Source organism: Aetokthonos hydrillicola CCALA 1050 (genome assembly GCF_017591665.1).
GTDB lineage: Bacteria > Cyanobacteriota > Cyanobacteriia > Cyanobacteriales > Nostocaceae > Aetokthonos > Aetokthonos hydrillicola.
In genome coordinates this window covers 1-44,213 of sequence record NZ_JAAKGC010000066.1, presented here as the reverse complement: position 1 = coordinate 44,213, position 44,213 = coordinate 1, and the positions used below count along the sequence as shown (strand labels likewise).

The following is a 44,213-nucleotide window of genomic DNA, read 5'->3' as shown; positions in this document are numbered from 1 at the left end:
GGCGATCACACTTTATCAGCAATCTTTGGATTTATTAGAACGCATTGGGGATGTTCAAGGAAAAGCTGCGAGTTTGCACCAACTTGCTGGAATCTACGCCAATCAGGGAAATGTCACCGAGGCGATCGCACTTTATCAGCAATCTTTGGATTTACATGAACGCATTGGGGATGTTCAAGGAAAAGCAGCAAGTTTGCACGGTCTTGCTGGAATCTACGCCAATCAGGGAAATGTCACCGAGGCGATCGCACTTTATCAGCAGTCTTTGGAATTAGATGAACGCATTGGCAATGTTCAAGGAAAAGCAGCGAGTTTGCACTGTCTTGCTACAATCTACGCCAAACAGCGAAATGTCACAGAGGCGATTTCCCTTTATCAGCACTCTTTGGAATTAAAAGAACGCATTGGGGATGTTCAAGGTAAAGCCACGAGTTTGGCGATGCTGGGACAGTTATTAGCATATGCAAGAGGAGATTTTTCTACTGCACTTTCTTACTTAGAACAATCTTTAGATATTTTCCAGCACTTACAATCTCCTGATGCTCAAGAGGTGAGGCAATTTCTCGCAAGAATACAGCGATCAGCAAACGAGGAATAAAGCAAGAGTGGAGAAAACACTCCAGCACCGCATCGGCGTGTTAATGTTTCTCAAATTCTCATACTTATTACTATTGTGCTGCTATGTATAGGAGGATTTTTCATCTTCAAACTTCAGCAGGGTGGTTTTATTCCAAAGAAACCAAATCATACCCTCTCACCAAGGTAACGGAGTCGAAAAACACAAAGATGTTGTAATAAATCTTTATATATATGGGGCGCACAGATTCCCATTATATAGAAAGCATACCCTAACCTTGAAAAGTTTGTCAATCCCGAAATTTTAGAAGTGTTGTTAGTTAAGTGTACTAACAATATAAATTGAAGAACTAAGAGTATTTATCAAACAGAACTCAGGAGTCAGGAGACAGAATTCAGCATGAATTCTGTATGACTGGTGGATGAGTCTAGGGGTTTAAGACCACAGCGAGATCGGAGATTGAGCGGTCTATAATTAGTGGGGGTAAGAATCCAAGGGCGAAATTGATTCTGACTCCTGAATTCTGACTCCTGAATTCTTCTTCAACAAAAATGTTTCGGTAAACCAGCCTGCTTTAGAACCTCATTAGCTGTATGTCGTGATTTCATACAGTTATCGACTACAAAAGAGCGGTTTGTTATGGAGCTATACCATATTTCATGGTCACCTTTACCTTGTCTTGTAAAAAAACAGTCTGCTTCCGAGAGAATTTGTTTTACTTGAGGGGTAAATGAAACTCCCATCTAACATGCAACGCTAATACGTTCAGTTCTACGACTTATCAAGTCTAAATCAATACTTGTCGAACGAACAAGAATATCTTTTAAATTTAATTCGATCAGATCAGGGATCATTACCTTAAGTTTTTCTACTAATACATCTTCTGTAGAAGCTTCTGTGACCAATCCGGGAACATCTTCGCTTGTGGCTACCCAGACTTTTGCTTCATGATCCCAAAAAGCATCAACTTTAACTACCATGTTTTCACTATCCATCTCATGTATCAGACCAAAACAATAAATTTTTTGGCATTTACATTTATTGCGTCATTTACTAGTGTATTCAAATAGAATATTCTCTGCTTTGACATAAACGCTGTAGCTATTGATAGAGAAGGCTAAATAGAACTCCCTTATTGAGGTAGCGGAACCAAAAAAACAGAGATATTCCAAAAAGTCTTTATATATATGGGCGCACAATATTCCCATTATGTAATAAGCATACCCTAAGCTCGTGAAGTTTGTCAAGCTTGAAATAGTAGGAGTGCGATCCGCCTTTAACAGTTATCAGTGATCAGTTATCAGTTAACATCGGAGCATACACCTTGATAACTGTTTACGGTTTTAAGAAATCTTAAAACTTTTTGAGCTTTCTATCGCAGCTAGTTAAGCGAGTTCGGCTTGAAGCGTGCAATGAGTTCTTCTCGTGAGAGGGTTGAGAGTGATAACAGCAGGCTACTAAACTCAGACATAGGTAAGTCTGTTAACGCCTGGATGATTGTCTCTAACTCTTCGTCAATAACCCCAAACCGACTGGCTAGGAGATTGCGGATAATATCGTGTCGCTCTTCTTGTCGTCCTTCTTGTCGGCTGATGCGCTCGATACTGCTAATATATGGCATTTGCTTTTCCTCCTCGAATTGTCTTATTTCCTCTCTCAATGCCAGTTCGAGAGGTTCTGGCAACCCCATCATTCTATCCAGTACTTCAAATATCTTTATGATATCCTGTCGACTATACCCACGCTGATAAAGTCCTTTAATCAAATGCAGTTTCCATTGCAATCGGTCTGGGGCCTGGGTTTTGCGATGCGCCATTACTACTACTGCAAACGGGTTATCGCTCGACTCCAGTGTTTCCCATTCATAGTCTAACAATTTGATGATGGGAAAGCGCAATCGCATCTCACAGCCCCAGCGCCCGTAGCTGTATTCCTGAGGTCGCCAATTTATTTGGTCGTCTCCTAGCACTGCCAAACTCACTACTTCTCGACCGTAGCGGTCAAAAATGCGATAAAGGTTCTCCTGGGTCACCCGACGAACCGCCAATGCTCTTGCTGACCAGGACTTCATCAGCATCTTCTGGAGTCTACGATATGCTTTGACATCACCACGACTAGAGGCTCGATAAATTCGTTTTTGGAGCTGATAAACTCGACGCTCTAGCTTTCGCCAGTTAATCGCGTTCCATTCTACCGTAGTCTTGAAACTCGTATTAGACATTTATACTCCTACTGGAGACATTATCTTCCACTTCACCGTGAGTCTGTCTGCATATCCTGGGCATTACCCCAGGCTTTTGCTTTTGACTCAATCTTTCCTGCTCACTGCATCTGGTTAGTACCTACAATGTAGAATTGTTTTCTCATTGAGCAACTGAGCGGTTATCTCGTTCCGAAAAACCATACTACGTACCTTTAGAATGATGCTCTACACCGGGTTTGTTAGAAGTGCATATTGGTCGGTTCCATTCCCGCCAACTCCTTTATCCTTTGCCTTTTGGCTCCAGCGCAAACAGCCTTATTTCGCTGGTTCAAGGTAACGATGCATCAGACACATCTTCAGGTTTTTCCTTATTCATAAGTACTTTGCTCGGCAGGATACCAAATTGGGCTTTCAGTAATGCTGCCTTTTCACCCCGCTTCAGGCGTTGATGACTAGTCGCGAACCTGGGGGTGATGCTTTCACCGTTGCACCTACGGGGTAGGATTTTCACCTACATGGTCTTTCAGTTGTCAGGGTTTTGTTAAGGTTTTCCTCTTCTTAATACCCTGCCTGTTATCCCTAAGCTGTTCTAGGTTACTTAGCTTATTTCAACAGAACGATTCGCACCTGGAACTCTTTATCTAAAAATTCATAGCCCCGCTCCCAAGCGATGCAGGAATGCGCTTCGGGAAAGAAAAAGGCGACAAATGCCTCGAAATACTGTTCAATTGCGACTTTCCATGATTCGTCGTAATTGGCGTAAAAACTGGTTTCCGGTTCGGTCATCCCAATATCATCCAAGACTGTCCCAAATTTTTAGGACTTATACACTGTACAAATTTAGACATTCTGTAGATTAACAGATAATGGTTGTTTCCGATTTGTAAAGGGCGAATGCCATACTCTGCGAGAAGCCGAAGGCTACGCCCCTACAATGATGGACGGTGGGTGGTATTACTTTAACTTTTTACTTAACAAACTGAGGCATAATTTCAGCGGCGGTGAAGATACCATATATGCCGCGCTGGTGTAATTGTTTACCTGCTTTAAGATAACCAAAGGCGGGACCACAAACGTTGGCTGCCATACTGGTTTCATCGCCTAAAGTAAAGGTATGGGTAGAAATTTTACCTTCAAAGGTGCGACCAGTGACTTTTACGTTCGTGCTTAAAGGCTTTTTGGGGTTGCGAGTATCAACTACACCACCAACAGTTACGCGATCGCGCTCCACAATTCCTGCTAACTCCAACATGACATCATCGGCGTGTTCCATATTCTCTAATGTCAACACACCGTTGGTTTTATCTAGCAGTGCTTCTACTTCTGCATCAGTCATTGCCCTAGCAGTTTCTACACTATAACCAGGCATGTGACCAATATCCTCACGGACGGTAGCACGATAAGCTTCCCAGTTAGCAATTCCCACACCAAAGGTGATCTCAACCTTATGAATTTCGGCATAGCTTTGTGCTGCTAAAGCTGCGGCAGCTGTCAACAGTCCTGGTGTCGCCCCACATCCTGTCATGTAGGTAATTCCTGCTGCTTCCAATTCTTCCTTCATCTCTAATAGCTGTTCTACTGCACTAGTACGTTTAATTGCATCCACTAGTACCCCACGCCAGCCACATTTTATAAACTGCTTAGCTACAGAAGGAATAAAATTATTAGGTAGGTTTGGTAAAGCTAGAAAATATCCATCTACATTATGAGCTTTTACTATTAATTCCTCGATACTACGATTTGTGATCGTACCAACCGGTTCTAAATAACCCACCGAACCTTGAGACTGATAAGTGCTAATACAGCTAACAGCATTTAAACCCTCTGTAGAGTAAGCGTAGCCTTGTTTATCTGCTGCTGCTACTAAAATCATTTCTTGTTTAAGAGCTAGGACTCTGGCGGCTGCTTGACCTAACCCGCCGAAGCCTAATACTCCCACACCCATTGCTTGCTTTGGATTCATGATTGACTGCTTGATTCCTTTTTAGATAGTGTAATACAGGAAAATGGGGAATGGGGCATGGGGCATGGGGCATGGGGAATGGGGCATGGGGAATGGGGCATGGGGCATGGGGCATGGGGCATGGGGCATGGGGCATGGGGCATTGGGTATGGGGTAAAGTATTTCCAGTTTTCTCATTAATGAATGATAAAAATTTTCAATAATTTGAGTTGATTTTTAGTTTTGATTGGACCTTTTACTCTTACTAGTGCTTGTTTTCTGGCGTTTACTACTTTTATTACCGGTTCTCTATCGAGGTTGACTAATCGATTGAGTTAAGGGAAACTAACAAGAGATAAGGGTAACAACTCATAGAAATAATAAATTTTGTAAAGTTTCTGAGCTATATATTTTGAAAGATGGAACATTAGTTAACACATGGCAATATAGCTAAGTAAAAATATTCCGATAGCTACATTTGTAGCTTGCTGCTCGATGAGTAGAGTCTAAGCGTAGTATCGTGGTTGGCTAAGAATATGGAGACATTAGAATTCATAATTTATCCAGATGGTCGGGTACAAGAGAAAGTCACTGGCATTATTGGTGCTTCGTGCGCTGAAGTGACAGCCGCAATTGAGGCACAGCTAGGACAAGTACTGAGTCACGAGCCAACCTCAGAATACTTTGCCAATAAAGCAGTGCAGCAATCTGATGTGGCGAACACACAAACCACATTCAGCGATTGGTAAGTTTTCAAGCAAATTTTAGTTTCATTGAATCACAAACACCATGTCACACTTCAGCCAAATCAAGACCCAAATCCGTAACCTTGAATCTTTAAAAGATGCCCTTGGTGATTTAGGCATAGACTGGAAAGAAGGTCCAAGTGAGGTACGGGGATATCGTGGACAAACCCATGCTGCCGAAATTACTGTCGAGCAGGATAATGGCTACGATATCGGCTTTAAATGGAATGGAAAAGAATACGAACTTGTTGCTGATTTGCAATATTGGAAACAGAATCACTCTGTGGAAGGATTTTTGCGTCAGGTAACACAACGCTATGCTTATCACACAGTTTTAAAAGAAACAGCTAACGCAGGCTTTCAAGTCGCAGAACAAAAACAAAATCAAGATGGTTCTATTAGCTTAGTAGTCCAGCGCTGGAGTGCGTAATGTCTGATTTTTTGCCGTCGCCAGAGGATGCACAAGAGAACCGTTCCGGTTTAGAGCCAGAATTGGGTGGCTTTTTAAGAGACAGCCCAGAACGCTCTGGTTTAGAGCCTGAATTGGGCGGTGTTCTTCGCCAAAAAGGTGTATATGTTGATGAAATCACCTGCATTGGCTGTAAGCACTGTGCCCACGTTGCCCGTAATACATTTTATATTGAACCGGATTATGGGCGATCGCGTGTAATTAACCAAGATATTGATCCAGAAGAAGTCATCCAAGAAGCTATCGACACTTGTCCCGTTGATTGCATTCACTGGGTCAATTATGCTGAACTGAAAAAGTTAGAGGAAGAACGCAAATACCAGGTAATTCCTACTGTGGGGTATCCTGTAGAACATGCCGTTGTTACAGCAGGACGGCGACGGAAAAAATCCAAGTCCAGAATAAAAAAATTAAACTACTAGTTTTAGTAAAGAATCAAGCAGTGAAAAATAGGGCTGGACAGACCAGTCCTTTTTTATTTCCACCTTTAGGTATATTGACAAAAACGGCTCGCTTTTAACTTGTTACGAATGCAATATACCCAGTAAGTAATCAGACAGAATTTATGAAGAAGAATTCAGGAGTCAGGAGCCAGGAGTCAGAATGAAGTTTTTGGTTAAAACCTCGTCCCTTGTAGACGTGCGGAGGGGTTGAAAATGAGTGCTGAAACACCATCCCTTTATGGGTGATGTATTCTGACTTCTGTATTCTGACTCCTGACTCCTTTTTATTACACCCAAAAATGTATAATATACTGTACTCAAACCCTTATCATTTTTTTAATAAAGATGAGGGTTTTTATAATAACTTTTGTAAAGAAATACGGAGACTGATTTCATTTTACGGGAGTAGTTATATTAAGGATAAAGAGTTAATATGAACCTCTAAGAAATAATACATATAAGACGATATTAAGACTATATTTTTTATACTTTTATGGTGAAATAAAGGCTTTTGTTTTACTACTGGATAGTACTAGATCAATTTCTCTTCGTGCAAGGTGTGAGACACCCAGGACTGGCAATTTCCCCTAAATAGATACAATATAGCTAGGTCGATAAGTAAAATTTTATACAGTATTTGATAGGACAACTAATTTGTGACACTAACAAGAGTTACTCCAGGACAACCGCTTACTTCTGTACAAAAAACCGGCTTAGATACAGTTTCGGTTTTAGGTGGTGGACGAGATATTGTATTAGCAATTGATATAACGGAAAGCGTGGGATTAAATGATGAAGGTCACATACGTCTAAGTCAGATAGTTCAAGATAGCCTTAAGCCCGGAGATTCTGTATATATTGTTCCTTTTGCTCAACATGTAACTTTAGATGATAACGCATCAGAAACTAATCCTTTAGGTAAACCTCTATATTTTAACAGTAACAATCAACAAAATATTGACAAAATTTTAAATAAAATACCAAAATCTGATCCACATTTCTATGGTACAGATATTCAACAAGCCGAGTTAACTATTTATCAAGGTATTGCTCAGTTAAATCAGAATCGATTACAGGAAAATCGACCTATCAAGCGGCAATCAATTGTTTGGATTACAGATGCTCCTCTATTTACCCAACCGGGTATCACCTCACAAGTATGGGTAGAAACTCCTGCTGAAAGTCCTTTTCGGAATGCACAATCACCCGAAAGTAAACAGCGCAAAGCTTGGATTGACGTACTTCCAATTAGTAGACGAACACTACAAATTGAAACTAAAAGTAATCAAAAATATAACCTAACTGTGGTGGACATTGCTCCTACAGTTCAGGAATTTTGTACGCCAGCACCAGGCGCTCAAGTAACTTGTCTAGTTAACCCTTATTTAATGAGGAAATTATGGCTACATGGGTTAATTTTATTCTTCATATTAATAGGTATTATTTTATTAGCGGCAAAATTTCATCGTTTGAAAAAAAAATGGAATTTGACAGTTTCTTTTGAAGCAACACAAAAACCAGAAGATCAAAGATGTAGCCTACCAAATAATAAAAGGATAGCAATTGGTGAGTATGATTCAACTTGTCATGATTCTATTGACTGTCCAGGCAGAGAAGTTAGAGCATATTTAGAGCGAAAAGGTGAGAAACTTTATTTAGTACCAAATAATGATGCGACCACAATTTATTATAACGGAAAAAAGGTTACCTCACGTACTCTCATAGACAGACTTAGCTTTCGGCTAAATTGTCCAGATATTCGTAATCGTGATTACGAGATTAATATCAAAGTAAAAAAATAGTCTTTAAAAATGAATCATGAACCAATCAAATGTAAAAAACCTCCAGTATAGAGGAATTAACCGTACAATTTGTATAGGTTTAGGTGGAACTGGAAAAGATTTTTTAATGCGAATTCGGCGGTTAATCGTCGACCGCTATGGAGATTTAAGCAACCTCCCAATTGTAAGTTTTGTTCACATTGACACCGATAAAGCAGGAATGCAAGTGACTGGTATTCGTACAGGGAGTACCTATCATGGTGTTGACCTCAGTTTTAAAGAAGCAGAAAAAGTCAGTGCCACAATGTCCTCCAACGAAGTTACTATGTTTGTCCAGGGATTGGAGCGACGCTCAGAATATACTCGCCATGGTCCATATGACCATATTGCAAGATGGTTTCCACCACAACTATTACGAAATATTAAAGCAATTGAGGAAGGTGCTAAAGGTATTAGACCTGTTGGTAGGCTAGCTTTTTTTCATAATTATAAAAAGATTAAAACAGCGATTGAAACCGCTGAAAGACGCACTAGAGGACATGATTCTTTATTGCTCAAATCTGGTTTAAGAGTTGAACCTGGACTGAGTATTTTTGTTGTCGGTTCTCTTTGTGGTGGTACAGGTAGCGGGATGTTTTTGGATGTTGCTTATGCTCTGAGATATCTTTATAGTGATCAAAGCGCCAAAATTTTCGGGTATTTGGTAATTAGCCCAGAACTGTATGGAAACGCTCCAATTATGAGTGCTAATACTTATGCTGCTCTCAAAGAATTAAATTATTACAGCACACCAGGTACAAAATTTGAAGCAGTTTATGACCTCGAAAATTTAGCTTTTATCCAAGAACAGCGTCCACCATTCGACTACACTTATTTAGTATCTAGTCAAACGATAGGTGAATATTCAATACTTGGACAAGGTAAGCTATGCAATGTTATTGCTCATAAGATTGCTCTAGATTTTTCCAGTGAATTAGCACCTGCCATAAAAGGTAGTAGAGACAATTTTCTACAACACCTTATTCAGTACGATAAGCACCCACGTCCAAATAGCCAGCGTTATCTAACATTTGGATTAGCAGCTATTTATTTTCCTCGTGATACTATTGTACAAATTGCTCTAAGACGCGTTAGTTTAGAGTTAGTAAAATTCTGGTTAAACGGCAAAGGTCAAAGTCCAGATCCCTTAAAATTAATTGAGCAATTCCTCATTCAATATCACTGGCATAACGACTTAGAAAACAAGGATAATTTTAATACAAAATTAGCCGAATCAGTTCAAGAGAGCAGCAAGACTTTTAGTAAAAGTATCAGTGAATGGAGAAATAAGTTAGAACGTCAAATTTCAGAGTGTAAAAATCGTGAGAGCCGCAGTGATATTCGCGGACAATTACCTAGAGAATTTAGAGAACAATTTCGCAAAGTCCAGCCAGGCGAAACCGAGAGTACTAGGGGAATTTGGCTAACAAGACTGCTACAGAACTCTCCAAATATCACTAAGGAACTCAAGACTCATATTGATGATTATCTAAGTCAATTACTTACGCCTGCTGATGCTAATTTTTCTATTAGAAGTACTCGTAATTGGCTAGATGGTTTGCGACATGAATTGCATAATTATCAACTAAATCTGCAAGATAAAATTACTGATTATGGGGGAGTAAAAATCTTAGAGGATTTAGAAAAAAAATCGCGAGATGCTGAACAAATAATTGAGGATATTGAACAAAAAGGCGGAATACCTGTTTTCAATAATAAAAATAGCCAATTTCAAGATGAAGCTAAAAAAGCAGTTCAAGAAGTCTGCAAAATTATTCAGCACAATTTCGAAGTAACAGTTGTTCAAGAAGCATTAAAGATTGTTCATAATCTGCAACGACATGTTCAAGATCGAGCAACTCAAGTTGCTGCTTTTAGCAGTGTATTGGAAGACTTACAAAATTTCTATGAGAAGCAAGATCAAGAGTTACAACAATTGAATTTTGACGAAATGAGCGGTGAAGCAATATTTGATAGTGAGGATATTGAACGCTGCTATCAAACTATTTTACCAGAAGATGACTTACGTCGCCAGTTTATATTAGTAAGCTCCACAATTACAACACAAACTGATAAGAGAGGCTCTTTAGTAAGTTTTATAGATAGAGAATACACTGATCCAAACGAGTTGCAAAAAGAAATTGATCTTAATGTTGATAAATTATTTGCTTCTCGGAGTACTAACATTGTTAATTCTGTCATTAAGCGCTTTATGGAAAAGTATTTAGCAGTGCGTTCAACTCGTTTAGCGCAAATTATGCAGGAAGCTAAACCCTTGTTACCACTTAACCTAAGCGATCCTTATTTTCGTGACGATCCAGCTAAAGGTAGTACATTAATCGGCTTTAAGGACACAGATGAATCAGAGGTACGACAATTTAAAAACTTACTAGAACAAGAATTAGGAATTGAACCGAGTGTTTTAAAAGCAACGCAATCTGATGATGAAATTGTAATTGTGAGTGAATATGCTGGGTTTCCTCTCAGACTAATTAGTGGTCTTGAAAAAATGAGGAATCCCTACTTGCGTGAACACAATTCTTCTGGTTCTTTTCTTCATAACGACTATAACGCCTCCTTTCCTGACATTATCCCGCCTGATGCAAAAAAAATGGAAGAGTTAGAGGATATTTTTTATCCTTCTATAGCCTTGAGATTATTACAAAAAAATCCAGAAAATCAACAATTGGAGTTTCAGTATCATGATTCATTGCGCGATTTTTCTAGCACTGCTTCTTTAAGTCCAGAATGGAGCCAAGCACTGGAGGAGCTAGCTAAACGTAAAGATATGACTGAAGCTTTGCAAAAACTTTTAAATGATAAAATTGATGCAATAGATCAACAACCTGAACTCTGGAACAACGAATATTTACCTAAACTAAGGGAGTTTGTCAGGGAAGTCGATGAATTACCAGAAGACAGTCCTAATTATCCCTACAAAGCAGCAGTAGTTGGAACTTCCGTAATTACAGACTCTATATTTCAAGAGGGAATTATTAATCGTTTCCGCAGAAAAATGGATCAACGGTTTAACATCTCTCAAAATCAAAAACTCGCAACGCAACAAAGTTCAGTAATTCCAAGAGCTATTGCAGCTGAAATAGTGGTCGATCATCCTTCTGGAGAATCTACTGATAATAGAACAAAACGGCGTCTAGAGTTGGAACGTCTAAAACAGGATTTAGATGATGACGTAATTACTGATGAAGAGTACCAGCGTTTAAGACAAGAGATTTTAGAGAAATACCCTCTATAGCCTCTTTTATAGGTTGGTTAATACCAAACTATCAGGAATAAATCTATTTTCACACACTCACAACTTAGTTTCATGCCATCAGTTCCAATACACTTATCTCTTCTCATTCTTGTATTTGTTATTCTTCCATTTTTCGTTGCTATTTCTTATCGCTCAGCACTCTATCAACATCTGGTCTTTTTAGAAGATAGAGTACAAAGGTTAATTCATGAAAACTCACCTGGAGAAAAACCTAAAATAATAGAAAAATTGGAAGTAAGATTTCGCCAAGCTAGTAGACAATTAGATAATATTAACACATCTGCATTAATAGACCAATTGTATAACCGAGAAAAAGTTAGAGGATTTACTTGCGAACAAATTGATTACTTCTGTCGCATTCTTCCCAATTTACTTCTAGCTTTTGGCTTATTCGGAACTGTTTTAGGTATTACAATTAATTTATCAGCAATTTATCCAACAATTGATCAAAATAACCCTGCTGGTGCTGTTTCATCTGAAGAATTAAAGCTTCTTTTTGATAAATTAAAGACCGCATTGCAAGGTATGAGTACTGCTTTCATTACCAGTTTAGCTGGAATACTCTTCAGTGCTTTGCTAACACTATTTAACTGGTTTAAAAATACTACTATTGCAAAGTACAAACTCATTAGTTCTCTAGAAGATTACTTAGATAACATTTATCATCCTCAAGTACAGGGTGACACTCGCTTGGACAAAATTGTCAATAGAATGGTATCGCAGCAGGAGCAGTTTTTAAATAGATTCGGTTTTACAGTGCGTGAGGCGGTTGAAAAATCTATAGGAAGTGTGGCGAAACAAATTGCTGACGGTAATAAAGAAGCCACAGCTTTAGCCAAGCAAGTTTATGAAAGATTTACCGTATCAGCTGGGACTATATCTAGTGCTGCTAATGAATTTAAGCATACCATTACAGAAATGGATAGAAGCTCTTATATCTTTAAAGAGTCTGCTGAAATTTTTGAAAAAAGCCAATTTCCTCATAAATTATCAGCAACAATTGCTGATTTGACTGTTATACAAGGTAAATTTTCCCAGTCTGCTGAAAGTTTAGCTAAAACTACTCAATTGATTGAAACAGCAATAATTGAAATTCAGCGTTGCAGTCAAGAAATAACTACATTAGGAATAGATATTAAAACGGTTAATCAAACTTCTATTGAAGTTTTAAGCTTGCATCGAGACAATCAAAATTATCTCGGCGAAATTATTCCCAAACTCAATCAAGGCGCTCAAAGCTTCTCAAAAGCAATTGAAAAACTTAAGCAATTAGAAGAAGAAATCACGAAGAAATCAGATAGTTTAAGCAAAGTAGAAACTATTCTTAAGCAGTTAGTAGAAGTAGAGAAAAATCAGACATTGCAGATGAATTTATCAATTGATTCTTTAGGTGAACGCTTGATTACAATAAGTGAAGAGTATCAAAATATGAGTAGCCTAATCTCTAAAGAAATGGCTAAACAAACAAATATCAATCAGCAAGGACTAAAAACATTAATTAGTGAATTACAGAAACTGAGTCAAAATTTAAATAACACAAGGAATGAGATTGATAAGCTGACACCGGAAATAGAAAAGCAAGGGAAAAAACTGTAATTTATTGAGTTTAGATTATTGAAATTTTAAATTTAATATCATGGCACGCCGTTCAAGAAATACTGATTACTATGAGGAGTTAAATATCTGGACAGCTTTTACAGATTTAATGTCCAATGCTTTCATGATACTGTTACTACTACTTTTCATAGCTAATATTAGATATGCAACACCCCAAATGAAAAAGACGGGTCCACCACCATATATCGCTATTTCAGATGAAGAGCATAGATTTGCTCCAGGAAGTGCAGTAATTTCTCCAGAAATGTCGAATTATATCAATAATAAAATTGTGCGTGCAATTGAAAAAAACACAAAGGAGTACACAATAGACACAGTTGAAGTTATTGGTCACACTGATGGACAACTTGTTGGTAGTGCAGCCAGCAATTTAGACACTAATTTAGAAGCAGCAGCTAGTCGCCAAGGTTCAGTAAGCATTCTCAAAGCTGGCTCAAATGCTGATTTAGGTTTGATGCGTTCCCTCGCAGTAGTAAAGGAACTGCTAAAAATACAGCAGCAACAGGGTAGAATGCGGGGAATTAAGTTCCGAGCTTATTCAGCTGCACAACTAATATTACCACCAAATGCGGGGTTTGCCCCGATTCCACAGAAACGTCAGCCAGAAGTTGAAAGACGCCGGATTGAGATTCGCTTTACGCGCTCAGGTGAAGCGCAAAAAGTGTAGTGGGCAATCTAGATTGTCAACACAGGTCAATGCCTATAAATATCTGTTTATTTGTAACCGCTCAATAAATCAGGGTGGACTACCACAACAAGAACGATTTTGCTCAATCTGAAGCTTGTCAATGAACGATTCCCCAGATCCTTGAGCAGTTACAAGTTTATTTCGTCTCTGGAAATGTCTGTACTTTTCCATCAGGACTTAAGACAGCACGGATGATAACAGCTTGCCCATTTTTATTTGGAGACACAAACGGTTCCCCAATTAAAGGTATTCCAGAACGATCAATGTAGTCTCTTGCTGCTTTTCCCAGAGGCAAAATTTGCTCAATTGTACCGTCAACACCTATTAACAAACTGTACTGTATTGTTTGCTTTAAGTCTGCCGGTGGTTTCCAGTGTTGTTTAAAGTAGTCTCTAGCTTGAGCCACTTGGGCTGTGTCGAACAGTGTACCATTATTAGCAGCAACCTCTGTAGAGGCATTGCGGCGCATTGCTCTGAGTCTTGCAAGTAATGAACCCTCTTTAGCACTTTGCTGGTACTTAGTGGGGTTAATGCCAGAAGGACTTCTTAAATTACTAGGTATGGTATTCAGCGATCGCGCGTCTGTTGTTGGCTCACCAGGATAGGTGCTGCCATTACTGTTTAATGGTGGTATCCCGTTGGAAGAAATTCCTTGGTTAGACACTGACCCAGTACCATTGTTCTTTAAAGTAGGTAACAGAGAAATTTGTGAGTTTTCCTTAGAACTTAACCCAGTACCATTCTTTTTGGAAGTAGGTATCAAAGAAATTTGTGGGGTTTCTAGGGTGAGGGGTGCTGTGTTCTTGGGAACTGAAAGACTTGGAAACGTTGTGGTTCCTGGTATTTTCAGTGTGCTTCCAGCAGATGGTATTGAGCCTTTGGCAAGAGTGGAATTGGGGGATATTTGTGCAGTTAAGGGAAGACTAGTTTTGGAAGACGTTGTTGGCAAAGTGGAAGGTGGTGGAGGTAAAGGAGTGCCAGGCAAAGGCACAGATGTATTTGGCTGCGATAGTATACTATCCGGAGGTGTCAGCGCTGGAGATGCTGATAACGTTGGTATTGGTAGCAAATTCAGTGAAGGCGATGGTGCTACAGCTATTTTCTCTGGTAGCGAAGTCGATTTTTTTGCCGTCTGTTGCTTCAGCCTAGCATTTTGTGCATATTGCCAAGTGATTGGTGTTAAACCTGCCGCCAACACTAGCACTGCTGCAACAGGTGCCCAAGCAGGGAAGCCAGAGCTAGCTCTTTGGCTGTTGATAGCTGGTAATGCTAAGGATTCAGATGAGTATTCGTCTAGAGCACTTGCTAAATCAAATAATTGTAGTAAAGATAGCTGAATTTCTTGTCCAGATGTTTCATTTGCTAAGGAACCGAAAAAAAGCTTGTGCGTTAAATAATGACTCGGTTGGATTCGTATCTCTGTCTCTGGTATTTTTGTGCTAAAAGGACCGATAGCGGTAGGTGGTTCAGTGTAGGTGTTAAATGGTTGTGTTTGAGAACCATCAACTGTGTTGTTTAAGTATGTTGGTTTCGACAAACCCCCCCATAAACTTTCGGGTGACTGCTCAAGTAATTGTTGAACGTAGTTTGTTACCGCTGTATATAAAGCTTCAAGCTGATCGTGTTCGCCTCGTATTGTGATCCTTTGTTCTTCTGGTAGCTGTGGATCGTCAAAGCGAAGCTCAAACTGAAGCTGCTTCAGGACAGATTTTCCCATCCAGCGAGATAGCCCAGACTTTTGCGCCAAGATTTCTAATGAGCAAGTGGGCGGTGTATACCGACGAATCACGTGATTTGATATAGGCATGGCAAGAACTGCAAGCAGAATATATTTTTGGATTTTGGATCTACGAATCTAAAATCTAAAATTTAGTTGAACGGTCGATGAGTGCTAGCCAAAGACGGCGGTGTCCACCTGGACCACTGTAAAAAAGCAGATCTATTAGCAGTTTTAGTGCCAGGTGAGTCAATTCATCCGTAGAGATTGTTGCGTCCTCTTCCATCCGTTCTTGGTAGGTGTTGCAGAAAGCATCAATGTAATCTCCAAGTGTTGCAGCTTGATGAGGTTCACGATTGTTTTCCGTCATCTGTTCTAATAACCCAACAGCACGGCGGATCAATTCTTGGTGCTGTTTGGCAAGGTAGCAAATGATGAGTACAAGCGATCGCGCCTCTTCTACATCGAGTTTCTTTCGCCCTCCTTGACCTTTACGCAGAGGATTTGACTGGCGCAGTCGCCATAGCGCTACACGGTCTGGCACTTTTGACTCTAAATTGAGGTCAATTGCTGCTTGTAGCATTGCTTCAGAGCCAATGTCAGTCAACGTTTCTAGCGCCAACAACACTAAGTCCAATTGGGTTTTGATATTGTCCCACTGAACTGCGTTTGGAGCTGGGATCTTCGTTAAATCATCCCACTGGGAAATTGGAGTGGGTGAATTGGCGGCAGAGGACATAGCTTTTAGCATAGGTGATCAGGCTGGTAAGGGCTGTTGCTGTTACCTATTTTGAAACCAGACTTTTGAAACCACCGATTGGTTTCCCGACGCTCCGCGAGCTGATACGCCCTACAGTAGGGAAAATCCCGCAAATAAGCAGCTACGTATCTACAGCCTTTATCATTTGTTGGTGAACAGCAAAGCTATTTGTCTTAACTTTATGACGAAAACTTATTTTGAAAACAGTATTAAGTCTGATTAATGGCGTTAATTATTTTAATACCATGCTGCTTGTTCAATTTAAACTATAGCAGGCAAACTGATTTAATTTTTGTATAGATTTATGGGCAATGGGGCTCTTAAACAGTTATCAGTTATCAGTTGTCAGTTATCAGTCAAGAGTATTGTGTTTATCGGAATGCGAAACGCTGCACTATACGCCCTGAACACTGATAACTGTTTACTGTTCACTGTTTAAGAGCCCCATGCCCTCATTTAATATGTGCAATAGTTACACCAGTACCTCCATCAGCTTGTTCTGCTGGTTCAAAATGGCTAACTCTTGGGTGCTGGTGCAAAAAGGCGTGAACACCTTGTCGTAACTTACCCGTACCATGACCATGGATAATCCATATTGGTCCTGTTGCTTCCGATATTGCTTTATCTATAATCAATTCCGAATCAGCAACTCGGCGTCCCCGCAAATCTACCGTATTTTGAGATGTACGAATTGCTGGGGTTACTGCTGGAGCAAGGTTCTTCGGTTCAGATCTAGTTGTGCGGGTTTCTTTTACTACTGGTTCAGCTTTTTGACCATCCAAGGATTCTACATCTTCCAGTAGCACTTTCATTTTCATTAACCCAAAGCGGACGGTTAATTCACCATCTTCATCAGCAACGGTTAAGACTTCTGCTGTTTGCCCTAATTTTGGGACACGGACGCGATCGCCTACTTTGGGAACAAACCCTGTTTTTTGTTTTGGTGGTGGCGGTGGTATAAATTTTTCGGCGATTTTATTTAAAGCATTGGTAGCTTGCTGAGCATCTTGGGCAGTCGGTGTACCTTGTTGTAACCGTCGAATGACTTGAGCAATTTCACTTCTTGCTTGAGATATTGCCTGTTGGACTGCTAACTCTTGTGAAGCTCTTAGTGATTGTTCTCTTTCCTGTAATGCTACGGCTTTTGCTGATACTTCTTTGTAGAATTTCTCGGCTTGACGTAACAAATCTTGTGCTTGTGCAGCTTTAGCTTCTTGGCTACGACGTTGTGCTTCCAACCCAGCAATCACTTGGTTTACTTCGTCTGTTCCTCCTCCTATGTGGGTTTTTGCTTGTTCCACAACTTCTTGTTTTAGTCCTAAGCGACTAGCAATTGCCAAAGCGTTGGAACGTCCAGGAATTCCCCATAGCAAACGGTATGTAGGAGAAAGGGTACTTTCGTCAAACTCTACAGAGGCATTTTCAAACCGCTCATCTTGATATTTTAGAGCTTTCAATTCACCAAAGTGAGTGGTTGCCATAGTTAGCTGGGCATGAACAGATAAATATTGCAGCAGCGCGATCGCCAAAGCACTACCCTCGGCTGGATCTGTTCCTGCCCCTACTTCATCAAGTAGTACTAAAGAGCAATCAGCGACAAAATTCTCATTTTCTGAGTCTAAAGCATCCAAAATTCGACTAATACGACGGATATGCCCTGAAAATGTTGATAAACTTTGCTGTAAGGATTGTTCATCCCCAATATCTGCTAACACTTGGTTAAACCAAGGTAATTCTACTGGTTCGCGAGCAGGAACAAATAAACCCACTTTTGCCATTAATGCTGCTAATCCCAAAGTTTTGAGAGTTACAGTCTTACCTCCAGTGTTTGGTCCAGTGATTGTGACTACTCGTATATGAGGCTGAATCAGCAAATCTACAGGAACCACTTGTGGTCCTTGTTCATGCTGATGTTGCCATACTAGGAGTGGATGACGCAACTGCCTTAAAGTAATGCTCTCGTTTTCCTCGCGGTTAATAAATCGTGGAGGGTTTGCTCCTAGCCATAAACTATAACGCGCCTTAGCAGTTGCCAGATCCAAAGCTGTGGTGATCGCTAACAATCTTTCTAAGTCAAGTACTACTTCCGCTACTTGCTCTGTTAAAGCGCGGCGAATAGCTTCTTCTTCGACTTGCTCTTTCCTTAAGAGTTGTCGTAGTTGATTTCCTAATGGTACGACAGAATTTGGTTCTATATAGAGCGTTGCACCGCTAGTAGATGTATCGTGTACAATACCAGGGATAGCATCTTTTTGCGGCGCTTTCACAGGAATTACAAAGCGATCGCCTCGTTGAGTAATTAACTGTTCTTGAACTGCGCCTGCTTTTGCCTGTAAAATATTGTGTAATTTTTGAGTTATTTGACTACGTAACTGCCGAAGCCCAATACGGATTTCGCTGAGTTTTTGGCTAGCACGGTCAGTAATTTTGGCTCTCTCATCAATACAGCGATGGATTTCTTGCTCTAGTTCCGGATAAGTCCGTAAATCGGCAACTAGCTCATTCAAGATGACCAAATCGCTTTGGTTATCAATAACACGGCGTAGATTTCTTGTACCAGCGAGAGTAGTGGCGATCGCCAACAGTTCATCGGCTGCCAAAACACCTTGGCGTTCTGCTCGCTCTAACGAATCGCCAATATCTTGGATTCCGTCAAACGACAATCCAGAAGTCAGACGGCTTTCTAACTCATAAACTTCCTTAGTTTGCGCTAATAACTGCTCACTTTCTGATTGAGAGTTACAAATATGTAGTTGACTTGCTGCAATTACCCCCAGCTTAGTTGCTGCAAAGGTAGATAGATGCTGGCAAAGGCGATGCCATTCTAGTAGTTCTAAAGTTTCAGACTGGATCAAGGCTTCAATAAAAAAAGGGATTGGGGATTGGGGACTGGGGATTGGGGATTGGGGATTGGGGACTGGGGATTGGGGACTGGGGATTGGGGATTGGGGACTGGGGATTGGGGACTGGGGAAAAGTTCTTTCCCAATACTTAATACAGAATCACCAATCCTGGGCTCAACCTGTTGAATCTTCAACTTGTACAACAAGGCAAAAGTAAAAATAAAGAACTCTTATAATGTGAGGTTTTTCCCTATTTTAGATGGTAGCTTTATTTCTCCTCCCCTGCCTCCCCTGCCTCAAGATCTCCCCCTGCTCCCCCTGCTTCCCCTGCCCCCTGCTAAGAGCCCCCTCTTCCTCCCCCAATAGATAGATTTTGCGCTGAACGATTCAGTTAATATGGGCTTTGTTGCTCAAAACCGCTCCCAATCTCTTCCACAATTTGATAACCTAGCTTAAACAGATTTGGGAACAATAGCGTGGATATTCAAATTGGGTGCAAAAAGACAGCTAGAAGAGCCTACGGAATAGACGAAATTGCTCTAGTCCCTGGTAATAGGACACTAGATCCAAGTTTGGCTGATACTAAATGGCGTATTGGCAATATTGAGAGAGAAATCCCAATTATTGCCAGTGCAATGGATAGTGTTGTAGATGTTCGTATGGCTGTGCAATTGTCACAGTTGGGAGCATTGGGTGTTCTTAACTTAGAAGGTATCCAAACTCGCTATGCTGAACCTGCTCCTATATTAGAACGTATTGCAGCAGTAGGAAAAGAGGAATTTGTTCCTCTTATGCAAGAACTTTATGCAGAACCGATAAAACCAGATTTAATTGCGCAACGGATTCAGGAAATTAAACAACTTGGCGGGATTGCTGCGGTAAGTGCTACCCCAGCGGCGTCAAGCAAATACGGATCAGTTGTAGCAAAAGCCGGGGCAGATTTATTTTTTGTGCAAGCGACAGTAGTTTCTACAGCATATTTGTCACCTGAGTCTATCACGCCATTGGACTTAGCACAATTTTGCCGAGATATGCCAATTCCCGTCGTTTTGGGAAATTGCGTGACTTATGAGGTGGCTTTAAATTTAATGAAAGCTGGAGCTGCTGCGATACTAGTGGGAATTGGTCCAGGTGCAGCTTGTACATCTCGCGGGGTATTGGGTGTGGGTGTTCCACAAGCAACCGCAGTCGCCGATTGTGCTGCAGCACGGGACGATTATCATCAGGAAACTGGTAATTATGTACCAGTTATTGCTGATGGGGGTTTAATCACTGGTGGAGACATTTGTAAATGCATTGCTTGTGGCGCTGATGGCGTGATGATTGGCTCTCCCTTTGCTAGAGCCGCAGAAGCTCCAGGACGAGGTTATCATTGGGGGATGGCAACTCCTAGCCCGGTTTTGCCTCGTGGTACTCGCATTCGTGTTGCTACCACTGGCACTCTTGAGCAAATTCTTAAAGGACCAGCACAACTCGATGATGGGACTCATAACCTTTTAGGAGCTTTAAAGACAAGTATGGGGACTTTAGGGGCTAAAAACATTAAAGAAATGCAACAAGTCGAAATTGTCATTGCTCCTTCCCTCCTAACAGAGGGCAAAGTTTACCAAAAAGCCCAACAACTGGGTATGGGTAAGTAGGGGAGAGGGAGCAGGGAGCTCTTGAGCAGGGAGCTCTTGAGCAGGGGAGCAGGAATTAGTCTTAGTCTAAAACCCCAATGCCCGATGCCCCATGCCCGATGCCCCATGCCCCATGCCCCATGCCCCATGCCCCATGCCCTAACCAAAGAAATTTTTCCAGACTCTTTAAGAAATACTGGAAAAGTCGTATCTGTGACCTACAATAGAGATAGCGGAGACGCATGTTTCCGTTCACTCCTCACACCACACTCCGCCCGAACTTAGTTTGGGCGGTTCCTTAATACCCAATGATCGTTAATAAATTGTAAAGCTATTTGCAAATATATATGCTTGTCTTTCAAGCATTGGGTTTTTGCTATGGTAGAATTTTCAGCAGACTCAAAAATAGTTATAGGCAAAGGTTTGTAGGCATGTCACCAGCGGCACAAGTTACGGACTCTACCTTTCAGCAGGAAGTACTCGATAGTGAAGTTCCTGTTTTAGTTGACTTCTGGGCACCTTGGTGTGGACCCTGTCGGATGGTTGCTCCCGTTGTAGATGAAATCGCCGCTCAGTACGACGGTCAAATCAAGGTAGTAAAAGTCAACACTGATGAAAATCCTAATGTTGCTAGTCAGTACGGTATTCGCAGTATCCCCACATTAATGATTTTTAAGGGTGGGCAAAAAGTTGATATGGTGGTCGGTGCAGTACCGAAAACCACATTAGCTAGCACTTTGGAAAAGCATCTTCAGCCCTCTAATTAAGCAAAAGTAATCATTTTACGTAAGCCTGGGGTTAATATTTGTAAATAAACCAGGAGGCGAAAGTTTCTCCCCTCTATACAACTTTTTAAGTTTGTTGGTTAAGGTGTATTTTAGTAACGCCCAGGCTTTACGTAGATGTGAATGGTTTTGCTTGACGAGTTAAGCTGAATCCTACCCATAAAAAGGAATGGATACGGGATGATTTTTCGATAACAGTCTAGGCTTGGCATAACCAAGGCCTAGATAAAATTTTCCCGCAATTCGCACAGGTTGGCGAGGACTGCCGTCAGCAGCGCCTTAGTTTAGTTGTAAGCAAAGGTGCTTTTTATTGTCAAAAACCTGTGGACTAAAAATCTAGATACAATAGAATGCCATTTTGGCGGCAGTTGACATGAACTCCCATGCGTCGTTTGACACCTTAGAGTCGTTACAAGCAGATCTCGCGGAATTAATTGATCGCTTACCAACGTTAAAACAGCAGCAATTTATCAAACAGGCACTAGCTACCATAGTGCATCTGGCTGATAGTGAAATTGATCGTCTCGATTGGAAGATATTGTCGGCCACTCTAACAGATATGGAGCAAGGGTTCCAGCTCTTTTATCGCTACCGACATGTTCGTAAAGTAACTATATTTGGTTCGGCTCGCTTATCACCAGAAACCCCAGAATACCAGTTGGCGCTTAACTTTGGGAGTCGCATTACTCAATTGGGATTTATGGTCATGACTGGTGGTGGTGGCGGAATTATGCAGGCAGGGCACGAAGGTGCTGGGCGAGAAAATTCCTTTGGCTTAAATATTCAGTTACCTTTTGAGCAGCAGGCAAATCCAGTTATTGAAGGAGATCCTAAGCTCATTCACTTCAAGTATTTTTTCACACGCAAATTGTTTCTTGTCAAAGAAAGTGATGCTATAGCATTATTCCCCGGCGGCTTTGGCACACAAGATGAAGCTTTTGAGTGCATGACCTTAAGTCAAACTGGTAAGTTTGGTCCAGTTCCTGTGGTGTTAATTGATCACTCTGGTGGTGATTACTGGCGCTCTTGGAGCGAATACATTGATAAACAACTGGTGCAAAAAGGTTTGGTAAGTCCCGAAGACACTAGCCTTTACACTGTGACAGATAATCTTGATGTTGCTTGTAATGCCATCACCGATTTTTATCAAGTTTATCACTCTAGCCGCTACGTGGGCGATCGCTTAGTGATTCGCCTTAAGTCTGATATATCAGACGCTGAGTTAGACCAACTTAATACTGATTTTGGCGATATTCTGGTCACTGGGCAAATTGAGAAAAGTCAAGCATTGCCCCAAGAAACCCAAGATGAGACTGTTGGACTACCTCGCTTAGTTTTGTACTTTAATCAACGGGATCTAGGTCGTTTGTACCAAATGATCTCAGTAATTAACAAAATGGGTACTCCTTCGTTACAACAAACAGCGCATCCGGAACGTAAGTAGGGATCTCTTAGCAGGGAGCACAGGAGCACAGGAGCACAGGAGCAAGTAGATCACCATTGCCCTATGCCCTATGCCCACAGTATTTAATTTTTGCGGTTTCTATACAAACCTTTACATGAATATTTAGTTTTCTATCTATTTGATTAAATAAGATAAAAATTAATCTTTTCTTTAGAATCTTGAATATAGTAATATGGTGTAAGGCTAAGAATGAGCGAACACCTATGGAGGTACATACTGTGAATTCTTCAATACTACGTCACTTCTGGTCAATAGTCGAAGACACTCAAAGCACTACCCTTCTCAAGTTTAGTGATGCAGATCTTATCCAACAGTTACTGACTCAGCTAAACAACAAGACACTGCTAAGCAGCGAAGAAATTAGTACCATCAATGATTACATTACTTTAAAAGTACCACTGATTCGAGATTTAGCTCTCGCACGTCAGGCTTACTAATTAGGTCAAGCCAAAAATAATGGTTTGGACAAGGAGGGGTTACCCACGAGATTTGTGAGATGATAGACATTCTCAAGACTACCTTTTGTAGTACTTGAAACGAGTTTTTTGGAAAACCAACCCTACAGACCTAAGTAGCACGAGAAGTCATTTGAAACTCTTGAAGTACTCCTTGACACAAATTGTGGGGCAGTAGAGTTGTCAGTGTTAAACTTCATTGCGAGTTAAACATATAAACGCAACATTATGATAATTTTCAGTAATGTAAGTTAGTAAAGAAAATTATAGTCGCAAGGAGAATAAAGTGGCAATGGAATCCAATGTATTAATGAGTGCAGACGTAGTACGTGAAGATTTCAGCGAATACGTTGCCCATCTACAAGTTCATATGGCGCTGCAGGCTCGTAATCTGGTTCCACCCCTAAGACAATCTGTTGAGGATAGTCGAGAGCAACTCCTCCATCAGACCCAAGCTCATTTTGAAAAGTTAGCCTCACGACAAGCCGTTTAAAGGCTCAAAACTGTAAAATAAATGTTAAATATAAAATAGAATAGAGACTTAAAGCAGATTGTCTCAGGAAAACCATAAATAGGCGTTCTCAGCAATCTGCTTTTAAGTTTTTTAAAAAATCGGTTATAAAAAACATATAAAAATCACCCTTCAGACTTAATGGCAGAGTACACAAAGCCGTTAAGATGATTGCATCAGCTCCTCTATATCCCAGTTACTTAAGGCTGAATGGCGGCTTGAATGAAAATGACTTCATTACTTTCCCGAAATCTCAGCGTTATCATCCGACAAGTCCAACATCGTGACTTAGACGGAATTGAGCGCCTATATCAAGAGTCATTTGCAGCTCACACCCCCAAGGGAGCTAGTGTTGTTACACGGCAAATGCAATGGCTACGCCAGTGGTATGGCTTACTGAAATTTTTGAGTTGGTTCCCTAACCCATTAAAATACAGGTTTTGCGCTTATGTAGCAGAACAAGGTCGTATCCTTCTAGGAATGATTAGAGTTTCACCCTTTAACCGCACACGCACCACGTGGCGAGTTGAAAATGTAGTGCTAGATCGTTCTGTTGAAAAGCTTGGGGTAGGTTCACAACTTTTGCGTCATTGCTTTGAGTCAATTTTGGAGGCTCGTACGTGGATATTGGAAGTAAACGTCAATGACACAGATGCGCTGGCACTTTATCGGCAAAACGGATTTCAACGCCTAGCAGAAATGACGTACTGGGAAATTAAATCAGATTTGCTAGCTGAGTTGGCACGCTCAGAGCCAGACTTACCAAATTTACTACCCGTTAGTAATGCTGACGCTCAATTGTTGTATCAACTAGATACTGCGTCAATGCCTCCTCTAGTGCGACAGGTATTTGACCGCCAAACGCAAGACTTCAAAACTAGTCTGACGGGGGCCATAACTGATGCTATAAAGCAGTGGGTAACCAAAACAGAAGTAGTAAGCGGCTACGTGTTTGAACCCCAACGCAAAGCCGCAATCGGCTATTTTCAGATTACCCTGAATAGAAAAGGCCAAGAGCCATATCTTGCAGTATTGACAGTTCACCCTGCTTACACTTGGCTGTATCCGGAGTTACTATCTCAACTCGCTCGGATCGCTCAAGATTTTCCCCAACAAGCTTTACATTTGACTTCGGCGGACTATCAGCCAGAAGGAGAAGAATATTTAGAGCAAATAGGGGCGAGTAGGATAGAACATACATTAATCATGTCTCGCTCAGTATGGCACAAGGTTCGAGAGTCTAAATTTGTTTCCTTAGAAGGAATGCAATTGCCTGAAGTGCTACAAGGTTTACAACCAGCACATAAACCCATACCAGGGGGTATGTCATGGATTCAAAAAACCCAGCAGGTTTCTAAAGATAGAGTATTACAAACTAATCAATCAAAAGAAACCAATAGTGCATTTTCTCGAAACAACAGCAAGCTAGAAGCCTCTTGTCAGCCTGAACAAGTTGACGCACAGCAGGAGTAGAGTGTGATTTTTGAAAAGGAACAAGGCGAAGATAATCGTGTAGTGATACAGCCTAATCTTGGAGGAAACTCTAAGGTTCCACGAGAGAACGGCGTTGATGAATCAACACATGAACGAATAAATGAAAATGTGGTACATGAATCATCTTCGCCCACGTTTTCCCCAGTTAGCCTTGTTCCTACCCACTCTAAAGAGAAGCAGCAGTCTAAGCAATTTGTCTCTGCTTTGGGCTTAGATGTAGGTAGCAAGCGCATTGGCGTAGCAGGATGCGATCGCACTGGCTTGATTGCTACCGGACTCACCACAATTGAGCGCACGTCCCACGAAAAAGACGTGGAAGTCATAAGACAACTGGTTAATGAGCGCCAAGTCCAATTACTAGTTGTTGGATTGCCTTATTCAATGAATGGTTCAGTGGGATTTCAGGCAAAACAAGTGCAAAAGTTTGCAAACCGACTTGCTAAAATTCTTAACCTGCCTGTGGAATATGTAGATGAGCGATTAACTTCATTTCAAGCAGAACAGTTGCTAATCGCTGAAAAACGTTCACCATCCCGTAATAAAGAGTTAATTGACCGTAAAGCGGCATCCCTAATTTTACAACAATGGTTGGATGCAAGACGGACAAAGTATAAAAGTCCCAGTTAGGTACACTGAATAATGCTAGTATTTAGCATGATATTCTGAAACTGTTTAAGCCAGATTTACTGTTACTTGACTGTTTTCAACCTCTTAATAGGTGGTTAATACATCTCCACAGTTGCTGGCAATTATAAAGTCCCATAAGACGGCTATGTTTTCCCCTCAATTTCCCGAAGAAAATGATAATGCTCATGCAGGTTCCATCACCTTGACGGATGATAAAGGACGAACACTTGAATGTTACATTGAGCATTCGCTATCAGTCGATGAACAAGAATACGTTTTGCTTCTGCCTGTTGATTCACCTGTAGAAATTTTTGCTTGGCAAGGTGAGGAAGAAGAAGAAGAAGCTATTCTGGTAGAAGATGATGCGGTAATTGACCAAATTTTTGGCATAGCCCAAGCCGTGCTATCGGAACAAAACTTAATCCTTAATAATACAGCTTATGCCCTAACAGTTGCTGGAGAGTTACCCCCAGTAGAGGAATCAGAGCTTTTTACCCTAGAAATTGAAGATGAAGGGGCTGATTTAGAGCCAGAGCAATTACAGCTACTAGCCAGCTTTTATCATGAAGAACAAGAGTATGCAATTTACACTCCCCTCGATCCCCTGCTATTCTTTGCCAGAATATCAAAATCAGGTAAGCCAGAGTTACTCTCTCCAGAAGAGTTTCGTCAAGTGCAGCCTCTGTTAGAAGAGCATTTGTTTAATGAAGTCGAATAAAAACAGAAATTCAAAAGCCACGATTAAAAATTAGAATTTTGATGTGGCGCAAAGAATTTTGAACTTTTCGACGAGCACGGACTTTTAGCAGAAATTTTTAACTATTCTGACGAAGGCAGTGCAAAAGTCTTAACAATCCCCTTGACTTGAGTCTGGGGAATGTCACATTCTCCGAATAATTGACCATGGGATGGAACAATATCTTACAGCCTGACTTGATTTTGGAGGGTTCAGTGTTGAACCTTACACCAGAGATTATAAAAAAATACGAACTCAAAGGGCTGGTGTTAGATGTGGATGAAACTTTAGTACCAGTAAGAGTAGCATCGGCTTCGGTTGAATTGCGACAATGGGTAGAAGAAATCCGCTCTTGTACAGAGCTTTGGTTAGTAAGTAATAACTTGAGTGAAGCTCGTATCGGTGGAATTGCCCGCTCTCTTAACTTACCTTACTTCTTAGGTGCTGCAAAACCATCCCGTCGTAAACTAAGGGCAGCACTAAAAATGATGAACCTGCCAGTAAATCAAGTCGCTATGGTGGGCGATCGCTTATTTACAGATATCATAGCCGGTAACCGTCTGGGCATGTTTACAATATTGGTCGAACCTATCATGCACCCAGACGTAGCTCTTCGTTCTCACCCTATACGGAACTTTGAAGTTTGGGCGTCCGAAATTTTAGGCGCTTCTATTACTCCTAAGAAACGAAGGTTCACAAAGCTTGACAAAAAGCTAGGAAAGTAAAGGTTAAGAAAAGATTAAAAATAATTCGATTGATTCAAAAGTCTGAGATTATTGTAAGTATAAATAACATGGGGTCAAGCAAAATAAAGACCCAAGCAAATAACAAGTACATATAAATTTGTAAAGCGTCAACCTTCAATTTATAGAAGGTTGGCGCTTTATGTTAAAGAAGGAGTCAGGAGACAGGAGTCAGAATTCAGAATTAATTTCGCCCCTTTATTCATCCACAAGTAAGACAAAATTTATACGTTCATTCTAGGAACACCCAAATTTTTCACAAGAAGTCCGAGCCGGAAGGCTCACCCACCGCGATCAGCGAGCAAGATGCTCGCACTACGAAATGATAAATTCAAATATTGAGGAAGCTCCCCTCATTCTTTCTCCTGACTCCTGACTCCTGACTCCTGAATTCTTTTATTAAACAATGTCTCAAACAATAGTCGTCAAAATTGGTACTTCTAGCCTGACTCGACCAGAAACAGGACAGTTAGCACTTTCCACTATTGCTACATTAGCAGAAACCCTCTCAAACCTCCGCCATCTTGGTCATCAGGTGATTTTGGTTTCCTCTGGTGCGGTGGGAGTTGGTTGTGGGCGATTGGGCTTAACGGAACGCCCGAAGGCGATCGCACTCAAACAAGCAGTAGCCGCAGTAGGACAAGGTAGATTAATGCGGGTGTATGACGATTTATTTTCCACCCTCCAACAGCCAATAGCCCAAGTTTTGCTTACCCGTACCGACTTAGTGCAGCGCAGCCACTATCTCAACGTTTACAACACCTTCAAAGAATTACTCGCCCTAGGAGTTATCCCTGTGGTGAATGAAAATGATACGGTAGCAGTAGAAGAACTGAAATTTGGCGACAACGACACCTTATCAGCTTTAGTTGCCAGCCTAGTAGAAGCAGATTGGTTATTTTTGCTTACGGATGTGGATCGACTTTACTCAGCGGATCCTCGTTCTGTACCAGATGCCCAACCAATTACTCTTGTGAATAGCATTAAAGAATTAGCTGAACTACAAGTACAAACCGGTACTCAAGGTTCTGGGTGGGGTACTGGCGGTATGTTAACAAAAATTTCCGCAGCCCGAATTGCCACAGCCGCAGGTGTTCGGACTGTAATTACAGAAGGAAAATACCCAGGCAATATAGAAAAAATTTTACAAGGAGAACCTATAGGCACTCGCTTTGAACCAAAACCAGAACCAACTTCTGCCCGAAAACGTTGGATCGCCTATGGTTTATTGCCTGTAGGAAAATTGTATTTAGATGAGGGAGCAGTAAAAGCTATTTCTGAGGCTGGTAGATCATTATTAGCTGCTGGTATTATCACAGTTGAAGGAGAATTTGATCCCCAAGAAGCAGTCCAATTGTGCGACAAAAACGGTAACGAAATAGCCAGAGGACTCGTGAACTACAGTAGCAGCGATCTGCAAAAAATTCGTGGTCGTCATTCCCGTGAAATTTCTGCTGTTTTAGGTTACGAAGGTGTAGAAACCGTCGTTCACCGCGATAATTTAGTTCTCACTTAGTACCGCATTTTGGTTCGTAGTTGCGCTTTAGCGCTAACTCACAAGTACAAACAATAACCAAGAAGTACGCCTAAGCAGGGTTTTTGTCTCAAAAAACCAAACTTTTCTGACTACTCAAAAATTTACTCATTGTCCACATCTGTAAATATAGATTCTAAATCCCGATAACCGCTAACTACGCGCACAATCACAATATTATCTTCAAAAACTCGATAAAAAATAATGTAGCCATTCAAAGGTATTCCTCTCAGGCGTGAGTCAAACTTGGCGTAACTTCGTCCTATATTCGGGAATTGGGCTATGTTCTGGCACTTCTTGTTAAATTCTCGAATAAATCTTTCCCCAGCATTGATATTACGAACGAGAAAATAATCTAGAATCTCATCTAAATCAAGGCTTGCTTCCTTGGCAATAAAATATTCCATTATCCTTGATTTTCACGAGCCTTGCGTAATTTTTCTTCCAGTCGCGCCATCACCACTTGACCATGTACTACATCTCCACGTTCGATAGAAGCTAGCCCTGCTACTAGTTTTTTCCTAGTTTCTTCTTCCCATTCCTGATAACCTTTCTCCCATTCCTCCAGCAACTTCAATGCTTTAATGATCACATCTTCAGCATTTTCATATCTACCTGTAGCGATTTGGGTTTGTATAAATTGTTCGTATTCCTCTTGCAATTGGATATTCATAGTTTTTACCTCAACAGAAAGCCATTGCAGCGTTAAATTGTGAATGCGTCTTTACCTCATTTTACGAGCAACAGCGCGATCGCGTATTGCAAGCAGGCACGAATATCCTCGACTTGCAAATCAGGGTTCTCGTTAAAATGAGGACTTTCGCCCCTTTTGAAAGACTTTTTGGTTTGCGGTAAAATAAATACATATTTTTTTCAGGACACTTAGCATGTCTTCTAAAAAACAGGGTTGGCTTCGTACATCAAACCTGATCATAGGCTTGCTTGGCTTGTTAATAGCGATCGCTAGCTTCAGCACTGATTGGTTTCGGAATTGGACTCCTGAACTATTTCGGCAAACTCGCTTTTCCTGTACCTTACAACTTGATACCCAAAAGGGAGGAGAGGTATGGACAGTGATGTATCGTAATGATAAGGAAGTAAAACCTTGGTTGAGGATGGTCAACAGCTTTGGTGATGGCTGGGATACCCGGACACGATGCGACGAGATAACGAAACGTTTGGAAGGCTTCCGCCAAGATGGTTTATTAAGATTCAGTTATCGCACTGACCCCAAGACACCCAAACAAGATGTAATCTGTGTTCACACTAAGCTTGATCCCCAAAATTGTAATCTATTAGTGACGCTTAAGCCAGGTGCTGACGGCTACGACTCCCTGCGACGGATGACTATGGCTATACAAAATGGTACGACGGTTGACCAAGGTTCTGGTACTAGTCAAACTCCCAACTCGTCGTTTGTTAGTGTTGAGGGCTTATTAGCATCTGACGATCTTCAAGCTGGAGCATCTGTTGGAAAATAAAATAGGTATTTTTCTGATACTTAACGTCACACTTATTGAGAACGCCCTAATCGTATTAGCAACTGCCTACGATTATTAATTGCTTTTTGGTAATTGGGATCAAATTGAATTGCCTTGTCGTATGCTGCTATAGCTTCTTCGTAGCGTTGTAAATTCTCTAGAGCAGCGCCTCGATTATTCCAAGCAGAAGCATAGTCAGGTTTGATGGCGATCGCTTTGTCGTATGCTGCTATAGCCTCTTCGTAGCGTTTTAACCCCCCTAGAGCAACGCCTCGATTATTCCAAGCAGAAGCATAGTCAGGTTTGATGGCGATCGCTTTGTCGTATGCTGCTATAGCCTCTTCGTAGCGTTTTAACTCCCCTAGAGCAACGCCTCGATTATTCCAAGCAGAAGCATAGTCAGGTTTGATGGCGATCGCTTTGTCGTATGCTGCTATAGCCTCTTCGTAGCGTTTTAACTCTCTTAGAGCATTGCCTCGATTATTCCAAGCATCAGCATAGTCAGGTTTGATGGCGATCGCTTTGTCGTATGCTGCTATAGCCTCTTCGTACCGTTTTAACTCCCCTAGAGCAACGCCTCGATTATTCCAAGCAGAAGCATAGTCAGGTTTGATGGCGATCGCTTTGTCGTATGCCGCTATAGCCTCTTCGTAGCGTTTTAACTCCCCTAGAGCAACGCCTCGATTATACCAAGCATCAGCATAGTCAGGTTTGATGGCGATCGCTTTGTCGTATGCTGCTATAGCCTCTTCGTACCGTTTTAACTCCCCTAGAGCATTGCCTCGATTATTCCAGGCATAAGCATAGTCAGGTTTGATGGCGATCGCTTTGTCGTATGCTGCTATAGCCTCTTCGTAGCGTTGGGAATCGAACAAACTATTGCCTTTATTAAAAAAGTTTTCTGGTTCTTCTTGTTTCTTTGCGAGACGTTGGACGTTTTCTAGATAAAGATTGATAGGAATACCCCATTTGAAAGTGCCAACTGCATCCCCAAAAGCTGGGTTAGTAACACCTCCTGTAGACTGCTGTTGTGGTGGAGGTTGTTCACCTTTGCGTTTAGCTTCTGTAATCAATTCCACATCAGTACGCCCATGTACTGCAATAACTTCACCCAGCGCATTTATTACAGGGCTACCACTCATCCCTGCTGCGGTGATTGCAGTGTAAGAAATGCCATAGCCTTCGATTTGGTTATCAATTAATGACACAGATCCAATACTAAACTGTTGTTTTGTTCCAGTACCAGGAAAACCTGTGATATAAATACTTTGTCCCAATCCTACTTTGTCAGAATTACCTAAGCTAAGGGCTTGATAAGGGCAAGTTCCACTTTCAGGTTTGAATGTAACAACTGCTAAATCTTGGTTAGGGAAGCGTTTGATATCAGCAGGTTCCCAAATTTTTTGATCCTGCGTTTGCAGTTGGACTTTAATACCAGGTGGCACCACGTGACGCACTGTGAGTAGAGTACAAACCTCCTTGTCTTCTCCAGTGACAAAAAATGCTGTACCATGCCCTGGTTGATTTTTGTAATTGATGAGAATTACACTCTCCGTAGCTATCTTGTTAATCTCTTCTGGTGATTTCGCACTGTTGCCGCATCCAGTTATAACTAATGGGAGCAAACTTAAGGGAAGCCACCGATGCCAAGATACCATGTTACACCCTTTGGACTTACTGTTTTATCAAGCAGAATTCAGAAGTCAGGAGACAGGAGTCAGAATAAATGTTGGTTAAAACCTCGTCCCTTGTCGACGAGACAAGGGTTGAAACTTTTCTTAAAACACCATCCCTTTATGGGTGGTGTATTCTGACTCCTGAATTCTGTCTCCTGACTCCTGTTTTATGTATTACCACACGTTCTTTGTTCTGAATTCCGTATTCGACAAAAAGGGAATTTTGAAACTCGGCACTTTATTGGTTTGTAGTTGAGCTGTCTTGGCGCTAAAGCGCAACTACAAACCAATAAAGCTGTTTAATAAAATTTTACATAGTAAAAATTAAACTACGGCAGGGTGTGCGATCAATAGAAGGCTGACGAAATAGTTAAAGAGATTCTGGTGGAGAAATATCTGAACCGACAACGACACCTTTAGGATTAGACTGTGTTTTTGGTTTTGTAGTTGGTTTTTGATCTTGTAATGACTGAGTGAATGGTGAGGAAGATGGGGCAGACGCTTCTAGATGATGATTCAGCATTGATAATCCTCCAATAGCACCAGCCATAAGAGTTGTGTAACCTAAATAGAGATGTATAGGACGTAACCCCAATCCTGAAGCGAAACTCTTGTTAGATTTATAACTAGGAGGCAAAACTGTTTTTATGGGTTCAGGTTCTGGTAAGGAAGTCGCTAAAGCTGTACCATTAAGTCCTAAAGCATTACCCATCGCACGGATATAGCCACGCACAAAAACTTCTTCTGGCAATAATTCCCAATTCCCATTTTCCACAGCTTCCAGGTAAGGAATTTGTATGTGAGTGTAAGCGTTTAAGTCTTGAAGAGAAATATTGTGGAATTCGCGAGTTCGCCGTAATTCTTCGCCAATTTGACGTAGAGCTTCTGACCGTTTTTTGCCTGGTGTTGGCAAAGTTTGTTCAACTGGGCTCTGTTTTTTATTGAACGTGCTAAGCCATTTCATTGGTTTTCTAGCTGAGGGGCTGTTTTTTTGAACGGCGGTATTTTTCACCTCATTAGGCTCAGCTAACAACTCGGCTTTGTTAGTAGTTGTGGGAGTAGGTTTTTCGGTTGATTGTACAATAGTCAAGCACTGATGCAAATCAGTTGAATCAGAGGTTTGGCTATTGTCATCTTTTTGTTGGTTATTTTCTCCAACTTCTTGATGTTTTTGAAGAAGTTGCTGAAATACTAAACTGATTGCTTCTCTACCAACAGCTTTAAATAAACCGCTGGCTTGTTCAGAAGAAGAACCCAGTAATTTTTGTATAGTAGCCAGCGCGTGACGATAAACTTTACTTTGATGTAGTTGTGTTTCTATTTCACCTAAGAGCGATCGCAATTCATCTTGAGAAATTTCCATAGTAATTCCATCAGTAATCGATAAAGCGTACATAGTCTTCATAAAATTAGGTTTAGGTAAACTAAACAGTGAACAGTCAACAGTTATCAGTTATCAAAGGCTATGGTGCTGTGATAACTGGTAACTGATAACCGATAACTGTTTTTAATTTGTGTGGGAGATTAAAATAAGATTTACAAAAGATTGAACTGCTTGGAAATATTCACAACGAGCAATTTCTGCTACGTTGTTATGTCCTGCTCCCGAAACCAAAAGCAACTTTTTTGTATTAGGAGCCGCAGCATACAAATCTTGGCTCATAAAAGCTGGCACGGTGAGATCATCAGTACCATGAATGAATAAAACTGGCACCTTTAAATTAGGAACCTTCTTAATCGATTCAAAGCGCTGTGTCAGGATCAAATTGACTGGAAACATCGAAAAAAGGTTCCGAGATGCAACTAAATGTTTGATTGATGTAAAAGAACCTTCAACAATCAATCCAGCAGCTTTAGGGTATTGGAGCGCTAAATCGATGGCTATAGCACCTCCTAAAGAATGCCCATATATAAAAATTTTATCTGGAGGAATTTTCCTCTGGTTGACTAAATAATTCCAAGCTGTAGCCGCATCCTGATAAACTCGTTTTTCATTGGGAAAACGACCTTTACTACGACCATAACCACGGTAATCAATCAGTAAAACCGAAAACCCTGATTGATGAAACCGGTTTGCATGGGCAACATTTGCACCAATATTCATGTTATTTCCGTGGAAATATAGCAAAACATTAGCATCGGACTGTTTTGCTTTTATCCACCAGCCATGAATATATTCTACTTTGCCTGGTTTTACGGGAACAGATATCCACACATCTTCGTAAGAGAGATTAAAAGCTTGTGGTGTTGTTTCAATAATTGAAGATGGAAAAAAGATGTATCTCGTTTGCTGCAAGAAAAGAAATACACATATGGCGGTGTAGGTTAGTGCTACAATCACTCCGCCCCAGCCTAGCAGCAAGAACAACAACCTTATTGGGTGTTGCAGGTCGGTTGTATTCATGCAAGTATTTTTAAATACAGTAATAATAGACTAATACACTAGCTTTTACTTCATCGAAAATACAAATTCTATATTGGAACATGAATTACAATAAGTTTAGATAATCATTGACTAAACGCACAATTTATACAACTAGTTTCTTTATCGAAAATAAAACGCTTGATATAAATCTAGGAGAATCACAGTGGTGCTATTGGACAAGACTCAACAAGAGCAATTAAAAGAAATAGTTGCACAGTTACGGCAAATAAGGCAAGAGAAGGCAATGCGTATAGAAGAAATAGCTGCTAACACACGCATTCGCCCAGCTTTTTTGCAAGCTTTAGATGAAGAACGATTTGAGGATTTGCCGGAGCCTGTTTATGTCCAAGGATTTATCCGTCGTTATGGAGATGCTGTAGGAATAGATGGTAGTGCTTTAGCACAAAGGTTTGCGATTACTTTTACCCCTCCAGAATTACATCAAGACCAACAGAACACAGATAAAAGACCAAATATATATATTCCCCTTATTATACCCTATATTCTAGTACTAGCTGGGGCCATCTTCGGACTATTTTATATACTCAATCCACACAGCACAGTAGAATCTCGTAATCAGAAGCAATTTTCCCCAAGCGCTTCTAAACCCAAAACACTCTCTACCCCGCTTGCATCTGCAATTAACACTGGTCAAAAAAGCACCCAACTTTTCTCCGCAACGCCAACTCCAACGGCATCACCAGCAACACAGAACGCTTCATCAGTAGAAGTAACTCTCAAATTACAAGACAAATCATGGGTGCGAATCAAATCAGATGGCAAAACCGTATTTGAGGGAATTTTAAATAAGGGAGAACAGAAAACCTGGACAGCACAGAAAGATTTGACTATCCGTTCCGGTAACGCTGGCGCTGTACTTGTTTCTGAAAACAAACAGGAGCCAAAACCTTTAGGAGCCGTTGGCGGTGTTAAGCAAGTTACATACTCTGTTAAGAGGGAGCAGGGAGCAGGGAGCAGGGAGCAGGGGAGCAGGTAGTAGGGAGCAGGGGAGCTCTTGAGCAGGTAGTAGGGAGCAGGGGAGCTCTTGAGCAGGGGAGAAAAAAAGACAAATCTTACCCAGTTTTGACTTTTGACTTTTGACTTTTGACTTCCCCGCAGGGGTGCCCCATGCCCATTGCCTCGTTCACTTTACTTCTGGTATGCGTAAATGCCAGTTAGTTGATTGTTCGTAAGCGTAAGCGACTTGAAAAAGTAAGTCTTCTCGGAGGACTTTACCAATAAGCTGCAAACCAATTGGCAAACCATTATTGTCAAAACCGCACGGTATGCTTATGGCTGGTAAACCTGCAAGATTGACAGGAATTGTTAACAAGTCAATTAAGTACATGCTCAAGGGGTCAGTTATTTTTTCACCCGCTTTGAAAGCTGTTGTGGGAGCAGTGGGACAAACTAATATATCTACCTCTTCAAATGCGTTTTCAAAGTCTTGCTTGATAAGAGTGCGGACTTTTTGCGCTTTTAGATAGTAGGCATCGTAATAACCAGCAGAAAGGGCATAAGTTCCGATCATAATCCGACGTTTGACTTCTGCACCAAAACCTTGAGCACGGGTACGAGCGTACATCGACAAAAGGTTGTCTGCTTCTGGTGCGCGATAGCCATACTTAACGCCATCATAACGAGCTAGGTTTGCTGACGCTTCAGAAGGCGCAATAATATAATAGCTAGATAAGCCATCGCGAAACCTGGGAGTGGAAATAACATGGATTTCTGCTCCCAAATTTTGTAGTTGATTCAACGCTTTGGTAACAGCTTGTTCAACAGCAGAATCTAAACCTTCACCAAAGGTTTCTTTAATGACACCAATTCTCAGCTTTCCTCTAGGTTTGAGATCTGGTTTTAAGGTGGTAGTGTAATCAGGAATGTCAACTTTTAAGCTAGTAGAGTCTTTGGGATCGTATCCGGCGATCGCGCTCAATAATATCGCCGCATCTTCTACTGTGCGTGAGAAAGGGCCAATTTGATCCAAAGACGAAGCAAAAGCCACCAAACCATAACGCGAAACCAAACCATAAGTTGGTTTCATCCCCACGATACCGCAAAACGAGGCAGGTTGACGAATGGAACCACCAGTATCAGAACCAACAGCCACAACACATTCATTAGCCGCCACCGCCGCAGCCGATCCCCCTGAAGAACCGCCAGGAACCCGTGATAAATCCCAAGGATTAGCAGTCGGTTGGTAAGCTGAGTTTTCTGTAGAACCCCCCATCGCGAATTCATCAAGATTCGTTTTCCCCACCATTACTGCACCAGCATCTGCTAGCTTTTGGGTAACCGTTGACTCATAGGGCGGTACAAAATTTTCCAGTATACGAGACGCGCATGTGGTACGGATTCCCTTGGTACACAAATTATCTTTAATACCAATAGGAATTCCTGCTAATATCCCAATTTCTTCACCTTTAGCGATTTTATCATCCACAGCCTGCGCTTGTTCGAGTGCCTTGTCGGCGGTTATGCTTAAGAAGCTATGTAATTTAGGCTCTAGCTCTTGAATACGGTCTAAAGCTTCTTGAGTAATTTCAACAGCAGAACGTTCTTTGCTAACTAGCTGTTTGTGCAACTCGCGGATGAATCCCATGATTGTTCCCTTTGTTATCCAAGTTCATAATTTTAACTAATAAAGCTAACTACCAGTAGAACAGTAGTGACGCTCCCCTATCTTCCAGAGATTAAGTGCAACTATTAAAAAGAGAAAGCCAGCTGCGGGAGATAAGCAACAAAACCAGAAAGGGATTGAAAAAGTCTCTTCCTTTTCAAGCACCGCAAGGAGAGGAAAATAACTCACACAAGCAAGCGGGATCAAGAAAGTGAAGAATCTCTGGAACCATTTAGTATAAATTGAAATAGGGTATTGTGCCGTTTCAACCCCTCCATACGTGAGAATATTCATAATTTCCAGAGACTCAATAGTCCAAAAAGTGAGTGTCGCCTGCACAATGACAATACCAACAAACAGCGCAACCCCACCAAGAAATGAGGCGTTTAAAAGCCATAAGGTTTTGATAGTCAAAGGAATGTGGAGAGTCGAAAGTGACCACACTGTAACCACAATCCCTTGAGAAAATCGTCCTACTCGCTTCAACGTGAACTCTGTACCAAGGAGTTGAAGTACAGTGGTTCTTGGGCGAAGAAGCAAACGATCAAACTCACCATTCTTAATTATTTTGCCAAAGATATCAAAGCCTCGTCCAAGTGCATCAGCACACGAAAAAGAGATATTGACCATTCCGTAAAACAAAGCAATTTCAGGGAGAGTCCAAGTACCAATACTGTTAAAACGACTAAAAAGTGCCCATATTCCCAAAAATTCAGTGAGAGTCGCCAGAAGATGCCCTACAGTTTGCAGTAAGAAGGACACTTTGTATTGCATTTGTGATCTGATCGATGCCGAGATGTATCGAAGGTAAAGAAAAAAATCGTTCATAAAAAAAGCAAAGGAACCAGAGGAGCAGGGAAGCAGTATTAACTTTTGACTTTTGACTTTTGACTTTTGACTTCCCCAACGGGGCTATCCTCCTTGAATGACGAGCCTTTTTATCCCACGACTCACTAAAGCCCGCCCAACTAGAACAAGGGTAACAATCCAGAAAGCCTGATGGAGTAACACACCATATAGTGCGCTTGGTGGAAGATTACCAGTAAAAAGACGAAAAGGATGGTCGAGAAGTGCACTGAAAGGAAGTGCATTCAAAATAGGCTTAATCCATTCAGGAAAAAGCGGGAGAGGAATGGTTATTCCTGAGAAAATAAGAATCAAACTTGGCAGGATAGTATTGATCCCCTCCCCTGAAACTGTCCACATCATTGAGACGGTTAAAAGCATGGTAAATGCACATGAAAGTACAATTGCACCAATAAAAGAGACAACAAACGCAACTACAGAAGCATAATCAGGCGGAAAACGCAGTGACCATTCAGGTAATCCTATAAGAGGAAAAAGAAAGATTGAGATACAAGCAATAGGAACCGCACGAAGTATCAGGGGGGCTGTGCGGAGTGCGATCGCACGAGCAAACCAAAAGTTATAGAGATCAGTAGGTCGTAAAAGATCATACCCTACCCCGCCAGAACGTATGAGTTCTTGAATTTCCTTATCTCCACTCCAAGGGATAATAACAAAAGACGCTTGCCCAAGCCATATATATCCTACTGCTTCACGAAAAGTCATAGGCGGTGCAGAAGTCGCATGAGTAAAAAATGCCTCAAGAACCATGACTTTCAATAAACCCCAAAAAATCTGTGTTCCAACCCCTGCTATTGCAGCAGTACGATATTGTACGAGGAGAGAAAATTGAGCGACAAAGAGCGACCAATACGCTTTCATGTCAAAATTTCTCCTGATTTTGCATAAAATTCAGCAATAATCTCTTCAACAGGCGGATTTTCAACAAAAAGATCTTCTACTTCGTAATGCGAGGTAATCTTGCTAATTAGGGACGCAGCAGATAGCTTTGTAGGGTCAAAAGCAAGCGTCACGGTGTTACCCTCCTTTGAGACGATACTAACTCCGTCTTCGTCAAAGGAGAACTCATCCTGTATCAAATCTATTCTTAAGTAGCGACGCGAGGAAACTTTAGACCGAACCTCGTCAAGGGAACCATCACAAAGAATTTCACCCCCACCAATAATAATAACCCTCTGACATAAGGCTTCGATATCATCCATGTCGTGGGTTGTAAGGATGGTAGTCACCTGATGCGTTTTATTTAGATCTTTGATAAACTTTCTGACTGTAAGCTTTGAAACTGCATCAAGTCCTATTGTTGGCTCATCTAGAAAGAGAATGTCAGGTTTGTGAAGCATCGCCGCCGCAAAATCACACCTCATCCTTTGACCAAGACTTAATTGTCTTACAGGAGTATAGAGAAAGCGTGAGAGATCAAGAAGCTCGACCATCTCGTCACGTGTTTTTTTATACTGTGCTTGTGGAACGCGGTAAATATCGCGCAACAGATCAAAAGACTCAATGACTGGAAGATCCCACCATAGCTGTGTTCGTTGACCAAAAACCACTCCGATTCGACCAACATGACGAATTCTATCTTTCCAGGGAATTCGCCCTCCAATTATGCATTTTCCCGCCGAGGGTACTAAGATCCCACTTAAAATCTTAATCGTAGTCGATTTACCTGCTCCGTTTGGACCAATATACCCTACAAGTTCTCCCTGCTCTACAGAAAATGAGACTCCCTTTAATGCGTAAACTTCTTTGGTTTTACGCTGTACAAGCCCCCGCATTGAACCGAACAGCCCGGACGAGCGTTCAGACAAAAAGAAAGACTTACTAAGGTCTTTAACAAAAATGTGAGACATGTTGTAACAATTCGGTAGAAAAATACCCTTTCTAAGGAGGTTGATTAAGCGTTAAAAATATTTTGCACACGGTCAACTGAAATTAAATTAATATGTATTCCACCGGAGTGGATCATGTCTACTTCAGCATACTAACAATTCTATAAAATTATCCTTTTATGGTTAAAATTATTACACGTAAGAAAATAGATACGCAAAATGTATATGATATTGGTGTCGAAAGCGACCATAATTTTGTCATAAAAAATGGCTTGATAGCTTCTAATTGCTTTAATAAGTCACATTCAACAGCCTATGGCTATGTAACATATCAAACCGCGTATTTGAAAGCTAACTATCCACTGGAATATATGGCGGCGCTGTTAACAGCTAACAGCAGTGACACAGACAAAGTGCAGAAATATATTTCCACTTGTATGAGTATGAATATCCAGATAGAGCCGCCGGATATTAATCGCTCTGGTGTGGACTTTACACCATCAGGAGAGAACATTTTATTCGGATTTTCAGCAGTTCGTAACGTGGGGCATAATGCGATCGCCTGTATTTTGTCAGCAAGAGCGGAGTCAGGGGAGTTTAAATCTCTGGCGGATTTTTGCGATCGCGTAGATCTGCGGGCTGTTAACCGTCGTACGTTAGAATCGCTGATTTCTTCTGGAGCTTTTGACAAAATAGAACCAAACCGCAATCAGTTAATTCACGATCTGGAACTAGTATACGATTGGGCACAATCTCGTGCTAGAGATAGAGCCAGTGGTCAGGGAAATCTCTTTGACTTGTTAGGTGGTGGATTTTCCACTACTACAACCACAAGCAAAAATAGCTTTGACATAGCACCCAAAGCCAAACCTGTGTCTGATTTTCCTCCACAGGAAAAGTTAAGGATGGAAAAGGAACTATTAGGCTTTTATGTCTCAGACCATCCACTAAAATCTATCCGGCAATCAGCACGAGTCCTGGCTCCGATTAATCTTTCCCAACTCGGCGAACAAAAGGACGAAATAGTTCTTTGTGTCGTAGTCATGCTCAATGGCGTTAAAAAAGTCGTCACCAAAAAGGGTGACCCGATGGCTATTTTGCAAATAGAAGATTTAACTGCACAATCAGAAGCAGTGGTATTTCCTAAAATTTATGAGCGGATTCATTTGCTGCTCCAAGTTGACTCTAGATTAATTATCTGGGGTAAAGTAGATCGCCGAGACGACCAAGCTCAATTGATTGTTGAAGATGCAGAGCCAGTAGAAACAGTACAGATGGTCATGGTGGAGCTAAATCCTCAACAAGCAGCGACTATTGAAGAACAACATCGCTTGAGAACGATTCTGCAAGAACACTCAGGTGATAAAGAAAAAGCAAAAGTTCCAGTGATAGGGATCGTACGAGACGGAGATAGTCGTCATCTTGTTCGTTTTGGACGCCAATTTTGGGTGCAAGATTCTAGAACGACTGTTCACGCTCTCCAAAATGCCAGATTTCCTGCGCATGTACAACCCCTTACTAGTGTGTGAACTACCCCAGCCATCAATACCGTTCTTGTGTTCGGGGAAAGCAATATCGGTAGAATAGCTTACATGAAGAGGGTATGTGTTGTTTTTTTGGTTACTTCTGCGGATGAAGATTTCCCTATATAAATGGTATCTTTTTATGCCATTAAGGTGTATGTGCTAATCGGGGGAAGGAGTAAAAATTTGATGGCCGCAGACGAAATATCTCACTTTGTGAAATATTGTAAAAAAATTCAACCCCAGAGCCATGAAGAAATTCAGCGGTTTTTTGAAGGTGTAATCGGGTTTCCTTATGATAAGGAACTTTTATTACAAGCTTATTTATTCTTGAATATAAAAAAAATATTTCCTATATGTACTGAATTACTTTTATTTGAAAAGTCACCCATCTCTGACTATACAGATTTAGGCAAGTGTGATTTTGTTTACCTCACATCATTTAATAGGCTACTTATCATTGAAACAAAATTTATTGATACAGAGGCAACAGGAGCAACAGAAAGAAAAAGAAGAAACAAGCATAGAAATAAAGTTTTTGAGCAAGTCATAACTTTAAAAAGTCGGTTTAGCCATTATTGGAATATACGGCTAGATTATCTAGAATGTAGTGTATTTACAACAGATCCAGAAGTAAATTGGCGCGGAAATGATGTAAATGTTATTAGTAAATCAGTATCAATAGAAGAACTAGAAAAGTGGAGAAGCAGCTATACCAAAAACTTCGCCAAAACTAGAGTTTGACCTCTCCCCTGGCTAAAGCCGAGGGGATTCTAAACTGATGTAGCGAAGCGAGATAAAATCTAGCTTCGCTACGTTTACGATATATTTTCTTCAGCGAACCGAAGACGTTATAGCGTTTGGGAACGGTCAATATCTCCCTTATTACCTTGGCTAGACATAAGCCCAGCTGTGTTTTTACTTTTACTAGGATGTTGGCAGCACCATTACAATCAGCGTTGATAACTAGATTGTTTTTGGTCTTATACATTCCACGCTTAACTCTCTTACCTGATGGTTTCCAGCTTTCGGGTTTTTCACCGAGTTTTGGCAAGAAATCACCATCCAAAAAACTCGTCTTGGACGTGTAGGACTCTTCGGTTTCAGTAAACTGAATCCCGATTTCTTCACACAGTGTAAGGATGCGTTCTTTAAGCTTGGATGTTGGGATCTGTACGAAGTTCTGATTATTACGCTTGCCTAAAGTTATCTTGTCTTTAACTCCCTCACCCCAACCAAACACCACGTTACCAATTTTATGGTTAAGGCAATAGTTGACAATGAATCTAGCTGTTTTGTTAATAGCGTCCCGCATTTGTCGGTTACGCAATTCAGTTAAATCCGCCAACTGATCATTCCAAAAACCTTGAGGTTTTCCCGTTTTGATCTTCTTGACTTTGCGGTTGTAATTGGTGTTAAGAGACTTGATTTGTCTACCATCAATAATGAAAGATTTACCCAGTGTTGAAACGCAAGTCAGCCAGTTATTTGTACCAGGGTCAATCCCCAAAGCTTGAGAATGATCTAGTCCCAGCAAACAACTCACATCGTCGTTGCCAGATTTGTAAACGTACTCAGCATATAGTTCGCGGTTACGTGGAAGTATACGAACCTCAACCAATTGATGAGGTTTAAATCCGTATCCTCCAGGAATCCAAACATCATTTAAAATGTCCTTGGACAACTCCCGTGAGATTGCTAACCGACACATCCCTGTTTCTATATCCAACTTGACGGCTTGACCAGGAAATGTGACAACGGTTAACCCATCTTTTCGATATCCAGGGATACACGGAAAACCTTTTAATTCCCCATTAAAGAACAATGGCAGAAGTTCATTGTAAGAACGGAAGCTCTCAATAACTGATCTAATTGTTTGCTGTGCTTGCTGTCCTCCCATAATTTGATAGTGTTCACTGTTAGCAAACTCTTTACACAATGAAGCATAGCTATCAACACTAACTTTTTTGGTTTTGAATTCAGAGCGATAAAATCCATCCTTATCAAAGAATTCGACCCGCTCACAAGTCTCAAAATGCTTCTGCCTGATTGAGTAAACAACTTGATTGGAAAGCTTTGAAGCTTGTTCACAAAGCAAAACTAAGAAATTTCTTGTCTCATTGTTAATAGCGTCAGTTAACCTGATTTGCTGGGTCTTGTACATTATCCTTTTGTGCTATCATGATGCCATTATAACCTTTAAGTGGCATCATGAAACGATTAAGTGTTAGATTTTCCGACAAAGAATATGAAGATTTAGTGAAACTAAGTCACCAAACAGAAAGATCTTTAAATGATTTGGTTCGAGAATCTACTAGACAATTAGTACAAGACTGGCTAGTTAAAACTAGCCGCTAGCTTTCATCCCCTGGCTAAAAGCCGGAGGCTCTCAGCATGTGCTTGGTAGGGGAAGAGGGGGCAGGGAGCTCTTAGCAGAGGAGCAGAGGAGCAGAGGAGCAGAGGAGCAGAGGAGCAGAGGAACAGAGGAACAGAGGAACAGGGGAGCAGGGGAGCAGGGAGCAGGGGGGCGAATAGATACTCAGTTCTTAATACCCAATGCCCAATGCCCAATGCCCAATGCCCCATGCCCAATGCCCCATGCCCCATGCCCAATAGCCCATGCCCCATGCCCATTGCCCCATGCCCCAATGATGTGGAACCAAATTAGCGCTCATATTAGCCAAGTTACTGGTGAAAAATTTGACTCATCGCAGCAAC

Annotated in this window: 42 protein-coding genes; 24 read left to right on the top strand and 18 right to left on the bottom strand. The window is 41.1% G+C overall.

Features of this window, described 5'->3' with window-relative positions:
- Positions 1–598, top strand: a 598-nt coding sequence (locus tag G4P69_RS25965) for a tetratricopeptide repeat protein (RefSeq protein WP_208352239.1), incomplete at its 5' end; no start/stop codon positions are given.
- A gap of 722 nt (positions 599–1,320) precedes the next feature.
- Here the strand turns inward: G4P69_RS25965 and G4P69_RS25960 are convergent.
- From G4P69_RS25960 to bioU, 4 genes are all read right to left on the bottom strand, one after another.
- A complete protein-coding gene (locus tag G4P69_RS25960) occupies positions 1,321–1,572 on the bottom strand; it encodes a DUF1902 domain-containing protein (RefSeq protein WP_208343350.1) in 252 nt (83 codons plus the stop codon).
- A 386-nt stretch (positions 1,573–1,958) separates the two neighbouring features.
- Positions 1,959–2,798: a reverse transcriptase N-terminal domain-containing protein gene (locus G4P69_RS25955; RefSeq protein WP_208343351.1), complete on the bottom strand. Its 840-nt coding sequence runs from the start codon at positions 2,796–2,798 to the stop codon at positions 1,959–1,961.
- A 585-nt stretch (positions 2,799–3,383) separates the two neighbouring features.
- Positions 3,384–3,566: a hypothetical protein gene (locus G4P69_RS25950; RefSeq protein ID WP_208343352.1), complete on the bottom strand. Its 183-nt coding sequence runs from the start codon at positions 3,564–3,566 to the stop codon at positions 3,384–3,386.
- A 181-nt stretch (positions 3,567–3,747) separates the two neighbouring features.
- Complete coding sequence (gene bioU / locus G4P69_RS25945; protein WP_208343353.1) at positions 3,748–4,743, bottom strand: (S)-8-amino-7-oxononanoate synthase BioU; 996 nt, start codon at positions 4,741–4,743, stop codon at positions 3,748–3,750.
- 50 nt (positions 4,744–4,793) lie between these two features.
- Between bioU and G4P69_RS25940 the strand changes: the two genes are divergently transcribed.
- From G4P69_RS25940 to G4P69_RS25905, 8 genes are all read left to right on the top strand, one after another.
- The gene (locus tag G4P69_RS25940) at positions 4,794–4,946 is read left to right on the top strand and encodes a hypothetical protein (protein ID WP_208352236.1); all 153 of its coding nucleotides are present in this window, start codon (positions 4,794–4,796) and stop codon (positions 4,944–4,946) included.
- Between the two features lie 312 nt (positions 4,947–5,258).
- Complete coding sequence (locus tag G4P69_RS25935) at positions 5,259–5,471, top strand: DUF2997 domain-containing protein (RefSeq protein WP_208342359.1); 213 nt, start codon at positions 5,259–5,261, stop codon at positions 5,469–5,471.
- Between the two features lie 40 nt (positions 5,472–5,511).
- On the top strand, positions 5,512–5,898 hold the full coding sequence (locus G4P69_RS25930; protein WP_208342357.1) for a DUF1257 domain-containing protein: 387 nt from the start codon (positions 5,512–5,514) through the stop codon (positions 5,896–5,898).
- Positions 5,898–6,359 (top strand): ferredoxin, encoded by a 462-nt coding sequence (locus G4P69_RS25925; RefSeq protein ID WP_208342355.1) that lies wholly within the window; start codon positions 5,898–5,900, stop codon positions 6,357–6,359. Before G4P69_RS25930 ends, G4P69_RS25925 begins: the two co-directional genes overlap by 1 nt.
- A 677-nt stretch (positions 6,360–7,036) precedes the next feature.
- Positions 7,037–8,182 carry a VWA domain-containing protein gene (locus tag G4P69_RS25920; RefSeq protein ID WP_208342354.1) on the top strand — a complete coding sequence of 382 codons (1,146 nt, stop codon included), beginning with the start codon at positions 7,037–7,039 and terminating at the stop codon, positions 8,180–8,182.
- Between the two features lie 16 nt (positions 8,183–8,198).
- On the top strand, positions 8,199–11,456 hold the full coding sequence (locus tag G4P69_RS25915) for a tubulin-like doman-containing protein (RefSeq protein ID WP_208342353.1): 3,258 nt from the start codon (positions 8,199–8,201) through the stop codon (positions 11,454–11,456).
- 72 nt (positions 11,457–11,528) lie between these two features.
- Positions 11,529–13,073, top strand: a complete 1,545-nt coding sequence (locus G4P69_RS25910; protein ID WP_208342352.1) for a MotA/TolQ/ExbB proton channel family protein — start codon at positions 11,529–11,531, stop codon at positions 13,071–13,073.
- Between the two features lie 40 nt (positions 13,074–13,113).
- Positions 13,114–13,761 carry an OmpA family protein gene (locus G4P69_RS25905; RefSeq protein WP_208342347.1) on the top strand — a complete coding sequence of 216 codons (648 nt, stop codon included), beginning with the start codon at positions 13,114–13,116 and terminating at the stop codon, positions 13,759–13,761.
- Positions 13,762–13,918: 157 nt separating this feature from the next.
- Here G4P69_RS25905 and G4P69_RS25900 read toward each other — a convergent pair whose 3' ends face one another.
- The 3 genes from G4P69_RS25900 to G4P69_RS25890 form a co-directional block, all read right to left on the bottom strand.
- The gene (locus G4P69_RS25900; RefSeq protein WP_208342345.1) at positions 13,919–15,589 is read right to left on the bottom strand and encodes a DUF4335 domain-containing protein; all 1,671 of its coding nucleotides are present in this window, start codon (positions 15,587–15,589) and stop codon (positions 13,919–13,921) included.
- A 55-nt stretch (positions 15,590–15,644) separates the two neighbouring features.
- On the bottom strand, positions 15,645–16,250 hold the full coding sequence (locus G4P69_RS25895) for a DUF3038 domain-containing protein (protein ID WP_208342343.1): 606 nt from the start codon (positions 16,248–16,250) through the stop codon (positions 15,645–15,647).
- A gap of 461 nt (positions 16,251–16,711) precedes the next feature.
- Positions 16,712–19,114 (bottom strand): endonuclease MutS2, encoded by a 2,403-nt coding sequence (locus G4P69_RS25890; RefSeq protein WP_208342341.1) that lies wholly within the window; start codon positions 19,112–19,114, stop codon positions 16,712–16,714.
- A gap of 464 nt (positions 19,115–19,578) precedes the next feature.
- On the opposite strand from G4P69_RS25890, the gene G4P69_RS25885 reads away from it, so the two are divergent.
- From G4P69_RS25885 to proB, 10 genes are all read left to right on the top strand, one after another.
- Positions 19,579–20,742, top strand: a complete 1,164-nt coding sequence (locus G4P69_RS25885) for a GuaB3 family IMP dehydrogenase-related protein (protein WP_208342339.1) — start codon at positions 19,579–19,581, stop codon at positions 20,740–20,742.
- Between the two features lie 410 nt (positions 20,743–21,152).
- A complete protein-coding gene (gene trxA / locus G4P69_RS25880; protein WP_208342333.1) occupies positions 21,153–21,488 on the top strand; it encodes a thioredoxin in 336 nt (111 codons plus the stop codon).
- A gap of 391 nt (positions 21,489–21,879) precedes the next feature.
- Positions 21,880–22,950, top strand: a complete 1,071-nt coding sequence (locus G4P69_RS25875; RefSeq protein WP_208342326.1) for an LOG family protein — start codon at positions 21,880–21,882, stop codon at positions 22,948–22,950.
- A gap of 239 nt (positions 22,951–23,189) precedes the next feature.
- Positions 23,190–23,408: a hypothetical protein gene (locus tag G4P69_RS25870; RefSeq protein WP_310834507.1), complete on the top strand. Its 219-nt coding sequence runs from the start codon at positions 23,190–23,192 to the stop codon at positions 23,406–23,408.
- A gap of 310 nt (positions 23,409–23,718) precedes the next feature.
- Entirely contained in the window at positions 23,719–23,919 is a 201-nt protein-coding gene (locus G4P69_RS25865; protein ID WP_208342323.1) for a hypothetical protein, read from the top strand.
- Between the two features lie 246 nt (positions 23,920–24,165).
- Positions 24,166–25,410, top strand: a complete 1,245-nt coding sequence (locus tag G4P69_RS25860; RefSeq protein ID WP_208342321.1) for a GNAT family N-acetyltransferase — start codon at positions 24,166–24,168, stop codon at positions 25,408–25,410.
- 225 nt (positions 25,411–25,635) lie between these two features.
- Positions 25,636–26,058 (top strand): Holliday junction resolvase RuvX, encoded by a 423-nt coding sequence (gene ruvX / locus G4P69_RS25855; RefSeq protein WP_243902437.1) that lies wholly within the window; start codon positions 25,636–25,638, stop codon positions 26,056–26,058.
- Positions 26,059–26,203: 145 nt separating this feature from the next.
- Entirely contained in the window at positions 26,204–26,776 is a 573-nt protein-coding gene (locus tag G4P69_RS25850; protein WP_208342319.1) for a DUF3727 domain-containing protein, read from the top strand.
- Between the two features lie 185 nt (positions 26,777–26,961).
- The gene (locus G4P69_RS25845; protein ID WP_208342317.1) at positions 26,962–27,519 is read left to right on the top strand and encodes a YqeG family HAD IIIA-type phosphatase; all 558 of its coding nucleotides are present in this window, start codon (positions 26,962–26,964) and stop codon (positions 27,517–27,519) included.
- A 424-nt stretch (positions 27,520–27,943) separates the two neighbouring features.
- A complete protein-coding gene (gene proB / locus G4P69_RS25840; RefSeq protein WP_208342315.1) occupies positions 27,944–29,053 on the top strand; it encodes a glutamate 5-kinase in 1,110 nt (369 codons plus the stop codon).
- Positions 29,054–29,175: 122 nt separating this feature from the next.
- Here proB and G4P69_RS25835 read toward each other — a convergent pair whose 3' ends face one another.
- Both G4P69_RS25835 and G4P69_RS25830 read right to left on the bottom strand, forming a co-directional pair.
- Positions 29,176–29,478: a type II toxin-antitoxin system RelE/ParE family toxin gene (locus G4P69_RS25835; RefSeq protein ID WP_208342313.1), complete on the bottom strand. Its 303-nt coding sequence runs from the start codon at positions 29,476–29,478 to the stop codon at positions 29,176–29,178.
- Positions 29,478–29,744 (bottom strand): type II toxin-antitoxin system ParD family antitoxin, encoded by a 267-nt coding sequence (locus tag G4P69_RS25830; protein WP_208342305.1) that lies wholly within the window; start codon positions 29,742–29,744, stop codon positions 29,478–29,480. The genes G4P69_RS25835 and G4P69_RS25830 overlap by 1 nt, the downstream gene beginning before the upstream one ends.
- Before the next feature lie 214 nt (positions 29,745–29,958).
- Here G4P69_RS25830 and G4P69_RS25825 point away from each other — a divergent pair, with 214 nt between their 5' ends.
- Complete coding sequence (locus G4P69_RS25825) at positions 29,959–30,552, top strand: COP23 domain-containing protein (protein ID WP_208342303.1); 594 nt, start codon at positions 29,959–29,961, stop codon at positions 30,550–30,552.
- Between the two features lie 32 nt (positions 30,553–30,584).
- Here the strand turns inward: G4P69_RS25825 and G4P69_RS25820 are convergent, their stop codons facing one another.
- The 3 genes from G4P69_RS25820 to G4P69_RS25810 form a co-directional block, all read right to left on the bottom strand.
- Positions 30,585–32,210: a tetratricopeptide repeat-containing S1 family peptidase gene (locus tag G4P69_RS25820; RefSeq protein ID WP_243903063.1), complete on the bottom strand. Its 1,626-nt coding sequence runs from the start codon at positions 32,208–32,210 to the stop codon at positions 30,585–30,587.
- Between the two features lie 388 nt (positions 32,211–32,598).
- The gene (locus tag G4P69_RS25815; protein ID WP_208342302.1) at positions 32,599–33,633 is read right to left on the bottom strand and encodes a helix-turn-helix domain-containing protein; all 1,035 of its coding nucleotides are present in this window, start codon (positions 33,631–33,633) and stop codon (positions 32,599–32,601) included.
- A gap of 102 nt (positions 33,634–33,735) precedes the next feature.
- On the bottom strand, positions 33,736–34,632 hold the full coding sequence (locus tag G4P69_RS25810; protein WP_208342301.1) for an alpha/beta hydrolase: 897 nt from the start codon (positions 34,630–34,632) through the stop codon (positions 33,736–33,738).
- 184 nt (positions 34,633–34,816) lie between these two features.
- Here G4P69_RS25810 and G4P69_RS25805 point away from each other — a divergent pair, with 184 nt between their 5' ends.
- The gene (locus G4P69_RS25805; protein ID WP_310834505.1) at positions 34,817–35,650 is read left to right on the top strand and encodes a helix-turn-helix domain-containing protein; all 834 of its coding nucleotides are present in this window, start codon (positions 34,817–34,819) and stop codon (positions 35,648–35,650) included.
- 147 nt (positions 35,651–35,797) lie between these two features.
- On the opposite strand, the gene gatA is transcribed toward G4P69_RS25805, so the two are convergent.
- The 4 genes from gatA to G4P69_RS25785 all read right to left on the bottom strand — a co-directional run bounded on the left by gatA (position 35,798) and on the right by G4P69_RS25785 (position 39,993).
- Positions 35,798–37,258: an Asp-tRNA(Asn)/Glu-tRNA(Gln) amidotransferase subunit GatA gene (gene gatA / locus G4P69_RS25800; protein WP_208352232.1), complete on the bottom strand. Its 1,461-nt coding sequence runs from the start codon at positions 37,256–37,258 to the stop codon at positions 35,798–35,800.
- 45 nt (positions 37,259–37,303) lie between these two features.
- A complete protein-coding gene (locus G4P69_RS25795) occupies positions 37,304–38,050 on the bottom strand; it encodes an ABC transporter permease (protein WP_243903062.1) in 747 nt (248 codons plus the stop codon).
- A gap of 138 nt (positions 38,051–38,188) precedes the next feature.
- Positions 38,189–39,004: an ABC transporter permease gene (locus tag G4P69_RS25790; RefSeq protein ID WP_208346619.1), complete on the bottom strand. Its 816-nt coding sequence runs from the start codon at positions 39,002–39,004 to the stop codon at positions 38,189–38,191.
- On the bottom strand, positions 39,001–39,993 hold the full coding sequence (locus G4P69_RS25785; protein ID WP_208352216.1) for an ABC transporter ATP-binding protein: 993 nt from the start codon (positions 39,991–39,993) through the stop codon (positions 39,001–39,003). The genes G4P69_RS25790 and G4P69_RS25785 overlap by 4 nt, the downstream gene beginning before the upstream one ends.
- Before the next feature lie 158 nt (positions 39,994–40,151).
- On the opposite strand from G4P69_RS25785, the gene G4P69_RS25780 reads away from it, so the two are divergent.
- Complete coding sequence (locus tag G4P69_RS25780) at positions 40,152–41,501, top strand: helix-hairpin-helix domain-containing protein (RefSeq protein WP_208345447.1); 1,350 nt, start codon at positions 40,152–40,154, stop codon at positions 41,499–41,501.
- A 183-nt stretch (positions 41,502–41,684) separates the two neighbouring features.
- A complete protein-coding gene (locus tag G4P69_RS25775; RefSeq protein ID WP_208345449.1) occupies positions 41,685–42,239 on the top strand; it encodes a hypothetical protein in 555 nt (184 codons plus the stop codon).
- On the opposite strand, the gene G4P69_RS25770 is transcribed toward G4P69_RS25775, so the two are convergent.
- On the bottom strand, positions 42,229–43,659 hold the full coding sequence (locus tag G4P69_RS25770) for an RNA-guided endonuclease InsQ/TnpB family protein (protein WP_243903061.1): 1,431 nt from the start codon (positions 43,657–43,659) through the stop codon (positions 42,229–42,231). The genes G4P69_RS25775 and G4P69_RS25770 overlap by 11 nt on opposite strands.
- Positions 43,660–43,706: 47 nt before the next feature.
- Here G4P69_RS25770 and G4P69_RS25765 point away from each other — a divergent pair, with 47 nt between their 5' ends.
- A complete protein-coding gene (locus tag G4P69_RS25765; protein ID WP_208346810.1) occupies positions 43,707–43,853 on the top strand; it encodes a CopG family transcriptional regulator in 147 nt (48 codons plus the stop codon).
- 188 nt (positions 43,854–44,041) lie between these two features.
- On the opposite strand, the gene G4P69_RS40045 is transcribed toward G4P69_RS25765, so the two are convergent.
- Positions 44,042–44,170 (bottom strand): hypothetical protein, encoded by a 129-nt coding sequence (locus G4P69_RS40045; protein ID WP_279606316.1) that lies wholly within the window; start codon positions 44,168–44,170, stop codon positions 44,042–44,044.
- Positions 44,171–44,213 lie beyond the last annotated feature (43 nt).

Excerpts from the sequence above, each read along its gene's own strand:
- G4P69_RS25830 (WP_208342305.1), bottom strand. The coding sequence starts at position 29,744 with ATGAATATCCAATTGCAAGAGGAATACGAACAATTTATACAAACCCAA.
- G4P69_RS25780 (WP_208345447.1), top strand. The coding sequence starts at position 40,152 with ATGGTTAAAATTATTACACGTAAGAAAATAGATACGCAAAATGTATAT.
- trxA (WP_208342333.1), top strand. The coding sequence starts at position 21,153 with ATGTCACCAGCGGCACAAGTTACGGACTCTACCTTTCAGCAGGAAGTA.
- G4P69_RS25905 (WP_208342347.1), top strand. The coding sequence starts at position 13,114 with ATGGCACGCCGTTCAAGAAATACTGATTACTATGAGGAGTTAAATATC.
- G4P69_RS25790 (WP_208346619.1), bottom strand. The coding sequence starts at position 39,004 with ATGAAAGCGTATTGGTCGCTCTTTGTCGCTCAATTTTCTCTCCTCGTA.
- G4P69_RS25910 (WP_208342352.1), top strand. The coding sequence starts at position 11,529 with ATGCCATCAGTTCCAATACACTTATCTCTTCTCATTCTTGTATTTGTT.
- G4P69_RS25895 (WP_208342343.1), bottom strand. The coding sequence starts at position 16,250 with ATGCTAAAAGCTATGTCCTCTGCCGCCAATTCACCCACTCCAATTTCC.
- G4P69_RS25785 (WP_208352216.1), bottom strand. The coding sequence starts at position 39,993 with ATGTCTCACATTTTTGTTAAAGACCTTAGTAAGTCTTTCTTTTTGTCT.
- G4P69_RS25765 (WP_208346810.1), top strand. The coding sequence starts at position 43,707 with ATGAAACGATTAAGTGTTAGATTTTCCGACAAAGAATATGAAGATTTA.
- G4P69_RS25925 (WP_208342355.1), top strand. The coding sequence starts at position 5,898 with ATGTCTGATTTTTTGCCGTCGCCAGAGGATGCACAAGAGAACCGTTCC.
- G4P69_RS25930 (WP_208342357.1), top strand. The coding sequence starts at position 5,512 with ATGTCACACTTCAGCCAAATCAAGACCCAAATCCGTAACCTTGAATCT.
- G4P69_RS25850 (WP_208342319.1), top strand. The coding sequence starts at position 26,204 with ATGTTTTCCCCTCAATTTCCCGAAGAAAATGATAATGCTCATGCAGGT.
- G4P69_RS25935 (WP_208342359.1), top strand. The coding sequence starts at position 5,259 with ATGGAGACATTAGAATTCATAATTTATCCAGATGGTCGGGTACAAGAG.
- G4P69_RS25835 (WP_208342313.1), bottom strand. The coding sequence starts at position 29,478 with ATGGAATATTTTATTGCCAAGGAAGCAAGCCTTGATTTAGATGAGATT.
- G4P69_RS25815 (WP_208342302.1), bottom strand. The coding sequence starts at position 33,633 with ATGAAGACTATGTACGCTTTATCGATTACTGATGGAATTACTATGGAA.
- G4P69_RS25845 (WP_208342317.1), top strand. The coding sequence starts at position 26,962 with ATGGGATGGAACAATATCTTACAGCCTGACTTGATTTTGGAGGGTTCA.
- bioU (WP_208343353.1), bottom strand. The coding sequence starts at position 4,743 with ATGAATCCAAAGCAAGCAATGGGTGTGGGAGTATTAGGCTTCGGCGGG.
- G4P69_RS25865 (WP_208342323.1), top strand. The coding sequence starts at position 23,719 with ATGGAATCCAATGTATTAATGAGTGCAGACGTAGTACGTGAAGATTTC.
- G4P69_RS25940 (WP_208352236.1), top strand. The coding sequence starts at position 4,794 with ATGGGGCATGGGGCATGGGGCATGGGGAATGGGGCATGGGGAATGGGG.
- proB (WP_208342315.1), top strand. The coding sequence starts at position 27,944 with ATGTCTCAAACAATAGTCGTCAAAATTGGTACTTCTAGCCTGACTCGA.
- G4P69_RS25825 (WP_208342303.1), top strand. The coding sequence starts at position 29,959 with ATGTCTTCTAAAAAACAGGGTTGGCTTCGTACATCAAACCTGATCATA.
- G4P69_RS40045 (WP_279606316.1), bottom strand. The coding sequence starts at position 44,170 with ATGAGCGCTAATTTGGTTCCACATCATTGGGGCATGGGGCAATGGGCA.
- G4P69_RS25950 (WP_208343352.1), bottom strand. The coding sequence starts at position 3,566 with ATGACCGAACCGGAAACCAGTTTTTACGCCAATTACGACGAATCATGG.
- G4P69_RS25915 (WP_208342353.1), top strand. The coding sequence starts at position 8,199 with ATGAACCAATCAAATGTAAAAAACCTCCAGTATAGAGGAATTAACCGT.
- G4P69_RS25770 (WP_243903061.1), bottom strand. The coding sequence starts at position 43,659 with ATGTACAAGACCCAGCAAATCAGGTTAACTGACGCTATTAACAATGAG.
- G4P69_RS25795 (WP_243903062.1), bottom strand. The coding sequence starts at position 38,050 with ATGCAATACAAAGTGTCCTTCTTACTGCAAACTGTAGGGCATCTTCTG.
- G4P69_RS25860 (WP_208342321.1), top strand. The coding sequence starts at position 24,166 with ATGACTTCATTACTTTCCCGAAATCTCAGCGTTATCATCCGACAAGTC.
- G4P69_RS25960 (WP_208343350.1), bottom strand. The coding sequence starts at position 1,572 with ATGGATAGTGAAAACATGGTAGTTAAAGTTGATGCTTTTTGGGATCAT.
- G4P69_RS25810 (WP_208342301.1), bottom strand. The coding sequence starts at position 34,632 with ATGAATACAACCGACCTGCAACACCCAATAAGGTTGTTGTTCTTGCTG.
- G4P69_RS25955 (WP_208343351.1), bottom strand. The coding sequence starts at position 2,798 with ATGTCTAATACGAGTTTCAAGACTACGGTAGAATGGAACGCGATTAAC.
- G4P69_RS25900 (WP_208342345.1), bottom strand. The coding sequence starts at position 15,589 with ATGCCTATATCAAATCACGTGATTCGTCGGTATACACCGCCCACTTGC.
- G4P69_RS25775 (WP_208345449.1), top strand. The coding sequence starts at position 41,685 with ATGGCCGCAGACGAAATATCTCACTTTGTGAAATATTGTAAAAAAATT.
- gatA (WP_208352232.1), bottom strand. The coding sequence starts at position 37,258 with ATGGGATTCATCCGCGAGTTGCACAAACAGCTAGTTAGCAAAGAACGT.
- G4P69_RS25820 (WP_243903063.1), bottom strand. The coding sequence starts at position 32,210 with ATGGTATCTTGGCATCGGTGGCTTCCCTTAAGTTTGCTCCCATTAGTT.
- G4P69_RS25875 (WP_208342326.1), top strand. The coding sequence starts at position 21,880 with ATGAACTCCCATGCGTCGTTTGACACCTTAGAGTCGTTACAAGCAGAT.